37 protein-coding genes (2 of these 37 cut by a window edge) are annotated in these 57671 nt (G+C 47.3%); 20 read left to right on the top strand and 17 right to left on the bottom strand.

Annotated features, from left to right (window positions below; translation table 11 throughout):
* The 3 genes from CSD97_RS09245 to CSD97_RS09235 all read right to left on the bottom strand — a co-directional run.
* On the bottom strand, positions 1-1675 hold the 5' portion of the coding sequence (locus CSD97_RS09245; RefSeq protein WP_022401574.1) for a RagB/SusD family nutrient uptake outer membrane protein. 89 nt of this gene lie to the left of the window's left edge; the window shows 1675 of its 1764 coding nt (coding positions 1-1675); it begins with the start codon at positions 1673-1675; its stop codon lies off the left edge, out of view.
* An 18-nt stretch (positions 1676-1693) separates the two neighbouring features.
* Entirely contained in the window at positions 1694-4654 is a 2961-nt protein-coding gene (locus tag CSD97_RS09240) for a TonB-dependent receptor (protein ID WP_009036545.1), read from the bottom strand.
* Between the two features lie 71 nt (positions 4655-4725).
* The gene (locus tag CSD97_RS09235; RefSeq protein ID WP_022401572.1) at positions 4726-6093 is read right to left on the bottom strand and encodes a neutral/alkaline non-lysosomal ceramidase N-terminal domain-containing protein; all 1368 of its coding nucleotides are present in this window, start codon (positions 6091-6093) and stop codon (positions 4726-4728) included.
* 237 nt (positions 6094-6330) lie between these two features.
* Between CSD97_RS09235 and CSD97_RS09230 the strand changes: the two genes are divergently transcribed.
* The 4 genes from CSD97_RS09230 (at position 6331) to CSD97_RS09210 (ending at position 13373) form a co-directional block, all read left to right on the top strand.
* A complete protein-coding gene (locus CSD97_RS09230) occupies positions 6331-8244 on the top strand; it encodes a GH32 C-terminal domain-containing protein (RefSeq protein ID WP_229075267.1) in 1914 nt (637 codons plus the stop codon).
* Positions 8245-8260: 16 nt separating this feature from the next.
* The gene (locus CSD97_RS09225) at positions 8261-9421 is read left to right on the top strand and encodes an MFS transporter (protein WP_098032312.1); all 1161 of its coding nucleotides are present in this window, start codon (positions 8261-8263) and stop codon (positions 9419-9421) included.
* 233 nt (positions 9422-9654) lie between these two features.
* Positions 9655-10542, top strand: coding sequence for a carbohydrate kinase (locus CSD97_RS09215; protein ID WP_005826288.1), 888 nt, complete (start codon positions 9655-9657; stop codon positions 10540-10542).
* Positions 10543-10613: 71 nt separating this feature from the next.
* A complete protein-coding gene (locus CSD97_RS09210) occupies positions 10614-13373 on the top strand; it encodes a substrate-binding domain-containing protein (protein ID WP_081027411.1) in 2760 nt (919 codons plus the stop codon).
* Positions 13374-13435: 62 nt separating this feature from the next.
* On the opposite strand, the gene CSD97_RS09205 is transcribed toward CSD97_RS09210, so the two are convergent.
* From CSD97_RS09205 to CSD97_RS09195, 3 genes are all read right to left on the bottom strand, one after another.
* Positions 13436-13624 carry a hypothetical protein gene (locus CSD97_RS09205; protein WP_005826290.1) on the bottom strand — a complete coding sequence of 63 codons (189 nt, stop codon included), beginning with the start codon at positions 13622-13624 and terminating at the stop codon, positions 13436-13438.
* Positions 13625-13714: 90 nt separating this feature from the next.
* Positions 13715-17272, bottom strand: a complete 3558-nt coding sequence (gene nifJ / locus CSD97_RS09200; protein WP_005826291.1) for a pyruvate:ferredoxin (flavodoxin) oxidoreductase — start codon at positions 17270-17272, stop codon at positions 13715-13717.
* A 41-nt stretch (positions 17273-17313) separates the two neighbouring features.
* A complete protein-coding gene (locus tag CSD97_RS09195; RefSeq protein ID WP_005826292.1) occupies positions 17314-18492 on the bottom strand; it encodes an AAA family ATPase in 1179 nt (392 codons plus the stop codon).
* Positions 18493-18620: 128 nt separating this feature from the next.
* On the opposite strand from CSD97_RS09195, the gene CSD97_RS09190 reads away from it, so the two are divergent.
* Complete coding sequence (locus CSD97_RS09190; protein ID WP_044467947.1) at positions 18621-19829, top strand: hypothetical protein; 1209 nt, start codon at positions 18621-18623, stop codon at positions 19827-19829.
* On the opposite strand, the gene CSD97_RS09185 is transcribed toward CSD97_RS09190, so the two are convergent.
* Positions 19813-21270, bottom strand: coding sequence for a family 10 glycosylhydrolase (locus CSD97_RS09185; RefSeq protein ID WP_151252734.1), 1458 nt, complete (start codon positions 21268-21270; stop codon positions 19813-19815). The genes CSD97_RS09190 and CSD97_RS09185 overlap by 17 nt on opposite strands.
* Positions 21271-21392: 122 nt before the next feature.
* Here CSD97_RS09185 and CSD97_RS09180 point away from each other — a divergent pair, with 122 nt between their 5' ends.
* Genes CSD97_RS09180 through CSD97_RS09170 form a run of 3 tightly spaced genes read left to right on the top strand, consistent with a single transcriptional unit; the run spans position 21393 to position 23558 of the window.
* A complete protein-coding gene (locus CSD97_RS09180; protein ID WP_044467945.1) occupies positions 21393-22823 on the top strand; it encodes a carbon starvation protein A in 1431 nt (476 codons plus the stop codon).
* Positions 22823-23044 carry a hypothetical protein gene (locus tag CSD97_RS09175; protein ID WP_005826297.1) on the top strand — a complete coding sequence of 74 codons (222 nt, stop codon included), beginning with the start codon at positions 22823-22825 and terminating at the stop codon, positions 23042-23044. Before CSD97_RS09180 ends, CSD97_RS09175 begins: the two co-directional genes overlap by 1 nt.
* 25 nt (positions 23045-23069) lie before the next feature.
* Positions 23070-23558, top strand: a complete 489-nt coding sequence (locus CSD97_RS09170) for an outer membrane beta-barrel protein (protein WP_044467944.1) — start codon at positions 23070-23072, stop codon at positions 23556-23558.
* A 208-nt stretch (positions 23559-23766) separates the two neighbouring features.
* Here CSD97_RS09170 and CSD97_RS18925 read toward each other — a convergent pair whose 3' ends face one another.
* A complete protein-coding gene (locus tag CSD97_RS18925) occupies positions 23767-23949 on the bottom strand; it encodes a hypothetical protein (RefSeq protein WP_044467943.1) in 183 nt (60 codons plus the stop codon).
* A 112-nt stretch (positions 23950-24061) separates the two neighbouring features.
* Between CSD97_RS18925 and CSD97_RS09160 the strand changes: the two genes are divergently transcribed.
* Positions 24062-25240, top strand: coding sequence for an energy transducer TonB (locus tag CSD97_RS09160; RefSeq protein WP_057098173.1), 1179 nt, complete (start codon positions 24062-24064; stop codon positions 25238-25240).
* Positions 25241-25340: 100 nt separating this feature from the next.
* On the opposite strand, the gene uvrA is transcribed toward CSD97_RS09160, so the two are convergent.
* Positions 25341-28124, bottom strand: coding sequence for an excinuclease ABC subunit UvrA (gene uvrA / locus CSD97_RS09155; protein WP_005826305.1), 2784 nt, complete (start codon positions 28122-28124; stop codon positions 25341-25343).
* Between the two features lie 184 nt (positions 28125-28308).
* Between uvrA and CSD97_RS09150 the strand changes: the two genes are divergently transcribed.
* Both CSD97_RS09150 and CSD97_RS09145 read left to right on the top strand, forming a co-directional pair.
* The gene (locus tag CSD97_RS09150) at positions 28309-30264 is read left to right on the top strand and encodes a HAMP domain-containing sensor histidine kinase (RefSeq protein WP_057098172.1); all 1956 of its coding nucleotides are present in this window, start codon (positions 28309-28311) and stop codon (positions 30262-30264) included.
* A 40-nt stretch (positions 30265-30304) separates the two neighbouring features.
* A complete protein-coding gene (locus CSD97_RS09145) occupies positions 30305-31816 on the top strand; it encodes a family 10 glycosylhydrolase (protein WP_034525493.1) in 1512 nt (503 codons plus the stop codon).
* Positions 31817-31868: 52 nt separating this feature from the next.
* On the opposite strand, the gene CSD97_RS09140 is transcribed toward CSD97_RS09145, so the two are convergent.
* From CSD97_RS09140 to CSD97_RS09115, 5 genes are all read right to left on the bottom strand, one after another.
* On the bottom strand, positions 31869-32417 hold the full coding sequence (locus CSD97_RS09140) for a chromate transporter (protein ID WP_057098171.1): 549 nt from the start codon (positions 32415-32417) through the stop codon (positions 31869-31871).
* A 70-nt stretch (positions 32418-32487) separates the two neighbouring features.
* The gene (locus CSD97_RS09135) at positions 32488-33030 is read right to left on the bottom strand and encodes a chromate transporter (protein WP_057098170.1); all 543 of its coding nucleotides are present in this window, start codon (positions 33028-33030) and stop codon (positions 32488-32490) included.
* Positions 33031-33047: 17 nt separating this feature from the next.
* Positions 33048-37091 carry a two-component regulator propeller domain-containing protein gene (locus CSD97_RS09130; protein ID WP_098032311.1) on the bottom strand — a complete coding sequence of 1348 codons (4044 nt, stop codon included), beginning with the start codon at positions 37089-37091 and terminating at the stop codon, positions 33048-33050.
* Between the two features lie 170 nt (positions 37092-37261).
* Positions 37262-40966, bottom strand: coding sequence for a phosphoribosylformylglycinamidine synthase (gene purL / locus CSD97_RS09125; protein WP_005835720.1), 3705 nt, complete (start codon positions 40964-40966; stop codon positions 37262-37264).
* 188 nt (positions 40967-41154) lie between these two features.
* Positions 41155-43407, bottom strand: coding sequence for a family 20 glycosylhydrolase (locus CSD97_RS09115; protein ID WP_005835722.1), 2253 nt, complete (start codon positions 43405-43407; stop codon positions 41155-41157).
* A gap of 140 nt (positions 43408-43547) precedes the next feature.
* On the opposite strand from CSD97_RS09115, the gene CSD97_RS09110 reads away from it, so the two are divergent.
* The 9 genes from CSD97_RS09110 to CSD97_RS09070 all read left to right on the top strand — a co-directional run bounded on the left by CSD97_RS09110 (position 43548) and on the right by CSD97_RS09070 (position 52157).
* The gene (locus CSD97_RS09110) at positions 43548-44201 is read left to right on the top strand and encodes a LysE family transporter (protein ID WP_005826316.1); all 654 of its coding nucleotides are present in this window, start codon (positions 43548-43550) and stop codon (positions 44199-44201) included.
* 37 nt (positions 44202-44238) lie between these two features.
* Complete coding sequence (locus CSD97_RS09105) at positions 44239-44784, top strand: DUF4924 family protein (RefSeq protein ID WP_005826317.1); 546 nt, start codon at positions 44239-44241, stop codon at positions 44782-44784.
* A 60-nt stretch (positions 44785-44844) separates the two neighbouring features.
* The gene (gene rfbD, locus CSD97_RS09100) at positions 44845-45699 is read left to right on the top strand and encodes a dTDP-4-dehydrorhamnose reductase (protein ID WP_005826319.1); all 855 of its coding nucleotides are present in this window, start codon (positions 44845-44847) and stop codon (positions 45697-45699) included.
* A gap of 21 nt (positions 45700-45720) precedes the next feature.
* Positions 45721-47295: a peptide chain release factor 3 gene (locus tag CSD97_RS09095; RefSeq protein WP_005835727.1), complete on the top strand. Its 1575-nt coding sequence runs from the start codon at positions 45721-45723 to the stop codon at positions 47293-47295.
* A 221-nt stretch (positions 47296-47516) separates the two neighbouring features.
* On the top strand, positions 47517-47651 hold the full coding sequence (locus CSD97_RS19200) for a hypothetical protein (RefSeq protein ID WP_005826323.1): 135 nt from the start codon (positions 47517-47519) through the stop codon (positions 47649-47651).
* A gap of 451 nt (positions 47652-48102) precedes the next feature.
* A complete protein-coding gene (locus CSD97_RS09085; RefSeq protein WP_005835731.1) occupies positions 48103-48594 on the top strand; it encodes an HU family DNA-binding protein in 492 nt (163 codons plus the stop codon).
* Positions 48595-48786: 192 nt separating this feature from the next.
* A complete protein-coding gene (locus tag CSD97_RS09080; RefSeq protein WP_005835732.1) occupies positions 48787-49044 on the top strand; it encodes an OadG family transporter subunit in 258 nt (85 codons plus the stop codon).
* A 39-nt stretch (positions 49045-49083) separates the two neighbouring features.
* Positions 49084-50922 carry a biotin/lipoyl-containing protein gene (locus CSD97_RS09075; RefSeq protein ID WP_098032310.1) on the top strand — a complete coding sequence of 613 codons (1839 nt, stop codon included), beginning with the start codon at positions 49084-49086 and terminating at the stop codon, positions 50920-50922.
* Positions 50922-52157: a sodium ion-translocating decarboxylase subunit beta gene (locus tag CSD97_RS09070; protein ID WP_005826328.1), complete on the top strand. Its 1236-nt coding sequence runs from the start codon at positions 50922-50924 to the stop codon at positions 52155-52157. Before CSD97_RS09075 ends, CSD97_RS09070 begins: the two co-directional genes overlap by 1 nt.
* An 89-nt stretch (positions 52158-52246) precedes the next feature.
* Here the strand turns inward: CSD97_RS09070 and CSD97_RS09065 are convergent, their stop codons facing one another.
* The 3 genes in view from CSD97_RS09065 to CSD97_RS09055 are tightly spaced (at most 50 nt apart) and all read right to left on the bottom strand, a layout consistent with a single transcriptional unit that may run on beyond the window.
* Entirely contained in the window at positions 52247-53521 is a 1275-nt protein-coding gene (locus tag CSD97_RS09065; protein WP_098032309.1) for a TolC family protein, read from the bottom strand.
* Positions 53522-53555: 34 nt separating this feature from the next.
* Complete coding sequence (locus tag CSD97_RS09060; protein WP_098032308.1) at positions 53556-56585, bottom strand: efflux RND transporter permease subunit; 3030 nt, start codon at positions 56583-56585, stop codon at positions 53556-53558.
* Between the two features lie 50 nt (positions 56586-56635).
* Positions 56636-57671, bottom strand: the 3' portion of a protein-coding gene (locus CSD97_RS09055; protein WP_034523118.1) for an efflux RND transporter periplasmic adaptor subunit. It continues 17 nt past the right edge of the window; only the last 1036 of its 1053 coding nucleotides appear in the window; the start codon falls outside the window, past its right edge — the gene reads right to left on this strand; its stop codon occupies positions 56636-56638.

Below are 57671 nucleotides of genomic sequence, written 5' to 3'. Positions count from 1 at the left end.
ATACCCAGTCTCCTGCAGAATTGGCATGCGGTACGCCTGGATACTTATCATCTGTAGCCTCAGTGTAGGTACCAAAACGGATTTGATCTTCTCTCCGAACAGGCTCCCACATTAATTCAAGAGCACGTTCATCAAGTAAGTCTTGTAATGTAAGGGTTTCTCTTGGTTGGGCATTCACCCGATTACGAACTTCATTTACCAGTGTAAGTGCTTCTGAAATATTCCCTAGACGATATTGTGCTTCTGCTGCGAGTAGTAGCGCATCCGCATATCGGTATACCACAAAATCTGCATTAGTATAATGAGCCCACATTGTGTTTTTGTCGGTTTTATCAAGCTCCAGTTTTTTTACTCTAGCTCCAGCCCATTTCACTATATATAATCCTTTAGGGTCAGAGTATGAAGTTACGTCATAATCAATACGGGCTTGGAATGGTAAATAGGTTCCATAAGGATTATAAGATTCGGAAACTTGTGAGGCAATTCTTTTTCCGTCAACATACACATCTCCATAGAAAAAGCTCATGTCCCAACGTGGATCTGTTGCTGAATAGTCAGCAGTTTCTGTCGCTTCGTCATAGGTCGCACCAAATATTTTAACAGCTTCTATTGTTGCTATTGGACCGTTCCCACCATTAAATCCCATAGCAGCAGAATGTGCATAATGCAATGAGTACCAATGTAAATTTTGACTAAGGCGGTAAGTGTCTGTATCATTAGGACGAATAAAAATATTTTCAATAGAACCTTCGTTGCCTACAAGGAAATTAGATTTAAAGTTATCAGCTAGTGCATATCCTAATTCTTTAATACGTTGTTTGCAGTATATAACAGTTTCCCAGGCGTTACGTGTAGTTCCTTCAAGAGTGATTGTTATATTCTTTCCGGCATTTGTAATATAGGATTCTACTGCGTTAATTCCTCCAGTGAAGGAGCCATCGTTCCAATCTTCTTTTGAAAAGATTGGTGCATTGATAGCTAGTTTTGCCATCATCATATAACCGACAGCCTTTGTGATACGCCCATAGTATTGGCTGTTTGAATCTGCGGACTTTGCTTCAGGTAGGTGTGGTATGATATCGGTTAATTCATCACGTAAAAAATCATAAACTTGAGTACGATTTGGTTGCTTTACGTCTGCCACTTTGGTATCTGAGGAAACTATAATAGGTACCCTGCCAAAAAGATTTATTGCATGATAATAATAAAATGCTCTACAAGCTCTAATTTCATATTGATAGTCTTTGAGATAATCTTCTCCTCCCTTATCTATCATATCTTGTAAGTCTTCATAAGCAGAATTACATAAACTAATCTGTTTGTAAATGTCATTCCAAGTTGCTAAAAATGCCGCATAAGATGGTGACCAACTGTGTAAGAAAGCATTCTGATGGAAACCGCCATCTACCCAGTCACCTTGACGACCGGGCAACATTGCTAAATCCGATGTGAATTCTGATAAAAAGGAGTAAGGGTATGTACGAAACTCAAAGCAGGTTCCTTGTAATCCCATTCCTGAATATATAGCAGCAACAGAATTGATATATACTAATGTGGGATTACTTAATGCGTCCTCTTTTTGGAATTTGTCATAGGCAACTTCGTCAAGAAAATCAGAACAACTGCTTAGTAATAGTATTGCTATTGTCACTAAACCTAATATTTTTTTCTTCATGGCTTTCTATTTTTATGTTTAGAAACTAAGAATTAACTGAATAGTATATGTTCTATTAATAGGATAGATATTACGAGAATCAACTCCACCTTGAAAACTTGCTGAGTTAATCATTGGAGTTAGTCCGGAATAACCAGTAATGGTAGCTACATTATTACATGAAAGTGCTATGCGAGCATTGGAAAAGACTTTGAATACTTTGGTGGGAATGTTGTATCCCAATGTTATATATTCAATGTTTACATAATCTCCTTTTTCAAGCCAATATGAAGTATGTACAATATCATAGATACCTAAGTCAGGGGCTGTCTTAAGTACATTATATGAAGGAAATAAGTTTAAGTTATTATAATTAAGATGGGTTGCGTTATAAATTTTATGTCCAAATGCGCCATTGAATTGGACAGACAGGTCGAATTGCTTATATCGTAACTGTGCATTAAGATTCATGTTGACTTTTGGTACAACTTGACCAAGTATCTCTCTATCTCCAGAATCTGAGTGGTCAATGGTTCCATCACCGTCTAGATCTTTAAATTTATATGTTTTCTTTCCATCTGAAGCTTGATTGAAGCCATCGTGTACTGGTAAACGGAAAATACCAACGGGATAACCTTCTGCCATATAAGTAACAGCTGTGTTTGCGGTAAGCCCTGAACCACCTGCACTTGATACTACTACCCAGTCTGTGGTAGTTAATGCTTCACCATTATATGCTCCTGAAAGTGATATTAATTTATTTTTTAAGAATGATACATTACCTGATAAATTGAGTCCCCATTTTTTATTTTTGATTACTTCTCCTGAAATGGAAAATTCAAATCCTTTATTAACCATTTCTCCCATATTGGCAAGTAAGGTGGGGTATGTAAATGGCGGAACAGATACATTATATGTATACAGTAAATCTTTAGTTGTTGAATGGAAGTAATCCATCGTTCCACGTAAACGACCATTGAACATTGTAAAGTCCAATCCAATATCAAAAGTATATTTTGTTTCCCATTTTAAATCGGGATTAGCATTGGAAGCTACAGCATAAGTTACTACTGACTGATTGTTGTAAGATGAAATTCCATTTGGAGATAAGACTTGTAAAGAGTTGAGTGGTGAAATAGCATCTTGATTACCTGTAACTCCATAACCGGCACGTAGTTTAAGTGTAGAAAATATTTTTTGCTTTTTCATGAATTCTTCATTACTGATAATCCATGCGGCAGATGCGGAAGGGAAAAATCCCCATTTATGGTTAGCTCCAAGTTTAGATGAACCATCTGTACGTGCATTCACTGTTATTACATATTTATTGTCAAACATGTAGTTGAGGCGTGCCATATAAGATAAAAGTGTGTTCTTTTGAGCCCCTGATGATGCATTTCCATAACTTAATAGGGCACCGGCTGCAAGATTATTATATTTAAAGTAGTTGGTATCAAACCCTTCTGTATATACAGAACTATTGAATGTATAGTAGGATTGACCTTCTACTAGAGCTAAAGCATTAATTGCATGTTTGTTAAATTCTTTTGAGTAATTTGCTTGTATATTACCCATCCAATCTTTGCCATGTCGATTGCTGACCTGAGCACGTCCACGATTACCTCTATAAGCATATACATCATTGGGGTAATATGCTTTATTATTTGCGTTTACATACATAAATGAGCCAAAAGCGCTTAATGATAATCCATCGATTATCTTATATGTTGCTCTTGCACTGGCATTAATGCGTGTGCTTTCATTTTTCAAATCGTATTCCATTATTTCTCCTGGATGTACAACCATTGATGAAACATTGTTGTCAATGTCCCATATACCAGTTTCTGGATTTCTTTCAGATGGATATGTTGGATTATAAACGGCAGCGCTTGACCAAACATTGGAACCTGGCTTGGATTCACGGTAAATAGCAGATAAATTAAATTCAAGACTCAATTTATTATTTAGACCATGTAAGTTTGAGTTGAAACGTCCGTAATACGTGGTATTACCAGTATTACGTACTGATCCGGTTCTGTCATTTATACCAAATGTGGCACGCATGCTTCCTTTTTTTGTTGCTTGTGTAAGAGAGACTGTATGATTATTTTGGGTATATACAGAATTTTGTACCCAATCCATCCAGTTGGTACTTGCACCTAAATCTTTTCCTACTCCAGAAAATAAAGTTTGATTGACATGCCTCCATTCGTCAGGTGATAACATTTGTAATTGTTTATATGCATGGCTGATACCGAATTGGCCATTATATGTGATATTGGAAACTCCTTCTTTTCCTTTAGCTGTAGTTACAACAATTACGCCTGCTGCACCGCGTGAACCATATTGGGCTGTTTCAGAAGCGTCTTTTAAAACTGTAACTTCTTCAATATCTTGGGCTGCAATTGTATTTAACATCTCTAGGGATCCGAAGACTCCATCTATGATTACTAATGGATCATTACCTCCTGATAAAGAAGATGTTCCACGAATGCGGACAGTCGGTTCAGCATTAACATTCCCACCGTCTTGAGAAATAACCATACCAGGAACTTTGCCTCTGATGGCATCAATAGGAGTAGCAATATAACCAAGATTCATATCTTTTGCCGTAACACGATCTACTGCTCCTGATACAGATCGTTTATTACCGACAGCATAACCGATAACTACTACTTCATCCAGAGCTTTACTGTCTTCCACGAGGGTTATATTAATTTTTTTTCTACCAGCGATAGCTACTTCTTGGGTTATGCAACCTACGTAAGAAAAAACAAGAGTAGCATCACTGTTTGTGTTGATTGTGTAATTTCCATTAAGGTCGGTGATAACTCCTTGGGTGGTTCCCTTAACTAATATGCTAACACCTATAATAGGCTCATCATCTGTTCCAATAACAGTTCCTGTCACACTGATTTGTTGAGCTAATATGGAATTGGAATAAAGTATGAATAAAAATGTTATCCATATGAATTTTTGGGTAAATATATGTGTTTTCATAATCACATTTTCTAGTTAATCAAAAGTTTGTTATGTGGGCTGTCCTTTTTATAAGGATAGCCCAGCTTTTTTTAATGAGTGGCTTCATTGATTAAATCAAGTAGTCCATTGACAATGGCGCTTTCTGCATATCCGGGTTTTAATCTGGAAGAAAGTACTTCAAATGTCTGAAAACCATAAGCTGCATCATTAGGTATATATCCAGAACGTGCTGTTCCATTTGTTATTGTTGCCATCATTGTGCGTGTATATGGAGATTCATTTTTCAATCTGACTGCTATATAATTAAATATTTCTGCATTAACAGATGTAATAGGTATATTGTCTAGCATAATTAGACCGAGACGGAGCTCAATCGGGTCTGCATCTTCATATTTGCCTTCGTAGCCAGCTCTTCCTTTATTTAATCGGTTACGTCCTGGACAAGTTATAATTTTGCTTCCCGTATTAATTGGAATAACTGTTTCATAACGTTTGATATTACGCATAACATGTTGAACTTCTTCTCCTAACATTTGCCCCATAGATATGATGATATCTTTCTGTTGTTGCATTAGTTTTGCTACTTGAGGGTTGTTCCGGTCAAGCCCTGTGCCTCCTGGAGGCATTGCATTTGAGATATCTTCGCCTCTTTTTGCATATTCCTTAATACGGATATCTCGTAACTCATACGTCTGATTGAAGTAAATCGGGTTTTGGTCACCACTGGCTCCGGTTGACCATACTGCTATTATTTCATTATCAAAAGTGTCTTCTATGTATTTGGAAGTTGTTCCTGGTACATCTCCACTAATCATATCCAACTGCCCTGCTGCAACAGCATGCATTGCGTAATTATAATATACTGCGATGGGTTTGTTATCCATTGTTTTGAAACAGATGACTGCAACTGTTTTATCTGATATCCCTTCATAGTTGGGGCCTTCCCACCAGCCGTGACGTTCTTGATCAAAAATATTGCGATTGATATTGATATATGAAACTCCACTACCATATCCTATTTGGGCAGGTTGTAGTTTGGATGTGGCTTCTTTAATGGAAGAGAATATTTTTTCATTCAAGACTTCTGGTTTTAAACGTGCTCCACTATGTGTATGTGACGCTGTAATCATTATATTATTTTGGGGTATTCCAATTTCCGTCTCAACCCGTTCTGTTATAGTCTTCCATTGAGCATCACTGATACCACCTATATCTACTGTAACCAATGCTGCTTTCGTATGATTATTATCAATTACAATAGCTCGGCTATGAATATGGTCAAGGATACCGAAAGAATTCGGTGGTAATTCATCTTGATTAGGAGTAATGTCCACTTTTGCAGCTCCAACCCTTAATGTTCCTTTGGGACCGTTTTGCGCATAAGTAGGACTTACAAGCATTATGGAAAAAAGCATTATAGCTAATCCATACATTTTTTTTGCTTTACATGTTTTCATGGTCTTAATAATTTGAGTTTAACTTAATATATTATTTATTTTATAACAATGGCAAATATAGCGCTAAGAAAATGAAATGCTTGTCAAATATGTTTCAAAAACTATGAATTTTGTTACCTCAGCATTGTTCTACAATACTGAGGTAACATTTGTTATAGTAGTTGCAACATTAATTATGTCCAGGCTTCTTTTTTTGTTGTTTCTTTGCAAAACCTTATTAATATAATACCATTAAACATGAAACATTTATTAACACAGTGGCAGATGGCAGTAAAATGGAGTATAGCATTATTCGCAAGTTTGTGCTGTTTACTCTTTTGGGGTTGTAAACAAGCTACTCATTTTCAGATGCAATTGGAGCATATGAATGAGTTGGAAAGTATTATTTATGTGGAAGGACAAGCAAAAATATTGCTTCTTCCAATTCAAGAGTCTGCAGATGAATCTCTTTTGCAAATAGAGAGTGGGGACGGGAATAAAATTATGCAGACTTTAGACGTACATATGGCAGTTGACAGTATAGATTATTTTGTTCCTCTTGATTTAGATAATTATCGGCAGGGTAGTGGAGAGACTATTATGATTCGTATGAAAGGACTCTATAATAATGCTGTTACGTGGGATGCTATAGAGCTGGTTGATACTTTTGATACTACTAACCGTGAAACTTTTCGTCCAATTTACCATCACACACCTTTGTATGGTTGGATGAATGATGCCAATGGATTGGTCTATAAGGATGGAGAATATCATCTTTATTTTCAATATAATCCTTATGGCTCTGTTTGGGGGAATATGCATTGGGGACACTCAGTCAGTAAAGATTTGATGCATTGGGAGCATAAAGCACCGGTGATTGCTCGTGATTCTCTGGGACATATATTTTCAGGTAGTTCTGTTGTAGATGTAGAGAATACAGCTGGTTATGGTGCAGGAGCTATTATTGCTTTTTATACTTCTGCAAGTGAAAAAAATGGGCAAATTCAGTGTATGGCTTACAGTAAAGATAATGGGTATACTTATACTAAATATGAAAAGAACCCTATTCTGACTCCTTTTGATGGGATAAAAGATTTTCGTGATCCCAAGGTCTTTTGGTATAATCCTGAAAAGAAATGGATTATGATTGTTTCTGCTGATAAAGAAATGCGCTTTTATGCTTCGTACAATTTAAAGGATTGGACATATCTTAGTGCGTGGGGAGAAGGATATGGTGTGCAACCTCGTCAATTTGAATGCCCAGACATGGTCCAATTACCAGTTAATGGTAATAAGGATTATATGAAATGGGTTATGATTGTCAATGTAAATCCTGGTTGCTATTTTGGGGGAAGTGCTACGCAATATTTTGTAGGCAATTTTGATGGGACGAAGTTTGTCTGTGATAGTCCTAAAGAGACAGTAAAATGGCTGGATTGGGGAAAGGACCATTATGCAACAGTTTGTTTCTCAAATACTTGTGATAGGGTTGTTGCAATACCTTGGATGAGTAATTGGCAGTATGCAAACATCGTTCCTACAAAACAGTTTCGTAGTGCTAATGCCTTGCCTCGTGAGTTAGGGTTGTATGAACAAGATGGTGAATTTTATGTATCAATAACTCCAGTAAAGGAAGTACGTGATATACGTAAAGAAGTGAGGGAGATATCTACATTTATGGTTGATACCGAGTATCATGTGGATACATTGTTGAATGAGAATAGTGGGGCCTATGAAATTGAAATGCAGTTTGTCAATGGTACAGCAAATATAATGGGGGTTAAACTATTTAATGAAAAAGGTGAAGAGGTTGATATTTACTTAGATTTATTAGAAAGTAGATTAGTAATGGATCGCACGAAGAGTGGTATTGTTGATTTTGGTCGTAATAGTCAATCTCATATACTTGAAACCCATGATAAACGTATGAAAACTTCGATTAATTATATCGATGATTTTGCTCTTGCTACTTGGGGGCCTATAGTAAAAACAATGAGCCATACTTTAAATATATTTGTTGATAAGTGTTCTGTTGAGATTTTCCTTGATGGTGGTAAGGTAGCTATGACTAATTTGGTTTTCCCTAATGAGCCATATAATCGTATGAGTTGTTATGCAAAAGGTGGAAGCTACAAAGTGAATAATTGCAGAATTTACAGATTAGGGTTTTAAAAAATAGGATATAATTATGCAAAAAACGAATTCCTTGGCAAAGCTCTTTCCGGTCATGCTTTGCTTCTTCGCCATGGGCTTTGTGGATTTGGTGGGCATCGCCTCCAACTACGTGAAGGCCGACTTGAACCTGACCGACTCGCAAGCCAACATATTCCCGTCTCTGGTGTTCTTCTGGTTCCTCATCTTCTCCGTACCTACGGGTATGCTGATGAACCGCATCGGACGCAAGAAGACGGTGCTTCTCAGCCTTGTCATCACGTTTGCCTCTTTGCTTCTCCCGGTTTTCGGAGACGGCTACGTGCTGATGCTGCTCTCGTTCTCATTGCTGGGCATCGGCAATGCGCTGATGCAAACGTCGCTCAACCCGCTGCTTTCCAATATCGTAAGCGGCGAGCGGCTGGCAAGTTCGCTCACCTTCGGACAGTTTGTAAAAGCCATTGCTTCGTTTCTGGCTCCATACATCGCCATGTGGGGAGCTACGCAGGCCATTCCGTCTCTGGGCATAGGCTGGAGGGTGCTGTTCCCGGTCTATATGGTCATTGCGGTGATTGCCATTCTCTGGCTGAGCGGTACTTCCATCCGCGAGGAAAAGGAAGAGGGACGCCCTTCCACCTTCGGGGAGTGCCTCGCCCTGCTGGGCAAGCCGTTTATCTTTCTCTGCTTCCTGGGCATCATGTGTCATGTGGGCATTGATGTAGGTACGAATACCACAGCGCCCAAAATCTTGATGGAGCGTCTGGGCATGACGCTGGCCGATGCCGGCTTTGCCACCAGCCTTTACTTCATTTTCCGCACGGCGGGTTGCTTTCTCGGCGCCTTCATTCTTCAGAAGATGGCTCCCCGAACCTTCTTCGGCATCAGCGTGTTATGTATGTTGGCTGCGATGGTAGGGTTGTTCGTTTTCCATGAAAAGACAATGATATACATTTGCATTGCCCTTATCGGTTTCGGCAATTCGAACATCTTTCCGGTTATCTTCTCTCAGGCGTTGCTTGCTATGCCACAAAAGAAGAACGAGGTTTCCGGTTTGATGATTATGGGGCTCTTCGGCGGTACGGTATTTCCGATAGCAATGGGCTTGGCAAGTGATGCTGTAGGACAAAGCGGTGCCGTGGCTGTGATGACGGTAGGGGTAGTGTACTTGTTCTTCTATATGCTGCGTATGAAGCGGTAATCTTTGTTCGCAGGCTGCGGACACATATCCCAAGGCTGCGGATATCTGTCCCAAGGTTGAGGATGTCTATCCCAAGCCTTGGGATAGAGATAATCCTTGGTTCTTAGAAACTTTTTAATAGATAGTTGGCAACTTTTCATTCTATAGTTAGGAACTTTTTATTAGGTTTGCAGCGGGTAGGACATTGAGTTTGCCGTGAATAAAATATATCATTCATTAAACAATATAATATTATGAATAAGATAATAGTAGGTATGGGCGAGGCTCTGTGGGACTGCCTCCCCGAAGGAAAGAAGATAGGCGGTGCTCCGGCAAACTTTGCTTACCATGCATCGCAGTTTGGTTTCGACAGCCGTGTGGTCAGTGCCGTAGGTGCCGATGCGGATGGGGACGAGATTCTGGATGTGTTCGCCCGGAAGGGGCTGCGCACGCAGATTGAGCGCGTGCCTTACCCCACGGGAACGGTGCAGGTGACGCTCGATGCCGTGGGCGTGCCGTGCTATGAGATAAAAGAAGGCGTGGCCTGGGACAACATCCCCTTTACCGACGAACTGAAGCGTCTGGCACTGAACACGCGTGCCGTATGTTTCGGCTCTTTGGCGCAACGCAGTGAAACAAGCCGCATCACCATCAACCGTTTTCTCGACACGATGCCCGATGCGGAGGGGCAACTGAAGATATTCGACATCAATCTCCGCCAAGGGTTCTATACCAAAGAGATACTCTGCGAATCCATGCGCCGCTGCAACATCCTCAAGATAAACGATGAGGAGCTGGTGACCATCAGCCGTATTTTCGGCTACCCGGGCATCGACTTGCAGGACAAATGCTGGATTCTGCTGGCCAAGTATAACCTGAAGATGCTTATCTTGACTTGCGGAACGAACGGCAGCTATGTGTTCACTCCGGGAGTGGTTTCCTTCCAGGAGACGCCCAAGGTACCGGTGGCGGACACCGTTGGAGCCGGTGACTCGTTCACGGCAGCCTTCACCGCTGCCATTCTCAGCGGGAAGCAGGTGCCCGATGCCCATAAACTGGCGGTGGAAGTCTCTGCCTATGTATGTACCCAGAGCGGTGCCATGCCGGAATTGCCGGTGGCCTTGAAAGAAAGGCTGGCATAGATTTTTCTTATTCTTTTCACATTTTTCGTTATCTTTGCTCATCTGCAATCTTAAATCAGAGGAAAGTGAAGATGAGACAGCATAACCTTCGGATTTTATTCTTTTTGCTCGTGCTTTGGGGAGTGGCGGTTGCCTGCTCCCGGCGCGAGGCACGTTTCCGTATCGGCGTTTCCCAATGTAGCGAGGATGAATGGCGGCGCCAGATGAACAGTGAGATACTCCGTGAAGCCCATTTCTACGAGGATGTGGAGGTGGACATCCGTACTGCTGTCGACGATAATGACCGTCAGGCAAAAGACATTCGTGAGCTGATAGCCGAAGGGGTGGATCTGCTGATTGTGGCCCCTAATGAAGCCACTCCGATAACTCCGGTTGTGGAGGAGGCATACAACCGGGGCATTCCGGTGATTGTAGTGGACCGTAAAATCCTTTCGGACAAATACACGGCCTACGTCGGTGCAGACAACTACGAGATAGGGAAAGCTGTGGGAGAGTATGTGGCCAATGTGCTGCATGGGCATGGAGATGTGGTGGAAATCTCAGGTTTGGTGGGCTCCACACCTGCCGTAGACCGTCATCAAGGATTTGTGAAGGCTATATCCGCTTATCCCGGTATCCGGTTGCTGGCCGTTGAAGACGGTGCCTGGTTGCAACTCAAGGCCGGAGAGAAAATGGATACTCTGCTGAGCCGCTTTCCGCATATCGACCTGGTGTATGCGCAGAATGACCGTATGGCGGCCGGAGCCTATGCTGCCGCTGCCCGAGAGGGGCGGGAAAAGGATATGCGGTTCATCGGCATAGACGCCCTGTCCGGCAAAGACTATGGAGTGGAGAAAGTGCTTGCCGGCGAACTGGATGCCACGTTTATATATCCTACCGGTGGCGACCGCGTGATGCAGATTGCCATGGATATCCTGAACAAGCGTGATTTCCCCCGTGAAACTATCCTGGGCACTTCCGTCGTCGACCGCGACAATGCTCTCATCATGAAGATGCAGACCGCCCACATCGGCACTCTGGATGGAAAGATAGAAACCCTGAACGGAAAGATAAACCAGTATTTAGCCAGTTATGCCACGCAGCAGGTTGTCTTGTACGGCAGTCTGTCCGCCCTATTGTTGCTGGTCGGTTTGTTGGTGGCTGTCTACCTCTCCTTGCGTGCCAAGAACCGGTTGAACCGTGAACTGTCCATGCAGAAAAAGAAACTGGAGGAACAGAAAACCCAGTTGATACAGCAGAAGGAACTGTTGGAAGTACAGAAGTCGCAGTTAGAACAGCTTTCCCATGAACTGGAGGAGGCTACGCACGCCAAGCTGGTGTTCTTCACGAATATTTCACACGATTTCCGTACTCCGCTGACGCTGATAGCCGATCCCATAGAGCAGCTTCTTGCCAACCGCACCCTCGACGGACAGCCGCGCCAGCTCCTCGAGCTGATGAAAAAGAATGTGCATATCCTGCTTCGCCTGGTCAACCAGATACTTGATTTCCGGAAGGTGGAGAACGGGCGCATGGAGCTCCATCTCGAACCTTTTGATTTGCTCGACAGCTTCCGGGGCTGGAACGACTCTTTCCGCATGGCGTTGCTGAAGAAACATATTGCTTTCAGCTTTGAGGCATCTCCCGATACGGACTTCCGGATGATGGCAGATGCGGAGAAGATGGAGCGCATTTACTTCAATCTCTTCTCCAATGCCGTGAAGTATACGCCGGAGAATGGGAAGATAGCTATACGCTTGTCAATGACAGAGCAGAACTATAGCTTGTCTGTTTTCAATTCCGGCAGTTACATTTCTTCGACCGATGTGGAAGCTATCTTCGAGCGTTTTTATCAAGTGGACGGACATCAGGCAGGTACCGGTATCGGCCTTGCGCTGGTACGTGCTTTTGTAGAGATGCATGGTGGCAACATTGCGGCACACAGTGATGATAAGGGTACTACCTTCACCGTCACTTTCCCGAAGCAGGATGTTTTGCAGTACCATCCCACCATAGTGACGTTGCCTGCCGAAGAGAAGGACGTGTCGTCCACCCTGATAGATACGGAAGTGAAGGCATGCGAAGAGGTGGTTGAGGCTGATTGTCCTACTGTGCTGGTAATTGACGATAATGCGGATATTCGCAACTATGTGAAGTCACTGTTGACGCAAGAATTTCGCGTGCTGGATGCTGCGGACGGGACAGAGGGTATCCGGCTGGCCATGAAGTATGTGCCGGATGTGGTTATTTCGGATGTAATGATGCCCGGTATGGATGGTGTGGAATGTTGCCGCCGCTTGAAGGGGGAGTTACAGACATGCCATATCCCGGTGATTCTGCTGACGGCCTGCTCGCTGGACGAACAGCGTATCCAGGGCTATGATGGCGGTGCCGATTCTTATATTTCCAAACCATTCAATTCGCAGTTGCTCTTGTCTCGTGTCCGCAATCTTATTGCAAACCGCCGTCAGTTGAGGCAGTTCTTCGGAGATAACCAGACTATCGAGAAGGAAGCCATCAGTGATTTGGATAAGGGTTTCGTCTCCCGCTTCAAATCGCTTGTCGAGGAGAGGATGAAAGATGCGGAACTCAATGTGGAGGATTTGGGACGGAATATGGGTATGAGCCGTGTGCAGCTTTACCGTAAGCTGAAATCGCTGACCAACTATTCGCCGAATGAGCTGCTGCGCCAGATGAGGTTGAAAAAGGCTGCCTCACTGCTTGCCTCCTCTGACATGACGGTAGCGGAGATTGCCTATGAAGTGGGCTTTTCGTCACCTTCCTATTTCACGAAATGCTATAAGGAACAGTTTGGGGAGAGTCCTACCGAGTTTCTGAAAAGAAGGGGATAGCTGTTGTCTATCCCCCTTGTTCTTAATACACGTCTGTTTACTTCTGTAAATGATACTGGAACTTATTTCAGTATTTGAGGCAGGTTTTCCCTTCCCCAGAAGTAGTAAACACAGATTCCAATCCAGCTTGTGAGCAGGATGATAATTGCAACTAATAGTTTCTTCACGCCGTCTACCGGCCACTTCATGATTTCAAGTACGGCTTTGACACACAGAACCACACCGATAATCCAAATGATAAATCCAATCATAACCTGTGATATTTAGTATTGTTAATTAAAAACAAATAGAGACTACGCCTTATTCAGGAGCAGCCTCTATTCTTTATTTAGTAATCGGAATTACTCTGTAACTTCAGCGCCCCAATTTTCTTTGGAAAGACGCTTGTAGCTGTTGTAACGCCATTTAGCGTTTTCTTCAGCAGCCTTGAACAGCTCGTCGGCCTCCTGCGGATATTGCTTCATTACGGATGCGTAACGAACTTCACCCTTCAGGAAGTCTTGGAATCCGCTCCAATCCGGTTCCTTGCTATCCAGCGTGAACGGATTCTTGCCTTCAGCCTCCAGAGCCGGGTTGTAACGCCACAAGTGCCAGTAACCGCACTTAACGGCCTTTTCTTCCTCTGCCTGGCTCTTGCCCATACCTGCCTTCAGACCGTGGTTGATACACGGAGCGTAAGCGATGATGAGTGACGGACCGGGATATGCTTCTGCTTCACGGATAGCCTTTAAAGTCTGAGCCTGGTCGGCACCCATAGCGATTTGGGCAACGTATACGTAACCGTAAGTAGTAGCCATCAGACCGAGGTCTTTCTTGCGTACACGCTTACCGGCAGCGGCAAACTTGGCGATAGCGCCTACCGGGGTAGCCTTGGAAGACTGACCGCCTGTGTTGGAGTAAACCTCAGTATCCAGTACGAGGATGTTGACATCCTTACCGCTTGCGATTACATGGTCGAGACCACCGTAACCGATGTCGTAAGAGGCACCGTCGCCACCGATAATCCACTGGCTGCGTTTTACCAGGTATTGAGACAGACTGGCGATAGTCTTGCAGCTGTCGCACTTGTCTTTGGCAGCTTCTACCATCGGAATAATCTTTTCAGCCAGTTCCTTGCTCTTGTCTGCATCGTACATGTTTTCAATCCAAGCCTGGAATACTTCTTTGTATTCAGCCGGAGTTCCTTCTGCTGCGATGGCATCTTCCATAGCCTTCACGATACGTGCGCGCATCTTTTCGTTGGCAAGCTCCATACCCAGACCGAATTCGCAGAAGTCCTCGAACAATGAGTTTGCCCAAGCAGGACCGTGACCTTTTTCGTTCTTGGTATAAGGAGTAGAAGGTACTGAACCGGAGTAGATGGAAGAACATCCTGTTGCGTTGGCTACCATTTCGCGGTCACCGAACAACTGGGAAATCAGCTTCACATACGGAGTTTCACCACAACCGGAGCAAGCACCTGAGAACTCGAACAACGGAGTAGCGAACTGAGAGTTCTTCACGTTGGCCTTGATGTCAACCAAATGTTGTTTGCTCTTCACGTTTTCAGCACAGTAGGTCCAGTTGGCAGCTTCCGGCAATTGGCTTTCGAGGTGCTTCATAGTCAGAGCCTTGCCACCCTTCTTCGGGTTGCCCGGACAGACATCGGCACAGTTGCCACAACCCAGACAGTCGAGAACGTCTACCTGAATACGGAATGTCATACCGTCGAATGCTTTACCTACAGCCTTCAGTTGAGTGAAGTTGGCACCCTTCTGCTCTTCAGCATCGAGTACGAACGGACGGATGGAAGCGTGAGGACAAACGTATGCACACTTGTTACACTGGATACAGTTTTCAGCGTTCCATTCGGGAACGAATGCAGCTACACCACGTTTCTCATATTTGGCAGTACCTTGTTCCCAAGTACCGTCTTCAATACCCTTGAATGCAGATACCGGCAATAAGTCACCGTCTTGTGCGTTGATAGGACGAACCACTTCGTTGATGAATGCAGGATCGTTGTTTTCAGCCTTGGCGTCGTCTGCCAAATTGGCCCAAGCCGGGTCAACGGTCAGTTGCTTGTATTCGCCGCCACGGTCAACTGCTGCGTAGTTCTTGTTGACAACGTCTTCACCCTTCTTGCCGTAAGACTTAACGATGAACTTCTTCATCTGTTCTACAGCCAGGTCAACCGGAATAACGCCGGTGATACGGAAGAATGCGGATTGCAGGATGGTGTTGGTACGGTTGCCCAAACCGATTTCTTGTGCAATCTGAGTAGCATTGATATAGTAAACAGTGATATTGTTCTGTGCAAAGTACTTCTTCACCTTGTTAGGCAGGTTCTTGGCCAGCTCTTCGCCTTCCCAGATGGTGTTCAGCAAGAAAGAGCCGTTCTTACGCAAGCCGCGGGTTACGTCGTACATGTGCAGGTAAGCCTGAACGTGGCAAGCCACGAAGTTAGGCGTGTTTACCAGGTATGTAGAGCGGATAGGAGTATCACCGAAACGCAGGTGTGAGCAGGTGAAACCGCCTGATTTCTTGGAGTCGTAAGAGAAATAAGCCTGGCAGTGCTTGTCGGTATTGTCACCGATAATCTTCACAGAGTTCTTGTTGGCACCTACTGTACCGTCAGCGCCCAAACCGTAGAATTTGGCTTCGAACATGCCTTCGCCGCCCAATGCGATTTCTTCTTCCTGGGGCAGAGAAGTGAAGGTAACGTCATCTACGATACCGATAGTGAAGTGGTTCTTCGGCATCGGCATAGCCAGGTTCTTGTAAACGGCGAGGATTTGCGCGGGAGTAGTGTCCTTGGATCCCAAACCGTAACGGCCGCCTACGATAACCGGAGCATTCTCTGCACCGTAGAAGCAGTCTTTTACGTCGAGGTACAACGGTTCGCCGTTAGCACCCGGTTCTTTCGTACGGTCCAGTACGGCAATCTTCTTGGCTGTCTTGGGAACGGCGGCAAGGAAGTGCTTGGCAGAGAACGGACGATACAAGTGAACGGCAACCAAACCAACCTTTTCGCCATTGGCAACGAGGTGGTCGATAGCTTCGCGGGCAGCTTCCGTTACAGAACCCATGGCGATGATAACGCGTTCTGCATCTTCTGCACCGTAGTAATCGAACAAACCGTACTTGCGGCCTGTGATTTTGGAAATCTCGTTCATGTATTCCTCAACGATAGCCGGAACTGCTTCATAGTAGTTGTTGCAAGATTCACGGTGTTGGAAGAAGTGGTCAGGATTTTCGGCCATACCACGGGCAACCGGGTTCATCGGGTTCAATGCACGTGCGCGGAATTCAGCCAAAGCTTCCTGGTCGATAAGCGGAGCGAGGTCTTCGTTCTCCAGCATCTCAATCTTCTGGATTTCGTGAGAAGTACGGAAACCGTCGAAGAAGTTCATAAACGGAACACGGGCCTTGATGGTGGCCAGGTGGGCAACACCTGCCAAGTCCATAACTTCTTGTACAGAACCTTCGGCCAACATGGCGAAACCGGTCTGGCGTGCAGACATAACGTCCTGGTGGTCACCGAAGATACACAGTGCATGGCTTGCCAATGTACGTGCTGATACGTGGAATACACAAGGCAGGAATTCACCGGCAATCTTGTACATGTTCGGGATCATCAGCAACAGACCTTGTGAAGCTGTGTAAGTAGTAGTCAGCGCACCGGCTTGCAGAGAGCCGTGGACGGCACCTGCAGCACCGCCTTCTGACTGCATTTCCTGTACCAATACTGTTTCGCCGAAGATGTTCTTGCGACCTGCGGCAGCCCATTCGTCTACGTATTCAGCCATCGTAGAAGAGGGGGTGATGGGGTAGATGGCAGCTACTTCGGAGAACATATACGAGATATGTGCAGCAGCCTGGTTACCATCACAAGTAATGAATTTCTTCTGTTTAGTCATAACTAAATTGAATTATTTATTTAAGTAAAAAAATCTCTCTCTTAATACAAGAAACCGAATAACCAGAGAGGTATTTGGTTGCCTCGGCCTATTTCCGCCTTATGCAGTACATAAGTAACTCCCGGATTATTCTTTATCTTTGTTCCTTCCGGACAAATCTTGAAAGGCATCACCTCATCTACCATGAAGGAGATGTTCTTGTCACCCTTGTTCACTTTGTGGTCCTTCCACATTGTGTTGGCAAAGAAAGTGTCCAGTACGTCTTGTTCTTCCACCTTGACGGGATAGATGGAATACATCAGATTTGAATTGTGCATCATTATCTTCGACGGCTTCTTGGGGAATTCTTCTCCTTTCGGATAGACCATATTGATGAGTCGTGCGTCTGCCAGATACTTGATGTAATTCATTACTGTGGCGCGGGAGGTCTGTATGTCGTTTGCCAGTTGGCTGACATTCGGCGCTTTTGGCCCGTCCACGGCCAACAAATATAGTAATTTCTTTATCTTCGAAAGGTATTTCAGCTCAATTTGTTTGATGAGCAGGATGTCTACTTCCACCATCATGTTCATTGTCTTGAGCAGATTCTCCGAGAAGTTACGCTTTTCGAGGAAGAAAGGGTAGAAGCCGTGGTGCATATAGTCCTGCATGTAGTCCAATGGACGTACTTTGGAGAGGATGCCTTTGGCTATCTGTTCGTGGTTGCTCAGGATTTCTTCCAACGGATAGGCGTGGAACTTCATGCCCGTCTGCAGGTTCAGGTATTCGCGGAAGGAGAAGCCGCGCAGGTTGTAGCTCTTCACGATGTCGCGCAACTCCATATTCTCCTCTTTCAGGCGCATCACGGACGAGCCGGTGAACACGATTTTCAGGTTGGGGAAGCGGTCGTAGCACATACGCAGTTCCTTGCTCCATTCCGGGTACTTGAATACCTGGTCTATCAACAGCACTTTTCCTCCGCGACGCTGGAATTCGGCGGCGAACTCCACGATGCCATGTCCGGAGAAGTAGAAGTTGTTCATGTTGATGAAGAGGCAGGAGCGGTCTGTGCCGAATTTCTCTTTGGCATATTGCAGCAAGAAAGTAGTCTTACCTACGCCTCTTGTGCCTTTGATACCGATAAGACGGTCATTCCAGTCTATTTCGTCCATTAGGTCGCGGCGTACGGGGGCATTGGTATGCTCTACGAGATAAGCGTGTGTACGGTAAAATGCTTCCATGCTTTAAATTCGGTTTATCGGGCGACAAATATACGGCTTTTTTATAGATTTGCAAAGTAGAGATGGCAAAATATTATATAACTTTGCACTCTCATACAAAACGTGAGTAATTGGTTAACATTTGAAAGATGAAACTTTATGTGTTCAATCCTGATGCAGATATGGCATTGGGAAATAATGAAGAAAATTATATGGCGCCCGCTACCATCCGCCGTATGGCTGAAGACTTGGCTTTGTTGCCGATTTGGTATGCCCAGCCGGGTAGTGGGGTACTGGCCTCTTCCGCCTATAATGCAGATTATCTGAAACAGATGCAACAGTTGTTCCGGCTGGATGTGCATTTGGTGACAGAGCCGGAGCTGCCCGATTATGCTGATGTGCGGGTAATGCCTTGGGGATGGAACCCCGCTATCCGTAAACGGATGTTGAAAGGCGGTGTTCTGGAAAAAAATCTTCCTACGCCGGATGCTTTGGATAAATATCGTATGAAGGCTGCCCGTAGTAACGCTTTGGCTTTTCGCGCACTTTTCTATTTCAATAAAATAGATTATACTTGTGGTGACGGTTGTTGCTTGGTGGAGGCTGATGGTAGAATGACGGATATCTCTCCGGATATTGTTGATCGTTACAAGGAGGGATGTGTGTTCAAATCACTTTGGTCGGGAAGTGGAAAGGGATTGTGTTGGTGCCGTCATGGCTTTACGAAAAATGTTTCCGATTGGTGTAGTAGGGCGCTGAAAGAAAATAGAGGTTTTGTGATGGAGCCTATATTTGATAAGGTGGAAGACTTTGCCATGGAATTTTATTCGGATGGTCGGGGAAAGCTTCTTTTTGTCGGCTATTCCCGTTTTGTTACGGATGACAAAGGGGCATATCGTGGTAATATCCTTACTTCGGATGAGCAAGTGGAGGAATGGATTCAGCAATATGTACCCTTTGAAGCATTTGTACGCATACGCAATATGATGCAGAAAGCATTGGAAACGAGTTATGCTACATCTTATATGGGTTTCTTGGGTGTGGACATGATGGTCTGCCGTCAGAAGGAAGGGCATCCGTATGCCATCAACCCCCATGTCGAAATAAATCTACGGATGAATATGGGAATCGTTTCCCATGTGCTTAGTGATCATTTCATTGTCCCCGGTGGGGAGGGACGTTTCTCCATTGATTGTTTTCCGACCCATGAAGCTTTGATGGAGCGGCATGAGCAGGATATGCAAAGCTATCCGCTGGTGGTGAAGGACGGCAGGGTTGTTTCCGGCTATCTGCCTCTGGTACCGGTCACTCCGAAGAGCCGTTACCGGGCTTTTGTCTGTGTCACTGCTGCTGAATAGCTTCGCTTTCGTTTCCGCAACGGTCTATGGCTGTCACGGCAAAATATTTTCGGGCAGTCCACGGGCGGATGGGGGCATAGGTATATTCCGTGCCTTGTACTCGTTGTGCCAGGATATTCTCCGGATTGGAGGTATCTACGGGATAGGTGTCCGAACCGTAGATTACATACATCGGAGCATTCCGCTTGTCATTGTCCGTGGCGGGTTGCCAGCTTAGTTTCCAATAGCCGTTTTCCGGTGTTTCCACCGTGAGTCCGGAGGGAGGTGTAGGAGCTACATTGTCTATCCACGGCATGGCGGGTTGCAGGGCCGGGGCGGTATAGAAGTCTTCTTCCAGCGCATCATAAAGCCCTTGCGTATTGTCCATCAGATACTTCACGCGGTAGTGTGCCTCGCCCGCCAGACCGTGGGCGCGGATAAAGTGCATCTGCCGTTCAATCTCGTCCAGCGTCCAGTTCCCTTCGCTGGGGTCGAGGAAGTAGATGCCCAGACCGGGAATGATTTGGCGTCCGTTACTTTGTTCCTGCCAGTCGAGGGCAAAGGGATAGAAATGATTGCCACGGAAATAGAGCATCGGATAAATCTGGTCCTGGATGCCCTCGCCCAGCCAACCCTGCACGTCTTGATAGACGGTGTGGAAGGCATTCCAGCCACGGGAGGGGTAGCGGGAAGTGTCTTTGTATTTTCCTACCGGGCAGGTGCTGACCTTTACCCAGGGTTTCATGGCTTTTACACCTTTATATATATAGCGTACTATTTCCGTCAGGTTGTCTCTGCGCCATTGGGCAAGGCTGCGTCCTTTGCTGTATTTGCGGTAGTCGTAGCTGTCGGGAAAACGGGGGGCGTTTTCCGGATAGCGCAGGTAGTCGAAGTGTATCCCGTCTACATCGTAGCGTTCCACCACTTCGCGGACAAGGCTCATCAGGTACTCTTTGGTTTGCGGATGTCCGGGATTCAGGAAGTATTCGCGTTTGTAGGGTACGCAGATGGCGCGTTTCTTTTTGGTGACGGACTCTTTACCGAGGGCGGCTACATGCTTGCGGTTGCCCAGAGGGATGGTCACCATCCAGGCATGGCACTCCATACCGCGCTTGTGGCATTCGGCTATGGCAAAAGCCAGCGGATCGTAGCCGGGGTCGCCGCCCACCTTTCCGGTCAGTATGGAGTTGTAGGGCTCGATGGCTGATTTGTAGAGGACATCTCCCCGTGTACGGGTCTGGAACAGTACTGTGTTGAAATTGGCGGCTTTCAGTCTGTCCAATATTTCAATCAGTTCGGCCTGTTGCTTGCGGATGCCTTCGGGCGAAGTGGTGCGTGTCTGCGGCCAGTCCAGGCCATAGACGGCAGTTATCCAGGCGGCACGCACTTCATGCTTGGGCGGTTGCGCAGCCAGTGGCAGCAAGACGGCCATATATAGTAAAATGGAAATAATTCGTTTCATTTTTCTCTTTTCTTCTTTATTTCTGTCATATTTCTCGGCGAAGATAAGCAAAACACCCGATTATTTTGTGCTGTTTACTTGGAAACTGTTACATTTGCATACATTAAAGATATTAACACGCCATGATTACATTTACGCTTTGCCTGCTGGCGTTGATAGCCGGCTATTTTATCTACGGACGCTTCATAGAACGCGTCTTTGGTCCCGATGACCGCAAAACACCCGCCCTTACCAAAGCCGATGGTGTGGATTACATTCCACTGCCTACTTGGAAAATCTTTATGATACAGTTTCTCAATATTGCCGGGTTGGGACCTATCTTCGGTGCCATCATGGGAGCTAAGTTCGGTACGGCATCCTATCTGTGGATTGTACTTGGCAGTATCTTTGCCGGTGCAGTGCACGACTATCTTGCCGGTATGCTCTCCTTGCGGCATGACGGGGAAAGCCTGCCGGAAATCATCGGACGCTATCTGGGGCTGACCACCAAGCAGGTGATGCGCGGCTTTACCGTCATCCTGATGATATTGGTGGGAGCTGTCTTTGTGGCAGGACCGGCCGGACTGCTTGCCAAGCTGACCCCCGACAGCTTGGATACCACCTTCTGGATTATTGTTGTTTTCGCTTATTATATCTTTGCCACTTTGCTGCCGGTAGATAAGATTATCGGTAAGATATACCCGCTGTTCGCCGTTGCCCTGCTGTTCATGGCGGTCGGTATTCTGGTAATGCTTTACGTCAACCATCCTGCATTGCCGGAGATATGGGACGGATTGCAGAACACGCATCCCGATGCGGTTGCATTGCCCATCTTCCCCATCATGTTCGTCAGCATTGCCTGCGGTGCCATCAGTGGCTTCCATGCCACGCAGAGTCCGCTGATGGCACGTTGCATGACAAGCGAGCGCCACGGACGCCCCGTTTTCTATGGGGCAATGATAACCGAAGGCATTGTAGCTCTGATATGGGCTGCCGCCGCCACTTATTTCTTCCACGAGAACGGGATGGGGGAGACGAATGCCTCTATCATTGTAGACGCCATTACAAAAGACTGGCTGGGTGCCGTAGGTGGCGTATTGGCCATTCTGGGTGTTATTGCCGCGCCTATTACCAGTGGCGACACGGCTTTCCGTTCAGCGCGCCTCATTGTGGCGGATTTCTTGGGAATGGAACAAAAATCCATGCGTCGCCGTTTATATATATGCATCCCGATGTTCCTGGTAGCCATTAGCTTGTTGCTTTACAGCCTGCGGGACAAGGATGGATTTGATATGATTTGGCGTTATTTTGCCTGGGCCAATCAGACTCTGTCCGTCTTTACGTTGTGGGCCATTACGGTCTATCTGGTACGCGAGAAGAAAGGACGTTATTATTACGTCACCTATTTCCCGGCATTATTCATGACGGCTGTGTGTACCACTTACATCTGCATTGCTCCCGAAGGTTTCGGGCTCGGTCCGAATTATGCGCTGGGCGTAGCCTTGATAGCTGTTGTGCTGGCTGCTATTTGGTTTAATATTTGGTATTTTAAGACGACTAAAAAACTTTGGTAATGAAGAAAATCAAGAAATCTACCGGGCTCACGTTGGCCCTGCTTATTTACGTTTCTGCTACTGCCGCTTATTTCCTTCCCCGCAATACGGAAATCAGCGATACTGAGAAGTATGTCACCGTAGCTGCTTCGTACCTCATTGTATTTGTGCTGTGGCTGGTGCTTCGCAAGAAGGAGGCGCTGCAACGCAAGCGATTCGAAGAAGACAATAAACAACATTGATTATTTACTCAAAAAACAGAACAAGATGAAAAAACTGGCATTATTCGTTTGCTTGCTTGTTGTCACAGTGGCAGCTCAGGCACAGTTTGAAAAAGGTAAGTGGATTTTGAACCCGTCCATCACCGGTTTGGAATTTTCTCATGACACGGGAACCGACAAGACAAGTTTTGGCCTTGAAGCCAAGGGAGGTGCTTTTCTACTCGACAACATCGCCTTGCTGGTGCATGCCGGAGCTGCTTGGAATACCGGAGGATCTGACCTCGATGTCTATACGCTGGGTGTAGGCGGACGTTATTATTTCGACAAGATTGGCGTGTATCTGGGTGCCGATGTCAATGTGGACCGTTGGGATTGGGGACACGATTTGGATGATACCAAGTTCTCTTTCGGTCTGGAAGCCGGTTATGCGTTCTTCCTGACGCGTACGGTAACCATTGAGCCTGCTGCTTATTGGAACATTAACGACGACCGTTCTAAATTTGGTCTGAAAGTAGGTTTCGGATTCTATTTCTAATCTCATTTTGCTACTACCACAGAGTTTGTTTTTGCAAAACATCTGTCATGCTATCACGCGGAGGGGTATATTCTATTGATTACAAATACCTTACCGCGTGATAGATAGGCGTGATAGATAAGAATCGTTACACTTATCTGTCACGCCCATTTCGTTTCCATTTCAATTGTACTGCATACTTCTTTCATTGGCGCTATTATCTTAGTTATCAGTTCTTTCCTACTGCAAAGTTCTGCACGCTTTTTGCAGTGTCACTGCATGAGGCTTGCAGTAGCTCTGCAATACGGTTGCAGTCGTACTGCAATGGGCGTGCAGCAGCACTGCAAAAGGAATGCAGTGACTTTGCAGTGGCGATGCAGTGTCTTTTAGCCGTAATCTTTTCTATTCTCATACCGTTATTACATGTATTCCTAATATAGTCTTATGAGATTAGGGGTTCTATTTTTGATTATGATTGCGAAAATGAGTATATTTGATGCTATGGACTTGAAATACAAAATGCTATGAACAGAGTTTGTTTTCTCCTATTGCTTTGTTGCCTTTCATCCTGCAAGATGAATAAGACGGAACGCGTAGAAATGCCTGAAGATTCTGTAGATACGGTAGGGTTAGACCGACGGTTGCAGGAAAAATCAGTGAGCGATAGCCTCAAGATAGGGCTCGTGGATGACGGTGACTGCTTGCAAAAACAATTGCTTGCCATTCACGACGAACTGAGAAAGCGGTTGGAAAACACAACCTACACACACATCCGGAGGAATGTGACCGGATATGGGGTGGGGATGCATTGCATAGATATAGATTTGATTGTGAATACTCCTGAAAAACGGAAAGAGTTCCGGGAGGAGATAATGGACTCCCCCGTTTTCTGTTTTCATGGTGTAGAAGTCCCCGTCATCAACGAGAGAGTAGGCAGGAATCATATTCGTGGCATCCATATCCGTCCCGAATATCCAGTCTTTTCAACGAAAGCGCCTCATGCGACATTCATCCTCAGCAATCACAGTGGCGGAGATTTGACCTGCGGCGAGCATTACTACCTGACGTTCGAAGACGAAAAAGGTACCTGGCGGGAATTGCCGATAAACGCTGCCTTTTGGGACATCGCCTATGTGCTGCGGGATGGGGAGGAAAGGGTTATGAAAGCCTCTCTTTATCCGGATGTGCATCCCAACAAGCCGGGACGCTACCGTTACTTTTATGAGATAACCATCAGGAGGAAACCTGTCTTGATGATGGCTGAGTTCAGATTGACGGACAATGAGGAAGAATGGAGAACGGCGGAAAAGACATCTCTTCCCCCTTATATTTCGGATGCAGGGAAGGGCGGGAGCCCACAATTGATAACGGAAGAGCCAATGGAAGAACCGGTCTATAAAGTAGTGGAAGTGATGCCCGAGTTTCCGGGAGGTATGAAAGCCTTAATGGATTTTATTCAAAAGAATATCCGTTATCCGGAAGAAGTCCGTAAGAATGGCATTCAAGGAAGAGTTGCTGTCAGCGTGGTGATTGACGAGAATGGTCGTGTGACGGACCCCGTTATTATGCGCAGCAGGTATCCTGCCCTGGATGAGGAAGCATTACGGATTGTAGAATTGATGCCACAATGGAAACCGGGGATGCAGCAGGGTAAAGCCGTGAAGGTGGAATTTACTTTTCCGGTTACTTTTAAATTGGAGTAGTAGCACCCGGTAAGATTAAGCACAAAGACACGGAGGCATAGAGTTTTATTCTTTTTCCTTGAATTTAATATCTCTGTGTCTCCGTGCCTCTGTGTTCTATTTAAGGAAGCGAGGGGTGTAATTTCTCTTGCAAGAATTGTCCCGTATAACTTGCCGCACACTTCGCCACTTCCTCCGGTGTACCGGTAGCTACGATGTTTCCTCCTTTGTCCCCTCCTTCGGGCCCCAGGTCTATCACATGGTCCGCACACTTCACCACATCCAGATTATGTTCGATGATGACAATGCTGTGCCCGCGGCGTATTAGGGCATCGAAGGCTTCGAGCAGTTTCTTGATGTCATGGAAGTGTAGTCCGGTGGTCGGTTCATCGAAGATGAACATGGTCGGGTCTGCTTTCTCCTGGCTGAGGTAGAAGGCGAGTTTCACGCGCTGGTTCTCTCCACCGGAGAGGGTGGAGGAGGCTTGCCCCAGTTTGATATATCCCAAACCTACATCCTGCAAGGGTTGCAGCTTCTTCACAATCTTTTTCTGTCCGTGTTGCGTAAAGAATTCGATGGCTTGGTTTACGGTCATCTCCAATACGTCGTAGATATTCATGTCGTGGAACTTCACTTCCAGCGTGTCCGCCTTGAAGCGTTTGCCGTGGCAGGATTCGCATTCCAGTACAAGGTCTGCCATGAATTGCATCTCCACCGTGATGGTGCCTTCACCCTTGCATTCCTCGCAACGGCCGCCTTCGCTGTTGAAGCTGAAGTATCCGGCACTGTATCCCATCTGCTTGGCAAGCGGTTGGTCCGCCCATAGTTTACGGATTTCATCGTAGGCCTTGATGTAGGTCACGGGGTTACTTCTCGATGACTTCCCGATAGGATTCTGGTCAACAAACTCTACATTGCGCAGGTTCTGCAAGTCTCCTCCAATGGAAGTGAACTCGCCTGGACGTTCGTTGCATTCATCCAGCTCTCGTTTCAGGGCGCGGTAGAAGATGTCGCGTACCAGCGTACTCTTGCCCGAACCGCTGACACCGGTGACTACGGTCATTACATTCAGCGGGAACCGTGCCTCTACACCCTTCAGGTTGTTTTCGCGTGCGCCTTTTATTTCTATGTAGTTGTTCCACGGGCGGCGGTGTTCCGGCAGGGGGATGGTTTCTTCGCCCAGCAGATAGCGCACGGTATAGCTGTCACTGTCTTTCTGAAGGTCTTTCATATCTCCTTGGTAGACGACCTTCCCTCCCAGGCGGCCTGCCCGGGGACCGATGTCGATGATATAGTCGGCAGCACGGATAATCTCTTCATCGTGTTCCACTACCACTACCGTATTGCCCAACTGTTGCAGCTGGCGGAGCACGTGTATCAGTTTGTCCGTATCGCGGCTATGCAGGCCGATGCTCGGTTCGTCAAGAATATACAGGCTGCCCACCAGACTACTTCCCAGCGAGGTGGCGAGGTTGATTCGCTGGCTTTCACCGCCGGAGAGCGAGTTGCTGAGGCGGTTCAGCGTGAGGTATCCCAAACCGACATCCAATAGGAATTGGATGCGGCTGTTGATTTCTGTCAGGATGCGGCGGGCTATGTCGGCGTCATGTGGGTCTAGCTGCAGGTTGTCGAAGAAGAGCTTCAACTCAGTGATGGGCAAATCTACCAGTTCGGAGATGTTGCGTCCTCCCACGCGTACGTAGTTTGCTTCGGGCTTCAGGCGGGTACCGTGGCATTTGGGGCAGAGCGTCTTTCCGCGGTAGCGTGCCAGCATCACACGGTATTGTATCTTGTACTGATTTTCCTGCACCATCTTGAAGAAGGCGTTGATGCCCTCAAAGTAGGGTGTCCCTTCCCACAGCATCCGGCGTTGCTCGTCGGTCAGTTCATAATAGGGAGTGAAGATGGGGAAGCCGGCTTTCTCGGCTCCGTGTATCACCATATCCCTCCATTCGCCCATCTTTTCGCCCCGCCAGCATACAACGGCTCCATCATAGACGGACAAGGAGCGGTCGGGTATCACGAGATGCTCGTCGATGCCGATGACTTTCCCGAATCCCTCGCATACGGGACATGCGCCGATGGGAGAGTTGAAGGAGAACATCTGGTCGTTCGGCTCCTCGAAGATGATGCCGTCCGCCTCGAACTTGGTGCTGAACCGGTAGAGGCAGGTGCTTCCGTCGGACTGGTAGAACCGCAGCAGGCAGGCGCCGTCTCCTTCGTACATGGCTGTCTCTGCCGAGTCGGTGAGGCGGCTCACGGAGTCCTTTTCGGAAGAGGCTGTCATACGGTCAATCAGCAGGAAAACGGTGTCTCCCTCTTTCGGCTTGTATTCGTCGATGCGCATCATCTCACCGTTCACTTCCAGACGGGTGAAACCTTGCTTCATGTCTATCTCCAGTTGTTGTTGCAGCGTGCGGTCTTCGCGCAGCAATATCGGGGCGAGCACGGTATATCTGGTTCCTTCCGGATATTCCAGCATGCACTTCACGATGTCTTCCGCCGAATGCTTCTTCACTTCCTGTCCGCTGACCGGGCTGAAGGTTTTCCCCACACGGGCATAGAGCAGCCGCAGGTATTCGTATATTTCGGTGGAGGTGCCCACGGTGGACCGCGGATTGCGGCTGCTAACTTTCTGCTCGATGGCAATGGCAGGCGGGATGCCTTTGATGAAATCGCATTCGGGCTTGCTCATGCGTCCCAGGAATTGGCGGGCGTAACTGCTCAAGCTCTCCACGTAGCGGCGCTGCCCCTCGGCATATAATGTATCGAAAGCAAGTGAGGATTTTCCGGAACCGGACAGTCCGGTGATGACTACGAGTTTGTTACGGGGAATCTCTACGTCAATGTTCTTGAGGTTATTGACACGAGCTCCCTTTATGATAATCGATGTATTTTCTGCCATATAAAAGTCACTTATGTGATTTAGGATTTGCAAAGATAATGCAAACCGGGGTAGAATAAAACGAACCTGCTGGAAAAATCGTATCAGACAGGCAAGGTTAAGATTTGTTATACTTTAGGATGACTGCTAATTTACATTAAATAAAAGCACTAAATTCGCATCCGACTCCTTTTAATGTCCGAACATGGTAAAGCGTAATATAAAATGGCTTCTTGTTGTGCTGGTATTAGGTTTATACCCCTCAATCCTGCATGCCGAAGACCCTTATGGAGAGATGAAAGCTCTGGCAGATAGTGCGCGGAAAGTGTTGGGACAAGACCGGCTGCCTTCCGTCAATGCCCGGTGGATGAAACTTGCCCGCGAACTGAACGATACGGTACAGATTAGCGATGCCCACAACAACCTGATTTCTCATTATTATCAGTTGGGGGACATTGACCACCTGAAAGCCGCAACCTATGAATATATGGACTGGTGCCGGAAATACCAACGGACACGAGACCGGTATATGGCGTGGCGGCAGTACATTCAGCGCATGACGGAGAAAGGTATGCAAGAGGAGGCGATGGCTGAAACCGTCAGGCTCCACCAGGATGCCGAGCAAGCCCGGGACAAATACGGATTGGCTTGTGGCGAAATGTGCATCGGGTATAACCATCGGGTCTTTGGAAACAATGTGAAACTGTGTATAGAGAATTACAACAATGCACTGAAACTTTTCGAGGAAGGCAGCTACTATCGTGACGCATACGTGGTGTTGCTTAATATTATCCAGACTTATCTTTCACGCAGTGAGTATGCAGAAGCCGGCGAGTATCTGAGTAAATTGTCGCAACTGGAGGATGAACTGAACCGTAAACAAGTCGACATAGACCCTTCCCTGCACCTGCGTTTCTGTGAATTCAGGGTTATAGGCTTATTGGCCAATGAAGGTAGAAAGGCTGCTGAGCCTTATATTGAGGAGACTGACCGTTTCTACCGTCAACATCCGGAGAGTTCGACGCCCGAAGCATGGTTTGGCTATAAGATAATGTGTTGCCGTATCCTCGGTGATTTGAAAGGTAACATTGCTTACGTGGATTCACTCATGGATTATCAGCATTCACTGGGGCTTTGCTATCCTTATAACCATTATATGAAAGGAGAACTGCAGGAACAGTTGGGCGATTATCGTGCGGCTTGCCGCAGTTATGCCAGATATGGTGCCGTGAGTGATTCTGTACGTACGGCTGAGATGGATGACAAGCTAAGCAAATATACGGCACAGTTTGAGGTGGACCGGCTGAAGATGGAGAAACTGGAACTGAGTGCCAGATTGAACGAGGAAAGACTGATGATAGCCTTGGCCGTTGGCGGACTGGTATTGCTGCTCTTGCTGCTCATTACTTATCTGTACATCCGCACCCTCTCCATGAACCGCAAGTTGGAAGCTGCACGCAGGGCGGTGGAAAAAATGAGCCAGGTCAAAAGTTCCTTTATACAGCATATCACCCATGAAATCCGTACTCCGTTGAATTCCATCGTCGGCTTTTCTACCTTGCTGGCTCAAGAGAAGCTGGATGATGTGGAGAAGCGCGAGTATGTTGAACAAGTGGAGGGCAACAATACATATCTGTTGAGCCTGATGGAGAACATACTCAATATTGCGGATATGGATTCGCGAGTGTGGGAGATGCCGCGGGAGGAGGAGGAGATAGAAGTGGATGCGTGTTGCAAGGAATGTATTGAGGGCTTCCGTCTGGAACTGAAGCCGGGAGTTGAACTGGAATATGTGCCTGCTTCCGGTATTACGGCCTTTTATGCAGCCCGGCAATGGCTGAAAATGGTGCTGGTGTCTTTGTTGGATAATGCGGTGAAGTTTACGGAAGAAGGTCATATACGCGTTTCCTGCGAGGAAGATAAGTCCCGACATGTATTGCGCTTCGTGATAGAGGATACCGGTATAGGCATCAGGCCGGACGAATCGGACCGTATTTTCGAACGTTTTTATAAAGTGGACACGTTTACCAAAGGGTCCGGATTGGGGCTTGCCATAGCCAATGAGATAATGGAGTTGGTGGGAGGCCGGATTTATCTGGATGACACCTATTGCGGAGGATGCCGCTTTATTGTGGAATGGCCGATGAAGGACAAACCTTAATTATAAACTATTTTAAGTATTAAAAAGCTGTAATTAGAGAATGAGAGTAAAATCCCTTTTATGTGTATTCTTCTTGCTGCTAATGGCGGGAGGAGTATTTGCGCAAGTGCAGACCGGGTCTGCCTATCCTAAACGTGAATTTCGTGCAGCATGGATACAGTCAGTAAACGGACAGTTCCGTGGAATGCCGACCGAAAAGCTGAAGCAGAATCTGATCGGGCAGTTGAATTCCTTGCAGAAGGCGGGAATCAATGCCATCATTTTCCAGGTACGTCCCGAAGCGGATGCTCTGTATGCTTCCAGACTGGAACCGTGGAGTCGTTTCCTTACCGGAGTGCAGGGTAAAGCGCCCGAACCCTATTGGGACCCTATGCAGTTTATGATTGATGAATGCCATAAGCGTGGTATGGAGTTTCATGCATGGATTAATCCGTATCGCACGAAGACGACCTTGAAGAGTGAGTTGGCTCCCAATCATGTGTACAATATCCATCCGGAATGGTTTGTCACTTATGGCGACCAGTTGTATTTTGACCCGGCACTGCCTGAGAGCCGCCGGCACATCTGCATGGTGGTGAGCGACATCGTTTCCCGCTATGATGTGGATGCCATTCATATGGACGATTACTTTTATCCTTATCCCATTAAGGGAAAGGATTTCCCTGACGATGCAAGTTTTGCACGTTTTGGCGGAGGTTTCAGCAATAAAGGAGACTGGCGCCGGAGCAACGTGAATGTGCTGATTAAGAAACTGCATGAAACAATTCGTGAAATCAAGCCGTGGGTGAAGTTCGGGGTTTCTCCGTTTGGCATTTACCGGAATGAAAGCAGTGACCCGCTTGGCAGTAAGACCAAAGGCCTGCAAAACTACGATGACCTTTATGCGGACGTGTTGCTGTGGGCCCGTGAAGGTTGGATAGACTATAATATTCCGCAGATTTATTGGCATATAGGACATCCGGTTGCCGACTATGAGACACTGGTGAAGTGGTGGGCCAGGAATACGGAAAACCGCCCCTTGTTTATCGGCCAGTCCGTGATGAACACCGTGCAGAATGCCGACCCCAAGAACCCGTCGATAAATCAGCTTCCTCGCAAAATGGCCTTGCAACGGGCCTATCAGACCATCGGTGGCAGTTGCCAGTGGCCTGCCAGTGCGGTTGTAGAGAATGCAGGCAAGTATCGCGATGCCCTGATTGCCGAATATCATAAGTATCCGGCGCTACCTCCCGTTTTCGATTTCATGGATAACGAAGCCCCGGCAAAGGTACGTAAGATGAAACCGGTGTGGACGGAAGACGGATATATTCTTTTCTGGACAGCTCCCAAGTATAAAGAGGAAATGAACCGTGCCGTCCAATATGTGGTCTATCGCTTTAATGACAAAGAGAAAGTGAATATAGATGACCCTTCCCATATTGTAGCCATCACGCGCGATAATTTCTATAAACTTCCTTACGAAGACGGAAAGACAAAGTACCGCTATGTGGTGACAGCCTTGGACCGTCTGCATAATGAATCGAAATCCGTTGGAAAGAAGATTAAACTTTAAAAATTAGGGATTAAGGATTAGGGATTAATCATTAACGTTTAATCCTTAATCCTTAATAAAGTATCAATCCTGCTATTCCACAAGCTACAATCATTCCTATCGGGTTCAGTTTATATTTCTTTGTGCCTATAAATGCCACGAGGAAGATGAGGCAGCTGATGACGAAGGAATATATGTCTTCTTTGGGAGAACTGAAGTTTTCCGAATTCATCAATACCAGCGCGGCTGAGGCTAGCAGACCGACCACTGCCGGGCGGAGCCCACTGAATACCGCTTCCACGGAAGGATGTTTCTGGTATTTCAGAAAGAATTTGCTGATGGTCAGCATCAGTAGGAAAGAGGGGAGCACTACGGCAAAAGTGGCGACAATAGATCCCCATACACTACCAGTAACCGTAAAACCTACATAGGTTGCCGAATTGATACCTATCGGACCGGGTGTCATTTGGCTGATTGCCACAATATCAGTAAACTCTTGAGGGGAAAGCCAGCCATAACGGGTGACTACTTCGCCTTGTATCATGGACAGCATGGCATATCCGCCGCCAAAGCCGAAAAGGCCGATTTTAAAGAATGTATAGAATAACTGTAAGAAAATCATGGTTAGTGATTAATGGTTAGTGATTAATGATTAGTGTTGTTGCACCTTTCATTTTTTAATTCTTTCATTTTTAATTCTTCGGATGTTTCCAACGTCCGAAGACGTATCCCCCTACACCTGCCGCAATGATAATCCAGATGGGAGAGAAGCCCAACAGCCAGATGAGCAGTGCTGAAACCACCGGTATCCATATGTTGTATCGGTTTATCCGGGCCGATTTAGCCATGCTGAATGTAGGGGCTGCAATCAATGCAACCACTGCCGGGCGAATACCTTTGAATATACGTTCCACAATGGTGTTGTCCTTGAAGTTGTGAAAGAACAACGCTATGGCGAGGATGATGAGAAACGAAGGAAGTATGGTTCCCAATGCAGTGATTATGCTCCCTCGTATTCCCCGTAGCCGGTACCCTATAAAAATGGATATATTGACGGCAAGGATGCCCGGAGCGGACTGTGATATAGCAAGCAGGTCAATGAAATCTTCTTTGGCTATCCAGTTTCGTTTGGTTACGATTTCGTTTTCTATCAGCGGTACCATAGCATAACCGCCGCCGATGGTAAAGGCTCCTATCTTAAAGAAAATGGAGAATGCTTCAAGATATATATTCATATTCAAAATGTTGTAATTTACTTTATTTCTTCATCATCTTTCCCTTCTTTCCCTCTCTTGGCATACTGGCTTGGGCTCATATTGAAATGTTTCTTGAATACTTCACGGAAATATTTCGCATCACTGAAACCGGTCAGTTCTGAAATCTCGGTGATGGTATGCTTTTGTCCTTTCAGAAGTTGGGCGGCATGTTTCAGTCGAATCAGCCGGATGTAGTCAGCCGGAGCTTGGTCGGTCAGTGCCTTTATCTTATTGTAGAAGCTGGTCCTGCTCATATTCAGCAGGTTGCAGAGCACGTCGACGTTGAAGCTTGGGTTGTCCATATTGTCTTCGACGCTCTTTTTGACGGTTGCAATGAATTTCCAGTCCAAGTCGTTGGAGCAGTTGATGCAATCCGTATTGTTCTTCTCGTCGTTCAGGTCCAGGCTGGTATATTTGTGGCGCAACAGTGCCCGGTTAGTCAGCAGGTTGGCAATGTTTGCTCGCAATATACCGATATTGAAGGGTTTCACAATATATTCATCCGCTCCGCTTTGCAGTCCCTCGATGATATTCTTGTCGGTATTCAGTGCTGTGAGCAGGATGATGGGGATATGTGATGTCTCGATGTCGTTCTTCAGGATATGACACAATTCGTCTCCTCTCATTTCCGGCATCATAATGTCTGAAATGACGAGGTTGGGCATATACTCCTTGACAATGGTCAGTGCTTCTTTTCCATTGGAGCATACTTGTATGTTGTACTGTTCAGACAATGTTCTGCGCAGATATTCCCTTAGTTCGTCATTGTCCTCTACAATAAGAATTTTCTGGTGGCTACTGTTGTTTTGCGACTGTTGCTGCGTCTTGTCGTAGATGTCGCTGGAAGCAGGGGACGATGTGGCGGAGGCATTGATAGGCACTCCGGAAGCCGAATAAACAATACGTTCGTTTTGGGGCTGAGGGCGTTGGATTGCCTTGCGGAAATGCTTGTTCCCTTTGGGGAACGTGATTTTGATGCAAGAGCCTTTCCCTTCCATGCTGCTGAAGTTGAGCTTTCCTTTATGTAAGTGTACAAGTTTCCCTACCAGAAGTAGTCCGATGCCGCTGCCGGTAACTTTGGAATTGATAGCATTACTGCCACGGAAATGCATCTTGAACAGCTTTTTCTGTTCTGAAGCCGGAATTCCGATACCGGTATCTTTCACCTCAATACTCCAGGTATCTTCTGTCTCGGAAGTAAAGACATGTACATTGCCGCCGTCCGGTGTATATTTCAGTGCGTTGGATATGATATTTTTCAAAATGGAATCCATCTTGTCCTTATCTAACCATACGTTCAGATAACGGAAGCTGCTTTCGTAGGTCAGGTTGATGTGTTTTATGTTTGCGTATGAACGGAAAGCATCGATCGTCTCTTCCATATATGTGCTCAGTTCGTATTCGGATACGTATAGACTTCCGGAATAGGTGTCTGCGCGCTCGAAATTAATAAGGTTGGTGGTCAGGCGCAACAAGGCATTTACGTTTCGCAGGGCTGTATTGATGTTGCTCTGTCCGCTGGAAGTCAGTTGCTCGCGTTCGGTGATTTCTTCCAAGGGTGCTTTGATGAGCGTCAGTGGAGTACGTATATCATGCGCCGTATTGACGAAGAAGCGTATTTTCTCATCGGATTCTTTCCGCTGTTTTCTCAAGACTATTATTCGCAGAGTGATGCTTGCAATGGATATGATAATTACTGCATAGAGTATCAGCGCCCAGAAACTGAGCCAGAGGGGTTGCTCGATAATGATGTCCATACTGCGTTCCTCCAGGACAATACGACGGTCTTCGTTGGAGATGGCACGTACGCGGAGGGTATAGTTGCCCGGACTCAGGTTGGTAAAACGGATGACGTTTTCCTCTCCCGGACGGCTCCAACCCTCATAGAAGCCTTCCAGTTTCCAGGAGTACAGAATTAGGGAAGGATAGTCATAGTTGATGTCTGAGACCCGCAATGAGAAGATGTTCTGGTTGTACTTCAAACGCAAGGTTTTTGTCTCGTCAATATCCAGAATAAGTGGAGAACCTTCATCCTTGGGATAAACGGTCTGATAGAATACCCGCAGGTCATTGAATACCATTTTGAACTTATAGTCGCGAGGCAGGACCATGTCCTTGTCGAACTCTATGGCTCCATCCGTACTGCCGAAAATGAAATTGCCGTTTTTCCTCAAGGTGCCTGAGGCTGCGTTGAAATGGTCAGACTTCAGTCCTTGTTCTTTGGTCCAGTTATGGAATGTCTCTTCGGCAGGATAGAAGGTGGACAGACCGTGTTCTGTACTCAGGAAGATATTTCCTTTACCATCGGACAATAGTGTATAGATATTATTGGAAATCAAAGCGCAGTTGTCTCTATGATAATGTCTGAATGTGTTTTTGGTCGTATCATATACCAGTAAACCGGCATTGTTGGTACCGATATACAGCATTCCGTCGGAAGCTTGGTATAGAGAATAGATGTAATAGGATTCTACCGGCATCTGGATATAGCTATACTTACCGGTCACTTTTTCCAATAGGTACAAGCCGGTGGCAGTGCCTATCCACATATGTGTGGAGTCCTTCTCTATGATAGCGGTGATACCATTCAAGCCCGGGAAGTGCCGTATGTTTTTTCTGGAATAATCTATTTCTTTTAAGTTATAATACCCTCCGGACCAGATGTTTCCTGAAGAATCTTTCATAATGGAACGAATATACTTGTCTGGCCGGATATTCAGATTGCTGAATAAGGATGGGGTAAAGAAGTCTATGGACAGTTGCTTCTTGTTTATCTGGTAGATGCCGGAACTATACCCTCCGGCCCAGATGATGCCGGGCTCCACCTCGCATAGTGAGATGAAGGTGTGATTTTTGCTATGGCTTTCGAAGTCGAAGGTGCTGAGAAAAGAATGCCATTGTTTCGTCTTGCTGTAATAGAGGCTGATTCCGTTGTTCGTGGCAAACCATAAATCTCCGTCATGGTCCTCGATGATGGCGTTTACCTGGTCATTGATGAGTGATTGTTTATTGCCGATAGAGTGTTTTATCCATTGGTAATCGGCATATCGGTTGTTGCGTACAGTTATGCCGATGGGATAATTGGCCATCCAGATACGCTGCTCGCTGTCGATGTAAATGTCATTGATAGTATTTCCGTTCATTGAGTTGTACCGATTGTAGTCGGCAACGATATACGGTTCGGATGCATAGGTATCGGTATTCATCTTGTAGACACCGGCTCCGTCCGTTGCGATGAGAATCTCATTGTCATTGAAGGCACGGATACAGTTGATGCTGATGTCCATCAGTCCGGATGGTATATGCATGACCTTGTGCTTGTTTAGGTCATAGGAGAATATTCCCCGCTGGAAAGTACCGATAAAAACCTTGTGGGATGGTTTGTGATAGTATAGTTCGTTGATTTGTATCTTCAAGGTATCCAACTGGTTGCAGGGGCTGAGGGTGAGGATGTTGTTGGCCAGTTCAGCATAGTGTATACCGATGTCGGTTCCGATGAAGAAGTGGGTCGAATCAATCTGTGCGATATCCGTAATTCGTTCTCCTATTTCGTTTTGAATGAATGTTACCTTCTGGGTATTGCTGTCGTACAGATATAGGGCATCTTCATTGCAAAGCCATATTACGCTGTTGGCATCCACAAAACCGTAACTGATAGGGGTTGGACGTCCTTTCACTTCGCTTTCGGGTAGCTTGTATACCAGGACAAAGCGATCGTGTTTTGTATCATAGCGGAACACACGTCCTTTTTTGCCTATTTCCCATATGGTGCCTTTGGGATCAACATAGAGCCAATTCAGGTTCATCATGGAATTCACTTCTTCATTTCCATCCATCAATTTGTACGGCTTGAAGTCCTTTCCGTTGTATCGGTCGATGCCGTCGTGGGTAAGAAACCACATGTAACCTTTAGGTCCCTTTTGAATTGCATATACCCGTCTGTTGCTCAAACCGTCTTCCACACCGATGTATTTGTATGTTTGTGCAATGCCTATAATTGGCAATAATAGTAGTATGTAGAAAAAGAAGTACTTTTTCATAATTGTCGAACGGTTTTTTGAATGTTGTACTGAGGGAGAGTTGAAAATAAACACAAAAATAATGCTTTTGTTTGAGAAAAACAAAAAGAAAGCGAAGAATAGAAATGTAACAAGCGCGAGATTATTCATAACCCGCGCTTGTTACATTTCTATAAAAAAGGAAGTTCAGCTCATTTTTTATTGGCTTCCACCCACTTGCGTGCATTGACAAATGCTTCTACCCAAGGAGTGATTTGGTCGCTGTTTACGCGGTCTGCGGGGTAGCAACCGTTCTGCCAGGGGAAGATGGCACGTTCCAAGTGGGGCATCATGGCCAGATGACGTCCGTCGGCACTTGCCAATCCGGCTATGGAATAATCTGAGCCGTTGGGGTTGGAAGGATATTCGTCGTATGAGTATTTCAGCACGACGTTGTATTTGTCCTCGTCGTATGGCAAGGAGAATTTTCCTTCACCGTGAGCTACCCAGATACCCAGTTTGCTGCCACTCAGTGAGCCGAGCATTACGCTGCGGTTGGTGGGGACGGTAACACCGAGGAATCTGGATTCAAACTTGTGTGAGTCATTATGAAGCATCTTGCCGTTTTTCTTGTGCTCGGGATTGATAAGATTAAGTTCCATCATGAGCTGGCAGCCGTTGCAGACACCCAGTGAAAGCGTATCCTCGCGTGCATAATATTTGTCGAGCGCTTCTTTTGCTTTCGGATTGAAGAGGAAAGCACCTGCCCAACCCTTAGCAGAACCAAGAACGTCGGAGTTGGAGAAACCACCGCAGTAAACAATCATGTTTACATCTTCCAGCGTCTCGCGGCCGCTGATAAGGTCGGTCATTGTAACATCCTTCACATCGAAGCCTGCCAGATAGAGTGAGTAGGCCATTTCGCGTTCGCCGTTGGTTCCTTTTTCACGGATGATGGCGGCGCGTATACCTGACGGTGTACGGCGGTCCGGATTAATGCCGTATTGTGAGAACTTGCCTTTGAAGTCCGGCATGAAGGCGAATTCCACCGGTTGCATCTTGTAGTTTTCGAAACGCTTCTTGGCGCAGCCGTTCATGGACTGCTTACGGTCAAGGAGATAAGAAGTAGAGTACCATACATCACGCATATAGTCGATGCCAAACTGATAAGTAGCATCGCCTTTTGATACAAGAATATGGCGTTCGTCTGTCGGTTTGCCGAGCTTCACGTAACCTACGCCTGCATCTTCCAGTATTTGCTTTACAGCTTCCTTGTGCTTGTCGCTCACCTGGATAACGATACCCGGGTTCTCTGCAAACAGAATCTTGATAAGGTCTTGCTCCTTGATTTTATCCAGGTTGATTTCCATACCGCCTTCCACATTGGCAAAGCACATTTCAAGCAGTGTAGTGATAAGACCACCGGCGGAAATATCATGTCCGGCAAGAATCAGTCCCTTGTTGACCAGTTCCTGCACGGCAAGGAAAGCATCGCGGAAGTATTCGGCATCCTGCACGCTGGGAACTTCGTCACCTACCTTGCCCAGGGTCTGAGCAAAGGCGGAACCGCCGAGTTTCAGGTTGTCGAAACTGAAGTCTATATGATAAATGGTAGTCTTTTCATTGTTAACCAGCACCGGAGATACGACTTTCTTGACGTCGGAAACTTCTCCACCGGCAGAAACAATTACCGTGCCCGGAGAAATTACTTTGCTGCCGTCGGGGTATTTCTGTGTCATGGAAAGAGAGTCTTTACCGGTCGGTACATTGATTTGCAGGGAACAGCAGAAGTCACTCAAGGCCTTTACTGCCGTGTACAGACGGGCATCTTCACCTTCTTGCGAACGGCAAGGCCACATCCAGTTGGCAGAAAGGGAAACGCTGTCCAGACCTTCGGCAAGCGGTGCCCAAACCAAGTTGGTCAATGCTTCGCTGACGGAAAGAACGGAGCCGGCTGCAGGGTCGGCAAGTGCCGCCTGGGGAGCATGGCCCAGAGAGGTTGCGATACCCTTTTCGCCGCGATAGTCCAAAGCTACCACACCACAATCGCTCAGAGGCAACTGCAATTCACCCTGGCACTGTTGGCGAGCAATTTTGCCTGTTACAGAACGGTCCACCTTGTTTGTTAACCAGTCTTTACAAGCCACAGCTTCCAGTTGGAGCACATTGGTGAGGTATTCGTGTAGTTGGGAAACTTCGTATTGGGGCATTTCGTAGTGACGTTCCACGGTCTTGTCCACCATATAGGTCTTGGGGGAAGAGCCGAACATCTGTTCTACGGCGAGGTCGAACGGACGTACACCGTCAGCTTGCTGGAAGGCAAAGCGATGGTCGCCGGTCGTTTCACCGACTACGTACATCGGGGCACGCTCACGTTCGGCTACCTTGCGTACATGTTCGATGGCCTCTTCCTGAATCAGCAAGCCCATGCGTTCCTGGCTTTCGTTGGCAATGATTTCCTTGGCAGACAGAGTCGTGTCACCGATGGGCAACTTGCTCATGTCAATTAAACCGCCGCATTCCTCTACCAATTCGGACAGACAGTTTACATGTCCGGCAGAGCCGTGGTCGTGGATGGAAACCACCGGATTGGTCTCTTCCTCACAAAGTGCGCGTACCACGTTGTAGGCGCGTTTCTGCATTTCGGCGTTGGCGCGTTGTACAGCATTCAGCTCGATGCCACTGCTGTAGCGTCCGGTATCTACGGAAGATACGGAGCCGCCGCCCAAACCGATGCGATAATTGTCTCCACCGATGACAACCACTTTGTTGCCGGCTTCCGGTGTACCTTTCAAACAGTCACGCTGGGTACCGTAGCCTACGCCTCCGGCAAGCATAATCACTTTGTCGTAACCATAGACTTCATCTTTTTCCTTATGTTCGAAAGTGAGCACGGAACCGCAGATTAGCGGTTGGCCGAATTTGTTCCCGAAATCACTGGCACCATTGGAGGCTTTGATTAGTATTTGTTCGGGAGTTTGATACAGCCATTTGCGTACCGGCAGAATCTCTTCCCAGGGACGTCCTTCTTCCGTACGGGGGTAGGAGGTCATGTAAACGGCTGTTCCGGCAATCGGCCAAGAGCCCTTACCGCCGCCCATACGGTCGCGAATCTCACCGCCCGTACCGGTAGACGCACCGTTGAACGGTTCTACTGTTGTGGGAAAGTTATGTGTTTCCGCTTTCAGGGAGATGACACTCTTGATGTCTTTTACTTGGAAATAGTCGGGCTTGGAGTGGTCTGCCGGAGCAAACTGTTCGATAACCGGACCTTCGGCAAAGGCCACATTGTCTTTGTAGGCAGAGATAATCTTGTTGGGATTCTCTTGTGTGGTCTTCTTTATCATTTGGAAGAGTGAAGATTCCTGTTCCACTCCATCGATGATGAATGTTCCGCCGAAGATTTTGTGACGGCAGTGCTCGGAGTTGATTTGCGCGAAGCCGAATACTTCGGAGTCTGTCAGAGGGCGCCCGAGGTCTTTCTCTACCTTCTTGAGGTAATCCATTTCCTCTTTGGAAAGTGCCAGACCTTCCTTTTCATTGTATGCCTCCAGGTCTTCGATGTGTACAATCGGTTCCGGCTGCCGGTTGGTTGTAAATACATTCTGGTCCAGCCCCTTGTACATACGTTGCAGCATCGGGTCGTGGTCTGCGTTCTCATCTTTTACGGGGAAGTACTCTTCGATGCGTATGATGCCGTCCAGCCCCATATTCTGGGTGATTTCTACGGCGTTTGTACTCCAAGGAGTAATCATCTCACGGCGCGGGCCGACGAAATGTCCTTTCAGGTTGTCTTCACTTTCGGGGGTGGCTTCTCCAAAAAGCCAGCAGAGTTTGTCGCTGTCTGCCTGGGGGAGTTCATGATTACATTCTACGGCAATCACACTCTTGGATGGGGTTCTGAAAAAAAGAATCATAGTTATATTTACGATTTTACGATTTACGATTTTACGATTGAAGTTACTTCTTTGAGTATCTTCATCTTTTCTTCTTGGGGGCAAAGATACGTAAAATCGGTGGGGAGGAGAAAAAAAGGAAAACAAAAAACGCATGCAATTTTACTCGTATGCGTTTTTTGTTCTGTTTCATAAAAACCGGATGTGTGTTATTGTATGACGATTTCATCCGTAAATAAGAATTGCTTCTTCCCTTGTATGGCATGGAAGCGTACATATCGTGTCTCAGTGGGGGTGCCAATCCAGCCGAAATCACGGAATATCACGTCCTTTCCGGCCTCTTCCTCGCTGCAGATATCACTGCCCAGCAGGGTGAAGTTCTTGCCATCAACAGATGCCCATACTTCCACTTTGGCAGGGAGAAATACTTGTGGGGTACGGATTTGCATGAAGTTGGCCATGACCCGATGTATGGCGGTCACTTCGCCCAGGTCGATAATGGCATCCAAATCATTGGGGCAGAAGCCCTGCCATCGTCCGTCCATGTAGCTTTTGCCGCCGCGAAGTCCGTCGAGGAGACCGGCGTCACCGCCGCCTTTGTATACTTCTTTATGCTGATAGTATCTGCCGCCCGGTGCATAGGTTATCTTTTTGCCTATGCCCTTATGGTAGTCGGTGCGCAGGTGAAGGCTTTTTCCGATAGGCTTTTCTCCGTCGAAAAGGCGTGCGGTCAGCAATATGGAGTCTTTTACGGCAAACGGTTTCTTGTATAACTTGGAAGATACAGTCGGTTCGGAGCCGTCCGTTGTGTAGCGGATGTCAATCGGATGTTTTTCGGAGGTGAGGGACAGCATGATTTTTTTCTTGGCATAGTCAACGGTCTGGCTGGTCTGCACTTGTTCCGACAAGGTGAACGGGTTGTACCCTTTCGTCCGGATGTATCGTATTTCGTTGTTGATACGTCTCTTGAAACTCTCCGGATGCTTGTTCTCCATGGGAGTCCAGCCTACTTCTGCCAGAGCGATGATGCGTGGGTATATCATATATTCGGCATGTTCGTAAGTGGGCAGATATTCAGCCCATACATTGCCTTGCACGCCTAATATGTATTTGCAGATATCACTTCCCAATGAATCGGGAGCCGGGTCGTAGGAGTAGGTCTGTCCGATGGGGATGCAGGCGCCAAACGCCAGCGGCTGTGTCTCAGGGTCATCCTGGTAGTGGTCCAGATAGCAGTGGCTCTCCGGTGTCATGATGGCGTAATGCCCCATGCGGGCGGCGGCAATGCCACCCTCCGTACCCCGCCACGACATGACGGTTGCGTTGGGGGCCAGGCCTCCATCCAGTATCTCGTCCCAGCCGATGATTTCACGCCCTTTGTCGTTGAGGTACTTCTCTATGCGGACTATCATATAGCTTTGCAGCTCACTTTCATCTTTGAGCCCTTCTTCCTTCATGCGCTTCTGGCATTTGGGGCATGCCTTCCAGTGGCGTCTGCTGGCTTCATCACCTCCAATATGGATATACCGGGAAGGGAACAGCCGTATCACTTCATCCAGCACATCTTCGAAGAACTTGAAGGTCTCTTCGTTTCCGATACAGACTTCGCCGGATGTATAAGGCTTGCCGGTACAGGACAGCTGTGGATAGGCTGCCAGTACTTCTCCCGAGTGTCCCGGCATTTCTATTTCGGGGATAACGGTGACATGCCTCAAGCGGGCATATTCCAGAACCTCACGTACATCCGCTTCCGTATAGTAGCCTCCATAGGCTCCTTCTTCATCCTTCTCGCAGAAGTGATGGTCATATTTCCCCCAATCCTGCAGATTGGCGGCTTTTCTCCAGGCTGCGAATTCTGTCAGGCGGGGATAGCCCGGAATCTCCAGCCGCCATCCGGCACCGTCGGTCAGATGCCAATGCAGGCGGTTGATTTTGTAGGTGGCTACCAGGTCTATTTGTTTCTTGACATAGTCCGTGTTAAAGAAGTGTCTTGAAACATCCAGGTGCAGCCCACGATAGGGGAATCTGGGTTCGTCCTTGATGGTCGTGACTGGCAGTTTCTTCCCGTTACGGGCAAGTTGTGCCAGGGTTTGCAGTCCATAGAAGGCACCTGCAGCGGAGGAGGCCTGAATGTTTACACCTTGTTTGCTGACTGTCAGGTTGTAGCCTTCGGCAGCGATTGGATTATCCGTTGCGTCCGTTATTTCTATCGTTACAAAAGGGTTCTTGTCGACAAGCTTCATGGGGATGGCAAAGTCCGGCAGATAGGCCAGCAGGTCATTCATGTCGGATTTCGCCAGATTGGTCGAGAAGGTTACCGTAGATGGCAGTTCTACTGTTTTTGACGTTGTTTGGGCATACTGCGGATATGGAACCACACCGAGTTCCTTGGGGGCTTCGCATGCCGTCAGTAGTAAGACGGCCATGGAAACGAGTGTTAGAGTTTTTTTTATTCGTTTCATAAGGGGGTATTGTTAAGTTCGGAGGTAAATATACGGAATAATATGTAAAATGGATAATCTTTACTTCTTAAAATCCTTTTCCGTCGAAAAAACGTTAACACTATTCGTTCGTCTCATAAAAAAGTCCGATATTTGCAGCCATGATTCAGATAGAGACCATATTTGACATATTGTGGAAGGGGTTCATTATCGGCGTCATTGTGTCCGCGCCATTGGGTCCTGTAGGAGTATTGTGTATTCAGCGTACTTTGAATAAAGGACGGTGGTATGGTTTCGTAACGGGGATAGGAGCTTCGCTAAGCGATATTGCATATGCTTTGCTGACGGGCTACGGGATGAGTTTCGTTTTTGATTATGTCAACAAGAACATCTTTTACCTGCAACTTTTCGGAAGCATTCTTCTGTTGGCGTTTGGCGTTTATACGTTCCGCAGCAATCCGGTACAGTCCATCCGTCCGGTATCCATCAACAAGGGTTCCTATTTTCATAACTTCATAACGGCGTTTGCCGTCACGCTTTCCAATCCTCTGATTATATTCCTTTTTGTAGGCCTTTTCGCCCGCTTCGCTTTTGTAAGTGAGGGAGTGCTGGTATTCGAGGCCGTTACCGGATACTTGGCCATCGCATTGGGCGCTTTGGCATGGTGGTTTGGCATTACCTTTTTTGTCAATAAAGTCCGTACACAATTCAACTTGCGTGGCATCTGGATGCTGAACCGTATTATCGGGAGCATTGTCATTGTGGTGTCTGTGGTGGGATTGGTGTTTACGCTGATGGGTGAATCGCTGTATTGAGTGGGAAGGTGAAAAATCATAATTCATACATTTTATCGTGAAGATTGCGCAACAACTGAAAGAAAAGAATATAGCCGAATACCTTATATATATGTGGCAGGTGGAGGATTTGCTCCGTGCCAACGGCTGTGACATAGACCGGATACGCCAGAACATCATTTTGCGCTATCCGGAGGAGGAACGGCCTGCGTTGGAAGAATGGTATGGAAATCTGGCAGATATGATGCGTGCGGAAGGCGTAACGGAAAAAGGACATCTGCAAATCAACCGGAATGTCATTCTGAACCTGACGGAGCTGCATGGCGAATTACTGGCTTCTACGAAATATCCGTTCTATAATGCGGCTTATTTCAAGGCACTGCCTTTTATCGTGGAGCTGCGCCAGAAGAGCGGCCGGAAAGAGGAGCCTGAGGTAGACACTTGTTTCGAGGCGCTTTATGGAGTGCTGCTGTTGCGCTTGCAGAAGAAGGAAATCAGTCAGGGCACGGCAAAGGCTATGGAGGCCATCAGCGGTTTCGTCTCGTTGCTTGCCAACTATTATGACAAGGAGAAGCGGGGAGAATTGGAGTTGATGGATAATTGATAATTATGGAGGAAAATATTGTTCATCGTAACATTCTATATATAAGTGTAACTTTATTAAATGAATATTCTGATAACCGGTGCCAACGGTCAACTTGGCAATGAAATGCGAGTGTTGTCGAAAGAAAACGGACAACATGCTTATTTTTTCACTGACGTGCAGGAATTGGACATTTGCGACGAACAAGCTGTGCACGGGTTTGTGAAGGACAACCGGATAGATGTAATCGTGAATTGCGCCGCTTATACGGCTGTAGACAAGGCGGAAGACAATCAGGAGCTTTGCGACAAGCTGAACCATGTCGCTCCGGGCTATCTGGCTGCCGCTGCCGAAGCTTGCGGTGCTGCATTGATACAAGTGTCTACCGACTATGTTTTTGACGGAACCGGACACACCCCCTATACGGAAGAGGCGGCTACTTGTCCCAATTCAGTATATGGTTTTACCAAACTGGCGGGTGAGCAGGCGGTGATGAAGTATTGCAGCCGTGCCATGATCATCCGTACGGCGTGGCTCTATTCCATTTATGGAAATAATTTTGTGAAGACGATGCTCCGTTTGGGACGCGAGCGCGAGACGCTGGGAGTTGTATTCGACCAGATAGGTACGCCGACATACGCCAATGATTTGGCACGCGCCATCTTTGCGGCTATCAGCCAGGGAATCGTGCCCGGCATCTATCACTTCAGCAACGAGGGAGTCTGCTCGTGGTATGATTTTACGTTGGCTATCCATCGTCTGGCAGGTATCAAGAGCTGCAAGGTAAGTCCGCTGCATACGGACGAATTCCCTGCCAAGGCACCGCGTCCGCATTATTCTGTGTTGGACAAGACAAAGATAAAGAAGACATTCGGCATCGATATACCCCATTGGGAGGCGAGCCTTGCCGTCTGCATGAAGAATTTGGAAGAGTGATTATTACTGACTAATTGATATATGGCCAATAACAACGAAATAGAGAGACGGAGAACGTTTGCGATTATTGCGCATCCGGATGCCGGTAAGACATCATTGACCGAGAAGCTGTTGCTTTTTGGTGGACAAATCCAGGTGGCGGGTGCCGTAAAGAGCAATAAGATAAAGAAGACGGCAACGTCGGACTGGATGGATATTGAAAAACAGCGTGGTATTTCCGTTACCACTTCTGTAATGGAGTTCGACTACCATGACTACAAGGTCAACATCCTTGATACTCCGGGTCACCAGGACTTTGCTGAAGATACCTACCGCACGCTGACGGCTGTGGACAGTGTTATCATCGTGGTGGACGGTGCGAAAGGTGTGGAAACGCAGACACGCAAGCTGATGGAGGTCTGCCGTATGCGTAATACGCCGGTGATTATCTTCATCAACAAGATGGACCGTGAAGCCAAAGACCCGTTCGACCTGTTGGACGAGCTGGAGGAGGAACTGCACATCCACGTGCGTCCCTTGACGTGGCCTATCGAGAGCGGTGTCCGTTTCAAGGGTGTCTACAATATCTACGAGCATAACCTCAACCTCTACCAGCCCAGCAAGCAGGTAGTGACGGAGAAGGTGGAAGTGGACATCCATACCGAGGAATTGGACAACCGGATTGGTGCCCAGCTGGCCGATAAGCTGCGTGGCGAACTGGAACTGATAGACGGTGTTTATCCCGAATTCGATAAGGAGGAATATCTGAAGGGTGAGCTGGCTCCTGTGTTCTTCGGTTCGGCACTGAATAATTTCGGTGTGCAGGAACTGCTGGATTGCTTTGTGGAGATTGCTCCCAGTCCCCGTTCCGTGAAGGCGGAAGAACGTGAGGTGGAGCCGGAAGAACCTAAATTTACCGGATTCATCTTCAAGATAACCGCCAATATCGACCCGAATCACCGTTCATGTATCGCTTTCTGCAAAATCTGCTCCGGGAAGTTTGTACGCAATGCCCCGTACTTGCATGTACGTCATGGCAAGACGATGCGTTTCTCGTCGCCTACGCAGTTCATGGCGCAGCGCAAGACAACTGTCGATGAGGCTTGGGCGGGAGATATTATCGGCCTGCCGGATAACGGTACGTTTAAGATTGGCGATACGCTGACCGAAGGCGAGGCGCTTCACTTCAAGGGGCTTCCGAGTTTCTCTCCGGAGATGTTCAAGTACATTGAGAATGCCGACCCGATGAAGCAGAAACAGCTTGCCAAGGGTATCGACCAGTTGATGGACGAAGGTGTGGCGCAGTTGTTCGTCAACCAGTTCAACGGGCGTAAGATTATCGGTACGGTGGGGCAGTTGCAGTTCGAGGTCATCCAGTATCGTCTGGAGAACGAATACAGTGCGAAGTGCCGTTGGGAGCCGCTCAGTCTGTATAAAGCCTGCTGGATTGAGAGCGATGATGCGGCTGAACTGGAAGCCTTCAAGAAGCGCAAATACCAGTACATGGCGAAAGACCGCGAGGGTAGGGATGTGTTCCTGGCGGACAGCGGATATGTGTTGCAGATGGCGCAGATGGACTTCAAGCATATCAAGTTCCACTTTACGAGCGAGTTCTAAGCTATACGATTTTTGCTGACTCACGGCTATAAATGATGCAAGTCGAAGAAAAAGAGGAGGTACAAAGTAATGAAAAACTTTGTACCTCTTTATTTATTGTGGGAAGAAAGTGTTACCTTTGTTTCTGCAACGATTAATATGCATTGATTATGAAAACTGTTGAAGTAAGCTCGTTCCTTACCGATTTTACACCTTACTTATTATAAACACAAAATTTCAAGATGAAACATACCTTCCTTTTTCTCCTGCTGATTCTCCTTCTGGGGCTGACAGCCTGCTCGAAACCTGCCGATAGAACTTTGGTGTATAGTGTGGTGAAAACCTATCAGGATTTGTATAATGCGGTAACAAAGTAAAATCAGCCAAACACGTAGAGAGGCACATTCTCTCTATGTGTTTATTCTTTCTTTTCACTGGCATAAACTCATAAATGATGTCATATTGCAAAGAATAACTTATAACAATTACCTTGTAGAGATAGGAAGATACAGGTGGCTTCATTATCAGGGGTTTGCGTGTGTCGCTTGTAGAGATTATCACCTTATTCCTCTTATTTAAGCTTTATTTCCCCCCTTCTTCTTGTAGAGATATGGTTTTTGTAATCCTTTGTTTTTGAGTGATTTGTGAAAATCGGTTGTAGATGCCATTTTCTTGTTTTCCCTTGTTTCCCACCCTAACTTTGCAACATCGAATTTGAGAAAAGCAGACGGCTGAATCGTTGAGGCCTCACGATGAAAACTTCTGCTTCTCGGGTGAGACAAGAGAAACAGAATATACCTATTATTAATCATTTAAAACATTACGATTATGGCATTTTTTAAAAGAGTTCAAAAAAAAGTAAACGATTTGTGGTATCCTCAATCAGTAACCTGGGGCAAGGCGGTTACTACCCGTGAAGTGGCAGATGAACTGTCTTTCATTTCTACCGTGACCCGTGGTGACACGTATGCGGTGATGGAGAACTTGGGGCGTGTATTGAGCAATTTCATGGGGCAGGGACGTACTGTGAAGATAGACGGTATAGGCACTTTCTACTATACTGCTACCTCTACCAAAAGAGGGGTGCCGACGGCTGAGGAGGTAAGCGCTTCGCTGATAAACGGAGTACGTGTCCGTTTCCTGCCCGAAGTGGAGCGTAATAGTGGCAATCAGGTGACTACCCGCAGCATGGTGAATACAAAGATTGTTTGGAAAGAGTGGGGTAAGACTTCTACCTCCACCGGTACTACTCCCGGCGACAATACCGGTGGAACCCCCGGCGGCAACGACGGCGACCAGGGTGAGAATCCGTTGGGCTGATTCTCCTTCCTTGAAAGCAATTGATGACTGACACCGTTTTATGCTAAAAGTTTCCTGTACCGCCTCATTGGTTGTGCGGGAAGCTTTACTTTTTAGCATCTTTTATCATTCTTCTCTGCCTTTCTTTAATGGATTATCGCTAATTTCGAGCGATTTTTCGTAAATTCGGCTGAATAACTAATAATTTATAATATGGAAAACTTGAATACAGCACTTTTGCTGATGGTGGTAGGTATGGCAACAGTCTTCGCTATCCTGCTGATTGTTATTAACTTAGGAAAATCTCTTATTGCATTGGTGAATAAATATGCGCCCGAAGAGGTGACACCGGCTAAAGCTGCGGCAAATGGTCCCGCACCTGTCCCCGGTAATATTCTGGCAGCTATCAGTGCAGCCGTAACAGTAGTGACACAAGGTAAGGGTAAAGTTGCTAAGGTAGAAAAAATCTGAAATAATAATCTTATATAAAAACACACCGAATAATTTAGTATGAAAAAGGAAATTAAGTTCAGTTTGGTATTCAGGGACATGTGGCAGAGTGCCGGAAAATATGTACCCCGTGTTGACCAACTGGTGAAAGTAGCTCCCGCCATCATTGAGATGGGTTGTTTTGCGCGCGTGGAAACCAATGGTGGAGGTTTTGAACAAGTAAATCTGCTGTTTGGGGAGAATCCGAATAAAGCCGTGCGCGAGTGGACGAAGCCGTTCCATGAAGCCGGTATCCAGACCCACATGTTGGACCGTGCCCTGAATGGCCTCCGCATGAGTCCCGTGCCCGCCGATGTGCGCAAGCTGTTCTATAAGGTGAAGAAAGCGCAAGGTACGGACATCACGCGTACTTTCTGCGGTCTGAACGATACCCGCAATATCATTCCTTCTATTGGCTATGCACACGATGCCGGAATGATTTCCCAATGCTCGCTCTGCATCACCCATTCACCCATCCATACCGTAGAATACTACACGGAGATGGCACTGAAGCTTATCAAGGCAGGTGCCGACGAAATCTGCATCAAGGATATGGCAGGTATCGGACGTCCGGTTTCTTTGGGCAAGATTGTGGCCAATATCAAGGCGGCGCATCCCGATATTCCTATCCAGTATCATAGTCATGCGGGTCCCGGTTTCAATATGGCAAGTATTCTTGAAGTGTGCGAAGCGGGTTGCGACTATATCGACGTAGGCATGGAGCCGCTTTCCTGGGGTACGGGACATGCCGACTTGCTCAGTGTGCAGGCCATGCTGAAGGATGCAGGCTTCCAGGTGCCCGAAGTCAATATGGAGGCATATATGAGGGTACGCGCACTCATCCAGGAGTTTATGGACGACTTCCTTGGCTTGTACATCAGCCCGCGCAACCGCCTGATGAACTCCCTGCTGATTGGTCCCGGACTGCCGGGTGGCATGATGGGCAGTCTGATGGCAGACTTGGAATCCAATCTGGAGTCCATCAACAAATACAAGGCAAAACGCAACCTGCCCTTCATGAAGCAGGATGAACTGCTCATCAAGTTGTTCAACGAAGTGGCATATGTTTGGCCGCGCGTGGGTTATCCCCCGTTGGTGACTCCGTTCAGCCAGTACGTCAAGAACCTTTCCATGATGAACGTCATTGCTATGGAGAAAGGCAAGGAACGCTGGGGTATGATTGCCGATGACATTTGGGATATGCTGTTGGGCAAGGCAGGTAAGCTGCCGGGTCAGCTGGCTCCCGAAATCATAGAGAAGGCCGAACGCGAAGGACGCAAGTTCTTCACCGGCAATCCGCAGGACAACTATCCCGATGCTCTGGACAAGTACCGCAAGCTGATGAAGGAGAACAAGTGGGAACTGGGCGAGGACGACGAAGAGCTCTTCGAATACGCCATGCACCCGGCTCAATACGAGGCTTACAAGAGTGGCAAGGCCAAGCAGGACTTCCTGGAGGATGTGGAGAAACGCCGTGCCGAACGTGACAAGTCTCCGCTGGACGATGCCAAACCCAAGACGCTCACTGTGCAGGTGGACGGTCAGGCTTACCGCGTGACGGTGGCATACGGTGACATCGACCTGCCCGCTTCGGCCACCGAAAAGGTGACAGCTCCCCCCGTAGGCGAAGGTCAGGACGTTCCGGCTCCGCTCGAAGGCAAGTTCTTCCTGACAAAGAATGCGCAGGAAACCCCGTTGAAAGTGGGTGACAAGGTGAAGAGTGGCGACCTCCTCTGCTATATCGAAGCTATGAAGACATACAATGCCATCCGCGCAGACTTTGATGGAACGGTTGTTGCCATCTGTGTCAATCCGGGTGACTCTGTTTCTGAAGATGATGTATTAATGAAGATAGGATAATGGAAGATATATTTGCAAAACTCTATGATATGACGGCCTTCAGTAACATCATTGCTGATCCGTCGTTCCTCGTGATGTATGCCATCGCTTTCATCCTGCTTTATTTAGGTATCAAGAAACACTATGAACCATTGTTGTTGGTACCCATCGCTTTCGGTGTGCTCATTGCCAACTTTCCCGGCGGCGAGATGGGGGTGATTCAGGCAGATGAAAACGGAATGGTCATGGTAGGCGGGGTGATGAAGAATATTTGGGAGATGCCGTTGCACGAGATTGCGCACGACCTCGGACTGATGAACTTCATTTATTATATGCTGATTAAGACCGGCTTTCTGCCGCCTGTTATCTTTATGGGTGTGGGTGCGCTGACAGACTTCGGTCCGATGCTCCGTAACTTGCGTCTCTCCATATTCGGTGCGGCTGCGCAGTTAGGTATTTTCACCGTACTGCTTTGTGCTGTGATGATAGGGTTCACTCCGCAGGAAGCAGGTGCGTTGGGCATTATCGGTGGTGCCGATGGTCCTACGGCTATCTTTACTACCATCAAGTTGGCTCCCCATCTGTTGGGACCGATTGCCATTGCTGCTTATTCTTATATGGCGCTGGTACCGGTCATCATTCCGATGGTGGTGAAGCTGTTCTGTACCAAGAAGGAATTGATGATTAACATGAAGGAGCAGGAGAAGCTGTATCCTTCGAAAACCGAGATTAAGAATCTGCGTGTATTGAAGATTATCTTCCCGATTGCAGTGACTACGATTGTTGCTTTATTTGTGCCCACAGCAGTACCTTTGATTGGTATGTTGATGTTCGGTAACTTGATTAAGGAAATCGGTTCGGATACAAGCCGCTTGTTTGATGCTGCTGCTAATAGTATCATGAATGCAGCTACCATCTTCTTAGGATTGAGCGTTGGCGCCACGATGACCAGTGAGGCATTCCTGAATTGGACGACTATCGGTATTGTGATTGGTGGTTTCTTGGCATTTGCATTGTCCATTACGGGAGGTATTTTCTTTGTGAAGCTGTTCAACCTATTCAGCAAGAAGAAGATCAATCCGCTGATTGGTGCTACCGGCCTGAGTGCCGTACCCATGGCAAGCCGTGTCTGCAATGAAATAGCAACGAAGTATGACCCGAAAAACCATGTGCTGAATTACTGTATGTCCAGTAATATCTCCGGCGTAATCGGCTCGGCTGTTGCGGCGGGTGTGCTGATTTCATTCCTGGGATAAACGGTCAGTAGGAAAAATATAAAGAAACTCTGGTATGGCTTTGTAAAGCTATGCCGGAGTTTTTTGTATGTTTTTCTTTGAGGGGCATTTCATTCACTAACCACCTTCCAATATTCAGCCATCGCCATCTTCTCCGCCAGATACGCATCAATCAGGTTGGTGTGTGCCTGCGTCCACGAGAGTTGTGCGGACAACACATCTGCCATGCTGGCTTTTCCTTCATTATAAGAGAAGGTGACAAGGCCCAGATTCTCTTCGGCGAGTATCATATTCTCCTGGGCCGTCTTGACTTGCTGTTCAGTTTCCGTCAGTTTTGTGGTGGCTGCGGAGAGCTCTTCCAGAATATTGTCCGTTACATAGCTTTGTTGCAGCTTCTGTATGCCGATATAGGCTTTCTGTTGGCGGTTTGTCTTGAAGCGGGCTCCCCAACGGAAGATGGGGATGCTGACATTGACTCCTACGACGGGAGTATGAGGTACATCCTGCCCCATATAGGTGATTCCCGTATCCCAACCGGTAGCGAGAAACATGCTGACTTGTGGGTTGTAGCGGCTGAGGGCGGCATGCCGTTGCGCTTCACTGCGGGCGATGTTCACGGAGGTACTGGCATATTCTGCCCGGCGAAGCAGCACATCATCCAGGCCCAGAGGTATGATGGAGGCAGTCGGTATATCTATTTCGGCTATGCTGTCTATGGGAGCGTCCGGTTCCGAGCCCATAAGGATATTCAGTTTTTGCAGGGCAAGGGTATGGTTTTGGCGTGCCTTGATGTACTGCAATTCGGCTTCCTTACGTCGGGTGGAAATCATCAGCAAGTCTGTGCGGCTGATGGCACCGTCATCAAAGCGGTCTTGGATGATGTCGTACTGCTGTTGTACAATATCCTGAAAGGTAGCCGCGGCTTTCAGACCGGCACGGGCGGCAGAGGCATTCCAATAGACGGCGTCACTTTGATAGTGTATCTGGTCGAGGGTCAGCTCTGTGGTAAGTTGGTCCAGTGCCTCTTCGGCTTGCGCCACTTTCTTTTGGGCTATTAGGGAACCTCCGGTATAAAGCGGCTGCGTCAAGGTGGCAAGTGCCTGATAGGTATAAGGGTGGTAGTCTCCTTTCGGACTGTTCCATTGGTCCAGATGATTGAGATTGGCGGTACCCTCGGCAGTGATGTCAATCTGGGGCAGGAAACCGGTGGAGGCAATCTTGCGTGCCTCGGTACTGGCGAATGTTTTCAGATGCTGTTGTTTCAGAATCTGGCTGTATGCTTCTACCTTGTCGCGGTATTCTTCGCGGCTCAGATATGCTTGTTGTGCCCCGGCATTCAGTCCTGAGCACAGTAATGATAGAATAAGTATATTTGTTTTCATCATTCAATTGGTAAACTGTAAATTGTTGAATGTTCTCTCACTTGATTTTATGAATGGCGCAATAAGCCACCGGCAGCACGAATAGTGTCAATGCCGAGGCTACCAGCAAACCACCCATGATGGTTGCCGCCATGCCGCCGAACATGGCGTCGAACAATAACGGCAACATTCCCAGGATAGTGGTACCCGATGCCATGGCCACCGGGACAATACGGGTGGTCGTTGCACTGATAACGGCTTCACGCGGTGCTTTTCCGGCAGCGGTTTCCGTATCAATCTGGTCCACCAGCACGATGGCATTCTTGATATTCATTCCAATCAGCCCCAGCAAGCCGAGGATGGAGAAGAAGTCGAATGATTTCCCCAATACCACCAGTCCCAGTACAATACCTATAAAGATAAGCGGCAGCATCAGCAGGATAACAATCGGCTTCCGGTAGCTGCGGAACAGAAACAGCAAGGTGACGAACATAAGGAAGAATGTCAGCGGCAGGTTAGCTGCCAGTGCGGCATTGCTTTCTGCCTGGCTTTCCTGCTCTCCGAAGTATTTCATGGTGTAACCTTCGGGCACATCAATCTCTTCTTGCACTTGCTTCCATATACGGTTGAAGGCGGCAATGGCATTCACACCGCGGCGTGGGTCGGCCTGCGCCATCATCACCATCTGCCGGTTGTAGTCTTTCACATTGGAGAACTTGTACTGGAAGTCGAACCGGCTGACGACTTGTTCCAGAGTGGTTGTTTCGCGTGCAGTGCCGAATACGGGGAGTGTACGCAAGTCGTTGATGCGGAAAGAGTCGATAGTTTTATCCTTCAACAGAACGGGAAGTACCTGGTCTCCTTCCCTGTATTCCCCAAGTGTCATGCCGTTCGTACCGATCTGGATACTCTGTGCCATGCTTTGACGGGAGATACCCAACGGTTGTGCACGCTCCTGACTGTAAACGGGATGCCATACCGGTATCTTATTGCCCCAGGAGTTGCGCACGTTGATAAGTTCGCCGTCACGGTGCATGATGTCCAGAGCCTTGTTGGTCAACATGACCAGCGTATCCGTGTTATTGCCGATGAACCCGATTTCAATGGCGGCATCTACAGCAGGAGAGAGTTTGAACAACATGGTACGGGTGATGGCATTGGGATAGTTGGCCTTCATGTAGGCATCAAGGTTCTCTTCCTGCTTCTTGGTATATTTGCTGTCCGTTACTTCCACCAGGATATTGGCGAAGTTAGGTTTGGGGCCGACGGAAGTGGAGGCCAGATAGTAACGCAACGGTGTGCTGCCGAATGTGACGGATACCCGTTTCACTTCCGGCTGCTGCATCAGATGCGCTTCCACCTTTTTCATTTCGGTTTCTACTTCGCGGATGCTGTACCCGTCCGGATAGAATACATCTGCCCGAAAGTAGGGCTTGTCCAGAGAAGGGAAGAAGTTCTGGGGCATCAGTCCCATGACGATGAGGGAGAGGATGAACAGTGCTGTAATGCTTCCAAGGGTCAACGCCTTCTTGCGTATCAGTGTGCCGAGGATGGAGGCGAATTTATGGTAGAAAGGCTTGTCGTATGGGTCTTTATCACCATCTTTAGCCTTTGCTTTCAGTATGAAGTTGCCGAATGTAGTGGTTTGTGTCAACGCCAGCACCCAACTTAATCCCAGGGAAATGGCCAACACTACGAATAGCGGTTTCACGATTTCGGCTACGGAAGAGGGAGCCAGATACAGTGGCAGAAACGAACAGATGGCAATGAACGTTGCTCCCAGCAATCCCCATTGGGGACCGGTGGCACCGTCTATCAGCGCTTTTCGGCGGTCGATGCCGCGGGCAATGGCAATTTGGGCATTATCTGTCACCACGATGGCATTGTCCACCAGCATTCCCATGGCTATGATGAATCCGGCGAGGGAGGTCCGGTTCAGACCTACGCCAAGAAACGACATAATGAGCAGTGTGCCTCCGATAGAGAATATAAGGGAAGAGCCAATCAGTACTCCTGCACGCATGCCCATCACCAGCATGATGATTACAATCACAATCAGGATGGATTCTATCAGATTGATGATGAACCCGTTGTTGGCTTCTTTGGCAATCACGTTTTCGGGATACAGACTTTCCAGTTCCAGCCCCACGGGGATGAGGGGCATGAGTTCGGCAAGCCTCCGGTCTACCAGTTCACCGGTTTTTACCACATCCTTTGTCGGGTCGGTGGAGATGCCGATACCGATGGCGCGCTTTCCGTTGACGTGCATGATATTGCCGGGAGGTTCCATGTATCCCTTTTCAATGATGGCGATGTCACCCAGCTTGACTTGTCCGCCGGAGGTAGTGATAACCTGGTTGCGGATATCATCGACAGTCGTGTAGGTACCGTTGGCCACAATGCGTAACTGTTGTTCTCCGGCGCTGATTTCACCCGTATTGATAATCTGGTTCTGCGATTGTAGCAGGCTGGCCAGCTGCTTGGGGTCGATACCCATTCCTGCCAGCTTGTTTACGGAGATGAATATATGGATGACCTCTGTCTGTGTACCGAAAAGGGCTACCTTCATCACACCGTCTGCCGTGATGACTTGTGTCTTGATTCGTTCCGCCCAGTTTCTCATTTCTTCATAAGAGAAACCGTCGTCACCCACCAGGCCGTAATAGATGCCGAAAACGTCTCCAAAATCATCCGAGACGGTCGGTACAGAAGAGCCTGCGGGCAGTTGGGGCTGTATGTTGAGCACTTTACGCCGCAGTTCGTCCCACTTCTGCGGAATGGATGTGGCAGAGAGTGACGGTTGCAGTTCGAAGGTTATCTTGGAGAGTCCGTACATAGACTCTGACTTTATCTTGTAGACGCCGCTCATCGACTGTATTTCTCGGGAGATGGGTTCGGTGACGAGCCGTTCCACTTCTGCCGGCTCCGCTCCCGGGTAGCGTGTCATGATGACTGCCGACTTGATGACGAAAGGTGCGTCTTCCTTCTTTCCCAACCTGCCGAATGACAGTATACCGCCGATAAGCAGCACAGCCAGAAAGAAGTAGACTATCTTCGTGTTGTCTAATGAATATTGGGCTAGATTCATAATGAATATTTTTTAGATAAATGGGGAATGTAATGTGCCAATGTGATTAATCACATTAGTACCTTTATTGCTTCTCCTTCTGTCAGCTGGTATACTCCGGCCGTCACAACGGTTTCTCCCGGTTCCAACCCTTTAGAAATAAGCAGGTTTGCCTCTCCCGTTGGAGAATAAACGGTCACTTCGCGGCGACTGACTTTATTACCTTCCACCACCCATACATACGTTTTCCGGTTTTCACTGTCGCCAAATACGGCGCTTAACGGTACATTCATCAGCTTTTCTTCCAGAAAGGGAGCGACATCCGATGCCAGCTTTATTTTGCATGTGAATCCCGGTTTTACGTCATAACGTGTACGGTCAAAGTGCGGGTCGTCAATTGTTATTGTCACCGGAATACCCGTCCCTGCTGTGGAGATGTCAAGATACTCTTCCAGTCTGGCATCGAAAGCCTCTGCAGGGTAACTGTCGAACACCACCTTGAACTTTACGTCCTTGGCACGGAGCAGATAGAGATAATCATCCGGTACGGTGAACTTGATTCGTAGCTTCTGTGTATTTACCAGCTGTACAACCCCTTCTCCTGCATTGACACGCTGATAGTTCTCTACCAGCCGTTTTTCGATGGAACCCTCGAAAGGGGCTGTCAGCCGCGTATCCCGCATATTGTTGCCGGACAACTCGTAAGTGGATTTTGCTTTCTGATAGTTGGCTACGCTGATTTCGTATTCCTGCACGGAGATAGCCTGGCGGCCAAGCAGCCGTTTGTTACGTTCCACTTGTGCGGCAGCTGTTTCGTAGGCAGCCTTGTCGGCTGCATATTGCAGGGAGATGTCGCGTGGGTCGATGGCGGCAATCAGTTGCCCCTTTTTTACCCGCTGTCCCTCTACAACCGGGAGGCTGATGATTTGTCCGCTGACGCGGAAGGCAAGTCTCACATATTCCACGGCTTCCACTATTCCGGAGAAGTCTTTGCGGATAACCGACTGTGAACTGATTTGCGCAGTCTTCACCGGTCGGATAAGGGTATTGCTACCCTTTTGTTTTTGCCCGCACGACGTGATGAACAACGTCGTAACCAGGGCGAAA

This window comes from Bacteroides sp. AR29, from assembly GCF_900217715.1.
GTDB classification, from domain to species: Bacteria; Bacteroidota; Bacteroidia; order Bacteroidales; family Bacteroidaceae; genus Bacteroides; species Bacteroides uniformis.
This window is presented reverse-complemented; position numbering and strand designations above follow the sequence as displayed.

What these genes read in the sequence shown, in the direction of transcription:
- CSD97_RS09240 (WP_009036545.1), bottom strand. Translation starts at nt 4,654, where the DNA reads ATGAAAACACATATATTTACCCAAAAATTCATATGGATAACATTTTTA.
- CSD97_RS09235 (WP_022401572.1), bottom strand. Translation starts at nt 6,093, where the DNA reads ATGAAAACATGTAAAGCAAAAAAAATGTATGGATTAGCTATAATGCTT.
- CSD97_RS09230 (WP_229075267.1), top strand. Translation starts at nt 6,331, where the DNA reads ATGAAACATTTATTAACACAGTGGCAGATGGCAGTAAAATGGAGTATA.
- CSD97_RS09225 (WP_098032312.1), top strand. Translation starts at nt 8,261, where the DNA reads ATGCAAAAAACGAATTCCTTGGCAAAGCTCTTTCCGGTCATGCTTTGC.
- CSD97_RS09215 (WP_005826288.1), top strand. Translation starts at nt 9,655, where the DNA reads ATGAATAAGATAATAGTAGGTATGGGCGAGGCTCTGTGGGACTGCCTC.
- CSD97_RS09210 (WP_081027411.1), top strand. Translation starts at nt 10,614, where the DNA reads ATGAGACAGCATAACCTTCGGATTTTATTCTTTTTGCTCGTGCTTTGG.
- CSD97_RS09205 (WP_005826290.1), bottom strand. Translation starts at nt 13,624, where the DNA reads ATGATTGGATTTATCATTTGGATTATCGGTGTGGTTCTGTGTGTCAAA.
- nifJ (WP_005826291.1), bottom strand. Translation starts at nt 17,272, where the DNA reads ATGACTAAACAGAAGAAATTCATTACTTGTGATGGTAACCAGGCTGCT.
- CSD97_RS09195 (WP_005826292.1), bottom strand. Translation starts at nt 18,492, where the DNA reads ATGGAAGCATTTTACCGTACACACGCTTATCTCGTAGAGCATACCAAT.
- CSD97_RS09190 (WP_044467947.1), top strand. Translation starts at nt 18,621, where the DNA reads ATGAAACTTTATGTGTTCAATCCTGATGCAGATATGGCATTGGGAAAT.
- CSD97_RS09185 (WP_151252734.1), bottom strand. Translation starts at nt 21,270, where the DNA reads ATGAAACGAATTATTTCCATTTTACTATATATGGCCGTCTTGCTGCCA.
- CSD97_RS09180 (WP_044467945.1), top strand. Translation starts at nt 21,393, where the DNA reads ATGATTACATTTACGCTTTGCCTGCTGGCGTTGATAGCCGGCTATTTT.
- CSD97_RS09175 (WP_005826297.1), top strand. Translation starts at nt 22,823, where the DNA reads ATGAAGAAAATCAAGAAATCTACCGGGCTCACGTTGGCCCTGCTTATT.
- CSD97_RS09170 (WP_044467944.1), top strand. Translation starts at nt 23,070, where the DNA reads ATGAAAAAACTGGCATTATTCGTTTGCTTGCTTGTTGTCACAGTGGCA.
- CSD97_RS18925 (WP_044467943.1), bottom strand. Translation starts at nt 23,949, where the DNA reads ATGAGAATAGAAAAGATTACGGCTAAAAGACACTGCATCGCCACTGCA.
- CSD97_RS09160 (WP_057098173.1), top strand. Translation starts at nt 24,062, where the DNA reads ATGAACAGAGTTTGTTTTCTCCTATTGCTTTGTTGCCTTTCATCCTGC.
- uvrA (WP_005826305.1), bottom strand. Translation starts at nt 28,124, where the DNA reads ATGGCAGAAAATACATCGATTATCATAAAGGGAGCTCGTGTCAATAAC.
- CSD97_RS09150 (WP_057098172.1), top strand. Translation starts at nt 28,309, where the DNA reads ATGGTAAAGCGTAATATAAAATGGCTTCTTGTTGTGCTGGTATTAGGT.
- CSD97_RS09145 (WP_034525493.1), top strand. Translation starts at nt 30,305, where the DNA reads ATGAGAGTAAAATCCCTTTTATGTGTATTCTTCTTGCTGCTAATGGCG.
- CSD97_RS09140 (WP_057098171.1), bottom strand. Translation starts at nt 32,417, where the DNA reads ATGATTTTCTTACAGTTATTCTATACATTCTTTAAAATCGGCCTTTTC.
- CSD97_RS09135 (WP_057098170.1), bottom strand. Translation starts at nt 33,030, where the DNA reads ATGAATATATATCTTGAAGCATTCTCCATTTTCTTTAAGATAGGAGCC.
- CSD97_RS09130 (WP_098032311.1), bottom strand. Translation starts at nt 37,091, where the DNA reads ATGAAAAAGTACTTCTTTTTCTACATACTACTATTATTGCCAATTATA.
- purL (WP_005835720.1), bottom strand. Translation starts at nt 40,966, where the DNA reads ATGATTCTTTTTTTCAGAACCCCATCCAAGAGTGTGATTGCCGTAGAA.
- CSD97_RS09115 (WP_005835722.1), bottom strand. Translation starts at nt 43,407, where the DNA reads ATGAAACGAATAAAAAAAACTCTAACACTCGTTTCCATGGCCGTCTTA.
- CSD97_RS09110 (WP_005826316.1), top strand. Translation starts at nt 43,548, where the DNA reads ATGATTCAGATAGAGACCATATTTGACATATTGTGGAAGGGGTTCATT.
- rfbD (WP_005826319.1), top strand. Translation starts at nt 44,845, where the DNA reads ATGAATATTCTGATAACCGGTGCCAACGGTCAACTTGGCAATGAAATG.
- CSD97_RS09095 (WP_005835727.1), top strand. Translation starts at nt 45,721, where the DNA reads ATGGCCAATAACAACGAAATAGAGAGACGGAGAACGTTTGCGATTATT.
- CSD97_RS19200 (WP_005826323.1), top strand. Translation starts at nt 47,517, where the DNA reads ATGAAACATACCTTCCTTTTTCTCCTGCTGATTCTCCTTCTGGGGCTG.
- CSD97_RS09085 (WP_005835731.1), top strand. Translation starts at nt 48,103, where the DNA reads ATGGCATTTTTTAAAAGAGTTCAAAAAAAAGTAAACGATTTGTGGTAT.
- CSD97_RS09080 (WP_005835732.1), top strand. Translation starts at nt 48,787, where the DNA reads ATGGAAAACTTGAATACAGCACTTTTGCTGATGGTGGTAGGTATGGCA.
- CSD97_RS09075 (WP_098032310.1), top strand. Translation starts at nt 49,084, where the DNA reads ATGAAAAAGGAAATTAAGTTCAGTTTGGTATTCAGGGACATGTGGCAG.
- CSD97_RS09070 (WP_005826328.1), top strand. Translation starts at nt 50,922, where the DNA reads ATGGAAGATATATTTGCAAAACTCTATGATATGACGGCCTTCAGTAAC.
- CSD97_RS09065 (WP_098032309.1), bottom strand. Translation starts at nt 53,521, where the DNA reads ATGATGAAAACAAATATACTTATTCTATCATTACTGTGCTCAGGACTG.
- CSD97_RS09060 (WP_098032308.1), bottom strand. Translation starts at nt 56,585, where the DNA reads ATGAATCTAGCCCAATATTCATTAGACAACACGAAGATAGTCTACTTC.